This window comes from Campylobacter sp. RKI_CA19_01116, from assembly GCF_025771405.1.
Classification (GTDB): domain Bacteria; phylum Campylobacterota; class Campylobacteria; order Campylobacterales; family Campylobacteraceae; genus Campylobacter_D.
On the sequence record NZ_JAKMQF010000006.1, the window covers coordinates 57,672 to 111,876 of the forward strand.

Below are 54,205 nucleotides of genomic sequence, written 5' to 3' on the forward strand. Positions count from 1 at the left end.
TGGTACTTATTTTGTTTATGGAAATCATGAGTATTATAATGATATAAATGCAATAAGCAAAAAGCTTAAAACGCTTAAAAATTTCAAAGTTTTAGAAGATGAAAGTATTGATTTTGGAGATTTTACTTTAAGTGGGACTTTGGATTTGGCTGCTAAACGTTTGGGCTTTAAAGAAAGCAATATAGAAAAAATTAAAACTCAAATCAATCAAGAAAAAGTTAATATTTTAATCACGCATCAGCCAAAATATGTAAAAACTTATGATGTGAGTGGGTTTGATTTGATTTTATCAGGACATACACACGCAGGACAAATTTTCCCTTTTTCTTTGCTAGTATATTTAGAGCAAGGCTTTGTGTATGGGCTTTATAAATTAAGCAAAGATAGTTTGCTTTATGTAAGCAGTGGGGCTGGATTTTGGGGGCCTGCTGTGAGATTTTTAGCTCCTAGTGAGATAGCTTTGATTAGATTAAAAGGAGAATAAGTGGGATTTAGCAATAGTGCTTCAAAAATGTTTGGAATCATAGCAAAATATAAATTTCCAAAAATCATACAAAAAAACATTAATAAAGCTTATGTGAATGCTTTTAATATCAATATGAGTGAATTTAAATCCTTAGAAGAATATGAGAGCTTAAATGCTTTATTTACAAGAACTTTGTTAAATGAGCGAGAATTAGAAGATGGCTTTGTAAGTCCAAGTGATGGTAAAATTTTAGAACTTGGAAGTAGTTTTCAAAATGACTTAAAAGAAAATTTAGCCTTTAGTATTAAAGGTTCAAGTTATAGCATAGAAGAGCTTTTAAAAAACTCAGCTAGCAAAGAAGAATTAGAAAATGGCATAGATTATGCAAATATTTATCTATCTCCAAAAGATTATCATCATTATCACGCACCTTGTAATATGCAAATTTTAAGTGCTACTTATATGAGTGGAGCTTTATTTAGTGTGAGTGAGGCAAAGTTGGCTAAGATTATAAACCTTTATACTAAAAATGAAAGAGTAGTTTTAAAGTGCTTAGTGGAAGGAAAATTTATACTTTGGATGGTATTTGTGGGTGCGCTAAATGTAGGTAAAATGCATTTTAGTTTTGATACTAGTATACAAACTAATGCTGCAAATTTTGATTTTACTCATACTTATGATGAGCTTTTTGTAAAAAAAGGTCAAAGACTTGGAAATTTTGAGCTAGGTTCGACGATAGTTTTAATCGCTCAAAAAGGGTTTTTAAAATTTAGTAAAAATGCTTATGAGCAAGTTGAATTTTCTAAGAAGATTGCGGACTTTGTTTAGTCTCATCTTCATTAGCAACTTTATATAAAAAGGCAAAAATTTCAGCCACTGCTTTATACATATTAGGTGGGATTTCATCACCTAGATCAAGCTTGCTAAGAACTTCTACTAAGTCTTTGTCTTCTTTTATGGGTATGCCATTTTCTTTAGCTAAAGAGATGATTTTAGCAGCGTTTTCACCTTTAGCATTAGCTAGAATTTTTGGTGCATTTTGATCTTCTTTGTTATAGCCTAGCGCAACGGCTTTTTTTGTTTTTTTAGCCATTTTTAAGCCCTTGTATCAAAACCCATATTAAAGTCATTGTATTCTTCTTGATTATGAAATTTGCTTTTAACTATATCACTGATGAAAAAATTAGAGCTTAGAAGTCCTACTTTAACTAAGGCTTTTTTTAGCTCATGTGCTCTTTCGTAAAGTTTTTTTCTAAAATTAGCATTTTCTATCATCATATTTATATCAATGTATTTATCATTACTTAGAGATAAAAATACATTGATTTTTCCTAATTTTTCAAATTCAAGATTAATTTGTGCATAAAATTTATCTTTTTTACCGCGTTTAAAAACTACATTAGATTTTTCTAAATCATCCCAAAAGAAAGGTAAAAAAGTATGAATGCTATTATTGGCTAAAGATAAAAGCTGATTAAACTCAAGCTGAGCTATAAGACGATTTGCTTGATTTAATATGCTTTCATTGTCTAAATTTTTAGCCAGATTAGAAACTTGCAAAAGAGTGGATTTGATGTCTTTTTGTAATTCTGAAGAAATTTCTGCAGTATCTTTTGGAGTAATTTTTCCAAGATCTTTTATAGAAAGTTCTAATTTTTTTTCTATGTTTTTTATATCATCTAAAGAATTTTTTGCTTCATAATTTTTAGGATCTAAAGCTTTTAAAACCTCATTGAGTTTTCTTCCTATTAAGCCTAGTTCTTTGTTTAGATTATTTAAAAGCTCTTCTTGTAAATTTTGACTAAAATTAAGATTTTTACTTACATTTTGTTTGAAAATATTTTCTAGTAAAATTTTACCTGAAGTACTTTTAAATATATCTTCTAATTTAGTGTTATTTGTTTGTAAATTTTGACTTTTATTATCATTTTTGTTTAAATCTTCAGTATTTTTTTGTGGTGTTTTGGGCTCTTCTTTAGGATTTTCTTTGATATCTTTGCTTTGTGGTGTTTTTTCTTCTTTTGTGTTTTGAATTTCTTTATCTTTTGTCATGCTTTCTTGTTTTTGTTGAGCTTCTTTTTTATCCTCTGTGTTTTTTTGCGGAGTTTTTATTTCCTCTTTTGATTCTTCTTTGATGTCTTTAGTATGTGGAGTTTTATTTAAATTTTCTTGTGTTATTTCAGTTTTGTTTTTGTGATTTTTTATATCTTTTAAAAGTGCTATAAGATCTTTAATGCTTTGACTAAGCTCTTTTAATATATGCGTATTTTGAATTTTTATATTTTCAGGTTTGGCTAGTTCTTTGTTGATAAGTGCTAAATTTTTACTGAGATTTTTAATGAAATTATTAGCAATATTTTGTAGCTTTTCTTGACTAATGGAGTTTGGATTTTTATTGATATAGTTTTTAAAATTTTCTATTTTATCAAATAGTTTAAAAAGTGTCTTGTAATTTGTATTTTCTAAAGAAATTTTATTATCTTTTTTGTGATTTTGTAAGATGTGAATAAGTTCTTTTAGTGTACTTGTGGTGTCAAGATTTTTAAGATCTAAATTACTTATATCGCGTTTTAGATTTTCACTAGTAGCCCCTTTTATGGTATTTAAAAGATTAAAAAAGCTTTGTGGTAAATTTTGTTCTTTTAAAGAATGATTGAGTTTTGCTTCTAAAAAAACACCTGAATTTTTTACCAAGGATGAAAGATTTTTATTGTTGATATCTTTAGCGGGTTTAACTAGATCTTCTAAAACTTTAAGTAGTTTTTCAAATTCAGGATTTTTAGAAAGCTCTGCTTGAAGTTTTTTAAGTTCATTAGCAAAATTAGGTGCAAAATTTAAATCTTTGTGATTTTTTAATATTGCTAAATCAGGATCTTTGTTGGTTTTGATTTGATCTAAGAGTTTATTTAATAATTCTTGTAATTTTTGATCGATTTTGCTTACATAGTCTTTAGGCAATTTGACTTCAGGATCATTTTTAGAAAATAAAGGATTTTTTAAAGCATCGTTAAGTGAGGTTTTTTTGTCCGATTTCTCACTTTTGTTGTCTTTGTTTGTTTCGTTTTTTGCAAATTGATTTTGATTGTTAGAAATATTAGTTATCATCTAGCATTACCATATTACCTGGTTTTCTTTTAAATTTGGTTAGATTTTTAAATTTTGGTTTATCTATAGCAAAGGCAATTAAAACAGTTAATAAAACGATGTAAAAATACATAAAACCATTACCTTCAAAATAATACATTAAAGTTCCAAGCACAGCAGGCGCAAATAAAGCACCAAAAGAATAAGTAAAAAGAACGGCTCTGCCAAGTTCAACTCTTTTGCTAGAATCTTCAAGCATGTCATTTGCTCTAGCTAAAGAAAGAGCATATAAACAACACATTCCCATACCCAGCAAAAAGCCAAAAAAGTATTTTAAATAAATATTATAGCTTAATAGTAAAATACAAAGCATAGCACTTAAAGCCGTAAAAGCACATAAAATAATAGCAAATTTACGACTAATTTTATCAGAAAGGGTTCCGATGAAAAGTTGAGATATAAACCCTCCTAGCATGGTACAAAATATAAAAATCGAAGCTTCTTTTGCGCCAAATCCTTGTATGAGTATAAATAAAGAAGCCATGGAGAAAAATCCATTTAAAAGCATACCTGCTATAAAGCTTGTCACTAAAGCTAAAGGCACTATATCAAAAACTTTAGGGATGGAAATTTTGGTTTTTTGTGGTAAAACCGGCTCTTTAATACGGATTAAAAATAAAGGAATAGAAGCAAACATAATAAAACTAGCGCTTAAAATAAATACTGTATTACTTGGGAAGTCAAATGACATAAGTAAAATCCCAAAGCCTGATGATGAATAAAATACTACTTCATAAAAGGCTATTACTCTTGAGCGAATAGCATTTTTTGCTTTTTCATTAAGCCATGATTCTATGACCATTAAAAGTGCATAGTAACAAAAACCAAGCAAAAATCTCAAAACCATCCAAAAATAAAGATTAGAATTTAAACTATGAAGCATAGTAGCTATACCAAAAATGATGGCAAAAATTCCAAAAGATCTTATATGTCCTACTTTAGAGACTATCCTATGAGCACTAATAGTGCTTACCATAGCACCAAGAAAATAACAACTTCCTATTATCCCTATATAAAAATTACTAACATCGTTATGTTTTAAAATAATTGCTATAGAATTTACCGTTAAAGCACTTCCTATAAAAACAAAAATCATACCAAAAAACAATGCAGTTAATGATCTAATCGTTCTTTTTGAGCTCAACATTTTCTTATTAAAAAATTATATATTAATACCGCTATGGGTGTGACAAACATTGCACAAAACAAGGCAAAAATACTCATTAAGCCTTGAAACTCTAAAAATAAAAATCCTGCTATTAAAAACACATAAGCAAAAATTTTAAACAAAGAAAAAAAAGCTAATGCGTTTTTAAAAATACTTTTAAATTTTGGTTTTAAATCGTCATCTATATGGATAAATTTTATAATTTTTGGCAAAGAATATCGTTTTTTAGCAAAAATTTGCAAGGGTCTTTGAGTAAAAGTGTAATTTTTAGCAGCCTTATAAATAAAATTTTTGTAATTTAAAAAAGAAAATAAAATGATCAAATTTTGAGCTAAAAATCCAAATTCAAAACTGATGAATAATTCAAAGCTTATTCCTTTATAGAAAAAAACTCCTGCTAAGAAAAGTAAATTTAATCCTAGCAAGAGTTTTAGTAAAATTTTAGGCTTTAGGATCATTTTTTAAATCTTTATAGCGATTTTCTTCTTTAAATTCCTCATAGCTTTTTACTTGTGCTTTGTAAGCTTTGTAAACATTTAAAATCGCTGCAGCTACTCCTATAAACACTCCTACCCAAAAAAGCCAAGATATACCGGTTAAATTTTTTAAAAAATAGCCTATACCAACCCCGATTAAAACAGCTACAACCATGGATATACCAAGGCTTAATCCATCTGCAGCTTCTATACCTTTACGAATGATTTTTTGTCTTTTATTCATAGGGTTTTAAAACTTTCTTGTGCTGCTTGTATAGTTTTATCAATGATTTTTTTATCCATACATTCACATATAAAACCTGTTTCAAATTGAGATGGTGCCAAATACACGCCTTTGCTTAGCATTTGTGCATGAAATTTAGCAAATAATTTAGTATCTGATTTTAAAGCATCTTGATAATTATTAACAGGGTTTTCACAAAAGAAAAATCCAAACATAGAACCAACGCAATTAACTTGCAAAGGAATTTTACAATCATTTGCAGCTTCTTTAAAGCCTTGAGTAAGTCTTTTGCCTAGTTTTTCTAATTTTTCATATAAACCTTCATAATTTCTTGCTTTTTTTAAGCTCGCATAGCCTGCAGCCATAGCAAGAGGATTGCCACTTAGTGTTCCTGCTTGATATACCCCGCCCAAAGGACTTAATAAATCCATAATTTCAGCTCTTGCAGCAAAAGCAGCCGCAGGCATACCTCCGCCTATAACCTTACCAAAAGTTACTATATCAGCTTTTATATTATTAATTCCAAAAGAGCCTAGGTATGAAGCTCTAAAACCACTCATAACTTCATCAAAAATTAAAAGAATTTGATGCTCATCACATAGTTTTCTTAGCTCTTGTAAAAATTCTATTTTAGCAGGTACTAAGCCCATGTTTCCTGCAATTGGCTCTATAATGATACAAGCTATATTATCATCGTTATTGATTAAGTTTTTAACACTATCAATGTCATTATAAATAGCTACTAGAGTATTTTTAGCTACATCGGTTAAAACACCTAAAGAACTTGGGGTGTTAAAAGTAGCTGCACCACTTCCAGCACTTACTAGTAAAGAATCAGAATGCCCATGATAACATCCTTCAAATTTGATGATTTTATCTTTTTTACTAAATCCTCTTGCAAGACGAATGGCACTCATAGTAGCTTCTGTGCCACTGTTTACAAAGCGTATTTTGTCTAAATGCGGCCAATCTTTTAGGATAAATTTAGCTAATTTAGTTTCAGCTAGGGTTGGTGCGCCAAAGCTTGAACCGTGTTCTAATGCTTTTTTACAAGCTTTTTCAATATCCTCATCACAATGTCCAAAAAGTAAAGGCCCCCAACTTTGTACATAATCTATATAAGTATTATCTTCTATATCACTAATATAAGCACCTTTTCCTTGCTTGATAAATAAAGGATTGCTACCTACACTTGCAAAAGCACGCACAGGAGAATCAACCCCACCTGCTATATATTCACAAGCTTCTTCAAAGGCCTTTTTATTATTTTTCATTTTTTACTCCTTTTGTTGTTAGTAATATAATCATAAAGCGATTTCATCTCATCTTCTGTTAATGAGTAAGTCGGCATAATGCTTTTTGCCTCCTGAGGTTGGCTTAGAATTTCTCTAAAACGTGCATAAGGAGTGTTTTTAATACTCGGTACTATAAAAGGAGTTTTTTCTCCATTTTTAGTGTAATATCCTAGTGTTTGTTGTCCTCCATCACCATGACATTTAGCACAACTTATGCCTCTTGGATTTTTGTAAAGGGATTCTTGGTATTCTTTAGGTGAGATAAAATCTTCAGCCCAAACACCATAAACTATAAAAAACAAAAATAAAATAATTTTCATTTATCACCTTTAACAAAAAAGAAGTTTTATTATGATACAATTTTTTAAGTTAAAGAAAGCTATAAATTTAAGGAAAGAAATGACACTTTTAGATGGTAAAAAGCTAAGTGATGAGATAAAAAATAATCTAAAACAAGAAGTATTAGAACTTAAAACCCAAAGTATAGAGCCTTGTTTGGCTGTGATTTTAGTAGGTGAAGATTCTGCTAGTGCTACTTATGTGGGCTCTAAAGCAAAGGCTTGTGAACAATGTGGGATTAAGTCTTTGGTTTATAGGCTTGATGTAAACACAACTCAAAATGAACTTTTGGCTTTGATTAATACTTTAAATCATGATGATAGTGTTGATGGAATTTTAGTTCAGCTTCCATTACCAGCACATATTAATAAAGATATCATCCTAGAAAGTATTAATTTTAATAAAGATGTAGATGGTTTTCATCCTTTTAATGTCGGGAATTTAAATTTAAATTTAAAAGGTGGTTTTTTGCCATGTACACCTTTGGGTGTTATGAAAATTTTAGAGCATTATGATATAAAATTACAAGGTGCTGATGTAGTTGTAATAGGAGCTTCTAATATAGTAGGTCGTCCTATGGCTACGCTTTTATTAAATGCTAATGCTAGTGTGAGTATTTGTCATATTTATACAAAAGATTTAAAAGCTTATACAAAAAATGCTGATATTATCATCGTAGCAGCAGGTTGTCCAAATCTTTTAAAAGAAGATATGGTTAAAGAGGATGTGATAGTAGTTGATGTAGGGATTAATAGGGTTGATGGGAAAATAGTGGGTGATGTTGATTTTGAAAATGTAAGTAAAAAAGCTAGTTATATTACTCCTGTACCAGGTGGAGTAGGGCCTATGACTATAGCAATGCTTTTAGAAAATACTATAAAATCAGCTAAAAATAGGATTAAAAAATGAATTTTTTGAAAAAAATCTATAAATTTACGCAATCTTGGACAGGAACTTTAATAGTTGTTTTATTGATTATATTTTTCTTTATACAAGCTTTTACTATACCAAGTGGTTCTATGAAAAATACTTTATTAGTAGGGGATTTTTTATTTGTAAAAAAATTTTCTTATGGTATTCCAACTCCGCATATTCCTTGGATAGAAGTGCCTGTTTTACCTGATTTTAATAAAAATGGACATTTAGTAAGTGCTGAGGGTCCTAAAAGAGGAGATATTGTAGTATTTAGATATCCGCATGAGCCAAAAATCCACTATGTAAAAAGATGTGTGGCTAAGGGCGGAGATGAGGTTGTTTTTGCAAATAAAACCTTATATGTGCGTATGGTTGAGGGTGATGAATATATGAAAGATTATTATCCTAATAAAACAAAAATCATAGGCGGAAGGCTTTTTGTAAAAGAACCTTTTGTAGAAAAAGGAATACATTATGATTCTAGAGTGGATATAGAAAGTGTATTTTTTCGCTATTTAAATTTAGGTCAATTTGCTATGAAGCCCGCTTCTTTTGATGAATTAGGTGCTAATAATATTTATGGTTTTAATGCTTATTATTATAAAGTTCCTGAAAATGAGTATTTTATGATGGGAGATAACCGTGATCACTCTAGCGATAGTAGATTTTGGGGAAGTGTGGATTATAAATATATAGTTGGTCAACCTTGGTTTATTTATTTTTCATGGGATGAAAATAAAAAAGTTAGATGGGAAAGAGTAGGGCGTTTGGTTGAAACTATAGAAAAAGATGAGCGTTTTATCCATCATAATGAAAGCGATATAGAAGCTTTGGAATAATTACTCAAAGAAACAATGTAAAATTTTTATGTGTAGAAAATGTATAGTTTCTACACAAATTTATAAAAATATACACTCTTAATTTTATTCGTAGATTTTTTTAAGCTCCAAGTTGTAACAATTAACACAAATAAAAATCAAAGCAAAAAAATAAAGGATAAAAAATGCTAAGTCAAAGATCTCAAAATTTAGGAGAATCCTTAACTTTAGTAATGACTGATATAGCCAAAACTTTAAAAGCAAATGGTGAAAAAGTTATTAGTTTTTCAGCAGGTGAACCTGATTTTGATACTCCAGAAATCATTAAAAAAGCAGCAATTGAAGCCATTGAAAAAGGTTGTGGAGCTTATACGCCAGTTGTTGGTATAAAAGAAGTTATAGAGGCTATACAATATAAATTTAAAAATGATAATAATTTAGAATATAAAGCAAGCGAAATCATTACCAATGTTGGTGCTAAACATTCTTTGTTTATGGCGATTGAGTGTTTAGTTGAAGAAGGTGATGAGGTTATCATACCAAGTCCTTATTGGGTAAGTTACCCTGAAATGGTGAAATTTGCAGGCGCAACTCCTGTATTTATAGAAGGTGAAGCAAAAAATGGCTTTAAAATTACTCCTGAGCAATTAAAACAAGCTATTACTTCAAAAACAAAGGTTTTGATGTTTAATTCCCCATCAAATCCTACAGGTGCTATATATTCTAAAGAAGAAATTACTGCTTTAGCTAAGGTTTTAGAGGGAACTAAAATCGTAGTTTTAAGTGATGAGATTTATGAAAAATTAGTTTATGATGGAGAATTTTGTGCTTTTGCGCAAGTGAGTGAAGATGCTTTAAATAGAACTGTAAGTATTAATGGTCTTAGTAAATGCGGTGCTATGCCAGGATGGCGTTTTGGATACATGGCAAGCAAAATGAGTGAGTTTAATAATGCTGTTAAAAAATTACAAGGACAAAGCACTTCAAATATCTGCTCAATCATTCAGCATGCAGCTTTACCAGCCTTACTTGGAAAAGCAGATAGTGATATTGAAATGATGAGACAAGCCTTTTTAAAGCGTAGAGAATTAGCGTGTGAAATTTTAGCTAAAAGCGATAAGTTAAAATTAGAACAAATTCCACAAGGAGCTTTTTATTTATTTATCTCTTGCAAGGAAGTTGATAATGATTCTATGAGATTTTGTAAAAGATTATTAGAAGAGCAAAAAGTAGCTTTAGTACCAGGCATAGGTTTTGGCATGGAAGGGTATTTTAGGCTCTCTTATGCAACTAATGAAAAAGATATCATTGAAGGTTGTGAAAAAATCGTTGAATTTGTAAAAAACTACTAATTTCTTAAGCCTGTTAAAAACAGGCTTTCTTTCAAAAAAACTTATAAGCAAGTCTTTGGTATGATTATGCAAAAAATATAGGAAAATCAATGGAATTTGAAGTTCAATATAAAAGTGCAAATGCTAGAGCTTGTCGTATAAAAACTACACATAGTGAAATTTTAACTCCTATTTTTATGCCAGTTGGAACTTTGGCTGCGATTAAAAGTTTAGATGCTGTTGATATGAGTGAGATTTTAAACGCAAAAATCATTTTAGCAAATACTTATCATTTGTATTTAAGACCAGGATCTAAGGTGATTAAACAAATGGGTGGCTTGCATGGTTTTAGTAAATTTAATGATTCTTTTTTAACAGATAGTGGGGGTTTTCAAGCTTTTTCTTTAAGTAAAAATTCCAAACCTGATGAAAAAGGAATTCAATTTAAAAGTCATATTGATGGAAGTTTGCATTATTTTACCCCGCAAAGTGTTTTAGATGCACAGTATGATTTTAACTCAGACATTATGATGATTTTAGATGATTTAGTGGCCTTGCCTGCAAGTAAAGAAAGAATAGAGCTTTCTTTAAAACGTACTATAAAATGGGCAAAAGAAGCTATTGATTATCATAAATTAAAGCAAAACCAAGGTGTAGGAATAGGGCAAAATATCTTTGGTATTATCCAAGGTGGAACGGATTTTGAAGCTAGAAAAATTTGTTCTCAAGCACTTTGTGAGATGGATTTTGATGGACTTGCTATAGGTGGATTGAGCGTAGGAGAAGAAAATGAGGCTATGTATGATACGGTTGAAGCTATGATGCCTTATGTGGATAACAATCGCCCTAGATATTTAATGGGAGTTGGCACACCTGAAGATTTGGTAGAAAATGTAGCAAGAGGTGTTGATATGTTTGATTGTGTGATGCCAACAAGAAATGCAAGAAATGGAACTTTATTTACTAGCTTTGGAAAATTTAATATCAAAAAAGCAGAATTTATTACTGATCATGCTCCTATAGACAGCAAATGTTCTTGCTATACATGTAAAAACTTTTCAAGGGCTTATTTAAATCATTTATTTAAAGCTAAAGAATTAACCTTTTTTAGACTTGCAAGTATTCACAATTTGCATTATTATCTAAATTTGGTAAAGCAAATGCGTGAAGCTATTATCAAAGATGAATTTGAAAATTTTAGAAAGGAATTTTATAGACAAAGAATGTAAATAAAGTGGTACGCCCAAGAGGATTCGAACCTCTGACCTTTTGAACCGCAATCAAATGCTCTATCCAGCTGAGCTATGGGCGCAAAATAAAAGAGTAATTTTATCAAAAAATTCTTAAAATTAGCAAAAACAAGTAATTTTATAGAATTTTTATATTTTTATGCTAATCTTCTTTGAATAATATTTTAGCTTAAGGCAAAGTAATGATACATAAGATTTTAATAGCTAATAGAGGTGAGATTGCAGTAAGGGTAATCCGTGCTTGTAGAGATTTACATATAAAAAGCGTTGCTGTTTATACTGAACCTGATCATGAGTGTTTGCATGTAAAAGTTGCTGATGAAGCATATAGAATAGGAACTGATGCCATAAGAGGGTATTTAGATGGCAAAAGAATAGTTGAAATTGCTAAAGCTTGTGGAGCCGATGCTATACATCCTGGATATGGCTTTTTAAGTGAAAATTATGAGTTTGCTAAAGAATGCGAAGAAGCAGGGATTGTCTTTATAGGGCCAAAATCAGATGTTATCCGTAAAATGGGAAATAAAAATATAGCAAGATATTTAATGAAAAAAAATGGAATTCCTGTGGTTCCAGGTACTGAAAAATTAAATCATTGTACATTAGAAGAGATAAAACTTCAAGCTTTAAAAATAGGTTATCCGGTGATTTTAAAAGCCAGTGGTGGCGGTGGTGGTAGAGGTATACGCGTAGTACATAAAGAAGAAGATTTAGAAAAATCTTTTGAAGCTTGTAAGAGAGAGGCATTAAGCTTTTTTAAAAATGATGAAGTTTTTATGGAAAAATATGTTATTAATCCAAGGCATATTGAGTTTCAAATTTTAGCAGATAATTATGGTAATATCATTCATCTTTGTGAAAGAGATTGTTCAATACAAAGAAGACATCAAAAAATTATTGAAATTGCACCTTGTCCAAGTATCTCAGAAAAACTAAGAAAAACCATAGGAGTTACCGCAGTAGCTGCTGCAAAAGCTGTGGGTTATACCAATGTTGGGACGGTTGAGTTTTTACTTGATGATTATAATAGATTTTATTTTATGGAAATGAATACAAGAATTCAAGTAGAACACCCAATCACAGAAGAAATCACAGGAATTGATCTTATCACAAGACAAATTCGTATAGCAAATGGGGAAATTTTAGATCTTGAACAAAGTGATATAAAACCAAGAGGTTTTGCGATAGAAGCTAGGATTACAGCAGAAAATGTATGGAAAAATTTCATTCCAAGTCCGGGTAAAATCACAGAATATTTTCCAGCTTTAGGGCCATCTGTGAGAGTAGATAGTCATTTATATAAAGACTATACCGTGCCGCCTTATTATGATTCTTTGCTTGCAAAATTAATTGTTAAAGGTTCAAGTTATGATAGTGCAGTTAATAGACTTGAGAGAGCTTTGAAAGAATTTGTGATTGATGATATTAGAACAACTGTGCCATTTTTGATTGCAATTACCAAAATAAGAGAATTTAGAAGAGGGTATTTTGATACTTCTTTTATAGAAACACATATGGAAGAGCTTTTAGAAAAAACAGAAGATAGACACCAAGAAAACAAAGAAGAAGTAATTGCTGCTATAGCTGCGACTTTACAAAAGATAAAAGAAAGTAGACAATCATGAGTTTTTTAGATGAATTAAAAGATATAAAAAAAGCACTCCAAAAAGAACAAGGTCAAGTAAAAAAAGAAAAGGTTAAAGCAAGTAAAAGTGGAGTTAGTATGAAAAATACTGACTTAGATGCCATACAAAAAGATTTAGCTAAACAAAATGAAGATAAAAAACAAGAGCAAGAATTTGAAGATATGTTTTTAAAAGAAGAGCGTTTGGCTAATGAATTTATGGAATTTGTAAAAAATAGTGATATTAAAAAGATTTAATGAATAATATTATTGGTTTTTGTACTTTAGAAGAAGAATGCCCTTATCTTGAAAATAGATACTGTAGAAATGAGTATAATTATATATCTTTTATCACAAAAACACAAAATCAAGAACTAGTTTCAAGAGGTTGGCGTCGCTTTGGTTCGTATTTTTCAAGACCAATATGTAATGATTGTAATGAGTGTCAAAATTTACGTATTTTAGTAGAAAATTTTCATTTTAGCAAAAGTTATCGCAGGGTTTTGAAAAAAAATACAGCCACTAAAATAATCTTACAAAAACCTTCTTTAAGTGATGAGCATTTATTGCTTTATGAAAAATATCACCATTACCAAAAAGATAAAAGAAATTGGAAAATTTATGATTTAAATTTTAGAAAATATTATAATCTTTATGTAGATAATGCTGGTACTTTTGGATACGAGCTTGATTTTTATATAGACAATAAGTTAGTTTGTGTTGATTTGATTGATATTTTAGAAGATGGAATTTCTAGTATATACTGTTTTTATGATCCAGATTTTTCCCATCTAAGTCTTGGTAAATACTCACTTTTAACAGAAATTAAACTTGCACAATTAAAAAAATTAAAATATATTTATTTGGGATATTTTGTAAAAGGGTGTCAATCTTTAGCATATAAAGCCGATTATAGTCCAAATGAAATTTTAAAACACACTAGTGCTTTAAATGAGCAAGCATTTTTGTGGAGTTAGGTTTATAGAGAGGATTTTATGCAAGTAGTGCAAACTTTAGAATCAGTTAGTGTTAATACTGATGATTTTTTAATGTTTAAATATTTTCAAGATCTTATCCGTAAAAATTTTTCCAAAGTTATAGGTAATAAAAATAAAACCTTGTCTTTTTTTGTAGAAAATGAAATTCCTCAAAGAAGATATTTTTTAAAACTTGTTAATCACAAATATAAAAAAAATACTGGAAATCAAATTGATAATCTTGCTTTTGCACATTATAAAACCTTTAAATTAAATCTTGCTCAAGCAAATACTTTAAAACCTGTAATCTTTGCTAAAATAGGTTTTGCACAAAAGAATATTTTAATCACACTAAGTTCGAATGAAAAATTATTTGCTGTGTATTTAGAGCAGTATTTTAAAGATCATAAAAGCGTGTATGATGAAAAAAATTGTATTTTTTCAGTAGAATACAAAGATGATAATACTTTAAATCTTTTAGAAATTTTAGCTAGTGTAAATGAGCATTTGAAATATTGTGTTGATTTTACGATTAATGAAACTCAGCTTTTAGAATTTAGAAATAAAATGAAAAACAAAGCTAGTACTAATTGGAAATTTAATGCTCTGGCAAAGCTTTTTGAAAATTATTTTCAAACACTAGGATGTAATTCTAGTGATGATTTTGCTACTATTAGACAAAATTATCTTAATTTGGTTAAAATTTATCATCCTGATCGCCATCAAGGTAAAAGTAAGATCGAACAAGCTTATTGCCGTGAAGAATTTGAGAAAATTCAGCTTGCTTATGAGAGTTTAAAATCTTTATATAAAAATAACACTTGATGCTAAAATAACATCATTTTAAGTTGCAATTTATTAAAATTAATTTTTTATAAAAATTTAGGGAATAACATTGGTTGCTGATAGAAAGTTATTTTTTTTAAGTTGCATTCTTATAACTATAGGAATACTTTTTTCATATTCTTTAAGTGCTTTTACTGTTCTTTATTTAGAATATAATGAATTTCACTTTTTTATCAGACAGCTTTTTTTTGGGCTTAGTGGTATAGCTATTATTTATTTTGTTTCAAGATTAAATCCTGATAGTAAAATGGCGCATTATTTGATGATAAGCGTTTTACTCATCTCTTTTTTATTTATACTTATTTTACCTTTTCTACCTACCTTTCTTGCTACTGCAGCAGGTGGTGCTAAAAGGTGGATTAGGCTTGGTCCTTTATCTATCTCTCCAGTTGAATTTTTTAAAATAGGCTTGATTTATTTCCTTGCTTGGTCTTATACAAGAAGAATTGATGATAGCAAAAAAGCAATCAAACATGAAGTTTTAATTTTAATTCCTTATTTTATTTTAGCTGCTTTTGTTATTGGTTATATTTATATGACACAAAATGATTTAGGGCAAAGCGTTATTTCTTTTTTCTTGGTTTTTGCTTTAGCTTTTTTTGCAGGAGCTAGTAAAAGACTTTTTGCTTTTGGTGTGGTTATTGTTGGAATGATTGGGGTTTTGGTAATCTTAAGTAATCAAAGAAGAATTCAGCGTATTTCTGCTTGGTGGGGAAATATCCAAGATGCATTTTTACCTTTCTTTCCTGATTGGCTAGCAAGTGTTTTAAGAGTAAGTCACAACTCAGAGCCTTATCAAATTTCACATAGTTTAAATGCTATAGCTCATGGTGGATTTTTTGGAGAGGGTTTAGGGCTTGGAACTTTTAAACTAGGATTTTTAAGTGAGGTGCACACGGACTTTGTCTTATCAGGGATTACTGAAGAGATAGGACTATTGGGATTAAGTATTATTTGTTTTATATATTTGATGGTAATACTTCGAATTTTTAGAATAGCAGGGCGTTGTGAAAATAAAGTTCATTTTTTGTTTTGTTCGGGCGTAGCTTTGCTTTTATTGTTTTCATTTTTTATGAATGCTTTTGGAATTATTTCCTTGACTCCATTAAAAGGTGTTGCTGTGCCGCTTTTAAGCTATGGAGGTAGTTCAATGTGGTCTATTTGTCTTGGAATAGGCTATGTTTTAATGATTAGCAAAAAGGTAAAAATATAAATTTGTTAATTAAAATATATAAAAAATAACTTAAATAAAAAATATTTGCTATCAAGTCTTTACAAAAAACTTTTTTCTGCTATAATTATGATATATTTATTATACAAGGAGGCGGATATGAAGAAATACAGGCGTTTAAACACATTATAATCATTTATCAATTTTATTTTTAATTTTTAACAAAGGAAAGAAATGAAAAAAATATTATATGTTGTTTTGGCGTTATTTGGTATATTGGCTTTAGGTGCTTGCTCAAGCGATAAAAATCAAGCTAGTGCTTCTAGTGAAAAAGTTTATAAAGTAGGTATAGCTGCAAATTATCCTCCTTTTGATTTTGTTAAAGATGCAAAAATTACCGGATTTGATGTTGATTTGCTAGAAGAGATTGCAAAAAGAGAAAATTTAAAACTTGAGTGGGTAAACATGAGTTTTGATGGTTTGATCCCTGCTTTAAAAGCTGGAAAGATTGATATGATAGCTTCTGCTATGAGTTCAACACCACAAAGACTTACTAGCATGGATTTTAGTGATACTTATTTTAATACTAAAAATTTATATTTAAAACTAAAAACAGATTCTGGTGTTAGTGATAAACAAAGTTTGGAAGGTAAAAAAATAGGTGTTCAACTTGGAACCATCCAAGAAAGCGCTGCTAAGGCTATTCCAAATGCTCAAGTGGTGGCTAGCGAAGAAATGTTAGCTGCAATTTTGTCTTTAAAAGCTGGTAAAGTCGATGCAGTTTTAACAGATAAAGATATCGGTAAAGGTTATTTAAAAACTAATGAAGAGTTAGAAGCATTTTTAGAAGAAAATGATGGAAGTTCAGGGTTTTGTATAGCTTTTGATAAAGGAAAACAAACTGAGCTTGTTCAAAAAATTAATGCAGGTTTAGAAAAAGTTAAAGCCGATGGTACTTACCAAAAAATCGTAGAAAAATACGATTTGCAATAATCAACTTAAAGCCTTGATACTTGCTTTCAAGGCTTTAAAAAAATACTCTATATCTTCTTTTGTGTGTGTATAATGAAAACCCACTCTTAGCCAACCTGGTTTAAAATTTAATTCTTGATTATCTTTTAATTTTAGTAAATCATGCCCATAAGGTCCTGCGCAAGCACAGCCTGCTCTTGTTTCTATCTTATAAGTTTTGCTTAGTTTGTAAGCTAAATCAAAAGGAGAAATTCCTTCTATGTTAAAAGCAAAAATAGGCAATCTATGAGTGATATTTTTTGCATATAAGATCATTTTTGGAAAATTTGTACATTGTTTTAAAAAATACTCACAAAGCTCTTTTTCTTTTTTTTCTATATTTTTTAAACCTATTTCATTGCGTACTTTAAAAGCTAAACTTGCTCTAATAAGTTGAATAATTCCAGGTGTGCCACCTTCTTCTAAATTTTCAACCTCGCATAAGTATTGCTGAGAAGTTCTTGAAACATAGCCTACGGTTCCACCTGCAGCAAAGCTAGGAGTATTACCACATAGATTTTTTTTAATAGCAAGTAAGCCACAAGATCCTACACCACCAAGTAATTTATGAGAACTGATAAACACTGCATCGTAAAATTTAGGATTTAAGTTAGCATAAGGAGCTAAGGTGGAAATATCAAAGGCGACTACGCCATCATACTGTTTGATTAGAGTGTAGATTTTTTTATAATCACTTAAAATTCCTGTGACATTTGAAGCAGCGTTAAAGCTTGCTATGATTTGTCTGTTTTTGGATTTTTTTAACAATTTTTCCAAAAAAGCATAATCTAGCTCACCATTTTTATCTAAGGGTATGCGAACGCATTCACACAAAGCTTCTCTGAATGAAAGTTCGTTAGAATGATGTTCATAAGGTCCCACTATAACTAAAGGTAAGGTGCTTTTATCTGTATTTTTAAAGTATTTTTCTTTAATAAGCGGGGGTATATATAGACCTAAAAGTTCTTGAAATTTTTTAATAGCAGCTGAAGATCCACTCCCGCAAGCTATAAGAGCAAAGCTATTATCTAATTCAAGGTATTTTTTTAAATTTGTTCTTGCATTTTCATAATGTTGCTGTGTGATGAAAGAATTTAAAGAGCTATCTGAATGTGTATTTGCATAAGTTGTAAGAATTTTTTTTATTTCTTTTTCTATGCTTTTTAATGCTAAAGCGCTAGCTGTAAAATCAAAATAATATATGCCTTTTTTTAAAATAATATCTTGTTTTAATGTTTCAATATTCAAAAAAATCCCCCAAAAATTTGTTAAAATTATATCATACAAAATATTTAAAATAAGGATGTGGTTATAAATTTTAGTGATTTTTCAAAACGCTGTGAAACTTTGGAGCTTAAAAATATTTTTGATTTTTATAGTATTTTTGATGAGTTTGAATTTGATTTGAAATTAAGTTTATATGATAATATTTTAAATGTTTTTATTTTAAAAGCTTTTGATATTTTATCTTATTTAAATTTAGATGATAATGCTTTGAAGGCTTTGAGCGTTTTAAGTAAAAATGATAGAAAACGCTATTCTATCAATAAATCTATTCCGCATTTTCAAGCTCTAGGACTTGTTAATAAACTTTTAGAAAAAAATATTTTGACTTTGGAAAAAAGTCAAGAAAAGCCTATTGTGAAAAATAAAAGACAAAAGATTAAAAAAGAATTACGCTCATATAGCATTCAAGATAAGGTTGTTTTTAAAAATCAAGGATTGAGATTTTTCTTTTATTTTATATATCCTAATTTAAACTTAATTACGATGAAAAGATACAACGAGCTAATGGGAATAATACAAGAAAATTTAGAAAAATATCAAAGCTTTACTTTTGAGCTTTTGTGTAAAGAATTTTTAGCTAAAAAGCTTAAGGTAGAGCAAGTGTATAGTTTTTGGAATTATTATTGTGAGATAGATCTTTATTATAAAAAAGAAAATTTTTGTGTTTTAGGTGAGGTTAAATTTAAAGAAAGAAAAATATGTAAAAATATTTTAAATACCTTAAAAAACAAAGCAAAACAGTTGCAAATTCAACCTAATTTATATGTGCTTTTTTCAAAGAGTGGCTTCAGTAAAGAGCTTATTCTAAATAAGGAGCGTAATTTGCTTTTATATACTTTAGAAGATTTTCAATTTTTAATTAAGGATTAAGTGTGGATGAGAATATTTTAAAAAGTTTAGATTCTAGTGAAAAGGAAGATTTCCAAAAAGGTTTAAAATTTTTAATAGAGCAAACTTTTGTAGTAGAAAATGCTTACAATCAATTGATAAAAAATCATACAGAGTTAATGCAAACAATGAATGAAATTATAGAAGTTTTGCCAATGGCTTTGTGGGTTTTAGATACTAATAAAAAGATAACACTTCAAAATAACTTAGCTAATCAACAACCAAAACTTTTAGAAAAAATTGATCTTGAAAAAACTCATTATGAGCTTGAGTTTGATCATAAATTTTATTTAATAAAAGTCACCTCTCATGCGGATAAGCTTATAGTTAGCGCCACTGATATTAGCGATGAAAAAAGGAATGAAAGATTAGCCAGTATGGGTACAGTAGCAGCACACCTAGCACATGAAATACGCAATCCTATCGGTTCTATTTCATTGTTAAGTTCAACTTTGTTTGAAAGAAGTGAGTTAAAAAATAAGCATATAGTATTAGAAATTCAAAAAGCTATTTCTAGGGTGGAGCGTATTGTAAATTCTACTTTGCTTTTTACAAAAGGAGTGCATGTTAATTTAAATGAATTTAATTTAAAAGAATTACAAGATGAATGCGAACAAGCTATTGGAGCTTATAATTATCTAGCTAATATTGATTTTACATTTGAATTTTTAGATTTAAAAATCAACGCAGATAAATCTTTGCTTGCTTTGGTTTTGCAAAATTTGCTTTATAATGCCATAGATGCTATTGAAGAAAGTGAAAATGATGATGGTTGTATAAAAGTTAAATGTGAGCAAAAAGAAGATAGAGTTTTTATCAAAGTTTATGATAACGGGGTAAGTATCAAAGATAAAAAAATGGTTTTTGAAGCTTTTAAAACAACTAAGTTAAAAGGCAATGGTCTAGGACTTTCTTTGTCAAAACAAATTATTGATGCACATAATGGAATTTTAGGTTTTGATGAAAATCCAAAATGTTTTTTTATAGAGCTTAAAATTTAAGCTCTATAAAATAAATTTTTTCTTAAAATAATAAAAAATATTTGTCCTCATAGCTCAGCTGGATAGAGCGCAGAATTCCTAATTCTGAGGCCGCAAGTTCAAACCTTGCTGGGGACACCATTATTATTTAAATACATTTCTTACATTTCTTTAAACATCTATTTTTAGGTATTTGTAGTATTTTATTTATTTCTTTTATTTCATTTATTTGATATAATTTCAATACCCATTTTATACCCAGCGTTATTTTTTATAGGTATTGGGTATATTTTTGGTATTTTTTGGGTATAAAGGGCGAAAAATGGCACTCTCTCAAAGTGATATAGAAGCATTAGAAATAAAGGAAAAACAATACTTAGTTCCGCTCGGTGAGCCAAAAGAGCTTTATTTAAAAATTCATCCTACAGGTAGAAAAGTTTTTCAACTTAGAGAACAAAAATTAAAAAAATATATAACCATAGGAGAGTTTAGAAAAGGATTGTTAAGTCTTGCAGAAGCTAGAAAGGAAGCGATTAAGATTTTACAACAATTAAGAAGCGGGGATTTTATCGATAACAAGAATAAAAAATTTACATTAAATATGGCAAATGATCATTATATAGAAACTATAGGAAAAAAACTTTCATATTTTACTATCAAAAAGGAGCAGGGGACTTTTGTAAAATACATACAGCCTATGCTAGGAGAAAAGCCTATTAATTTGCTAGAAAAGAAAGACTTTCTTCCTATTTATGATCATATGAATTCAAAAAATATTTATTCAACTTTAAATAAAAGCATTGCTTTTATTTGCAGGATTTTAGAACTTGCAAGACAAAGAGGAGAATTAAAAACTAATATTATTGTAGATTTGAAAGATTTACAAAAGTACTATAGATTAATCAATGATGATTGCAATGTGAAGCATTTTAAAGCTTTGGTAGAAGAAAAAGAGGTTAAGTTTATGCTCGAATGTATGAAAGAATACAGACAAAGAGCTAGGGTTAATGTGAATATTATAAATGCAATTTATTTTACGCTTTTGACAGCGCAAAGAAGTAAAAACATACGATTTGCTAAATGGAGTGAGATAGATTTTGATAATAATCTTTGGGTTATACAAGCTGAAGATATGAAGGTAAAAAGCAATGGTGAAAATATTATCCCATTGAATGAATATGCATTAAAAATATTACAAATACAAAAGATGTTTAATGTAAACAAAGAATATGTGTTTTTTAATTTTGATAAATGCATTAGCGATAACTTTGCAAGCAAGTTTTTCAAAATGTATGATTTGAAACATACAATACATGGATTTAGAAGTACTTTTAGGAGTATATGTACAGAAAAAAGCAACGAGCTTATAAAACTTGGCATAGGCAAAGATATCGCTGAAATGATATTACACCATGTAAATGGAAGTGAAGTTGAAAGAGCTTATAATAGAAGTAAGGCCATTGATTTAAGAAAACAGCTTATGAATTGGTATGGCGAATACTTAAATTCTTTGTGTCCATTTGATTTTAAATGATAACTTTTTTAGATTTAAACCAATGATCTAGTTCTGTTTTTTTGTACCTGATTGTTTTAACATCAATCTTGTAGTGTGGCATGCCATTGCTTCTTGCTCTAAATTGTTGTAAAGGGTTTAATCCATACATTTGCTCTACTTGCTTTGGTGTTAAAAATTCTATATTTGACATGGGGTTTCCTTTAAATATTGTATTTTATATTGATGATTTTAAACAAAATGTCTTTGTATGCATTCCATACTTGCGTATAATCTTCACGACCATCGTTTAACTCTTCATTTTTTACATTTTTCCACCATGATATGCTTTCTTGTTTGCAACCTATGGCTATATCTTGAGAATTAAAGGATATAGAAAATTTTTCTACTTGTAATGAGCATATGTTTTCCATATCTCCTATAGTATTTGAAATTAAAGTATTTTTAAAAAATGGATTTGTAATTCTTGTTTTTAAGAAATTGTTTTCTCTTAAATCAGCCCCGCTAAAATCACAATCTATAAATCTAGCAGAATTTGAAAAAATGTTTTGTAGCGAGCAATTTTTAAAATTAGTTTCATTTGCAATTACATCTTGCATATAAGCGTTTTTTAAAACAGCATTTGTAAAAACAGCATTTGATATAATGCTTGATTGAAAATCGCAACATTGTAAAATGGCATTAGTGAAATCAGCCCCGATTAGATCTAAACTATTAAAATCTATGCCTGCTAAATTTTGCTCTTTAAAATTAGCATTTTTTAAAGATATTTTTTTCTTTCTACAAAAATCAAGTAGTTCGCTCAAACTAAATTCAGTTTTTTCTATAATAATATTTCCATTTTTGTCATAAATTGTAGCCATTTTATTTCCTCTTGTTTTAGAATTAATATTGTTTTTTTGTGGGTTTAGATGTGGTTTTCGTGGATATTGCCGATTATTTCTAATCTATCACAAACACCATTTCTAGCTTGTCTATATAGTTTATAAGACATTTCAAGCCAATTCTCTTTGACGCCTTCATCATTTTTATCATATTCAAATTTTTTTAAAAACTCATCATAATCAGGACAAGCCATGAAAACACCATATCTAAATTTAATTACCAAGATTTCACATTCAAAATACCTTACTATATCCCCTTCATAAATCTTTTTACCATTTTTATCATATAAGCCTGTCCAAAGTTCGATTTCACAATCACAACTCCAATTATCAAAAACCAAATCACCATAATGTGTTTCTCTTCGTATAAATCCAGCTAAAGAGTCTTCTCTATCAATACTATCAGAGTATTTAGATATTGTTCTGTTTTTAATAATATATGCTTTTAAATTATTACCCCAAATCCTAAAATCAAAATCTTTTAATTTCATTTTTCAATCCTTTGCTTGTATAGTTTTAGATATTTTTCTATATTTTCTTTATCAAATAATTGATAAAGAAAGTCAAAATAGTTTAAATCAATCAAGTAATCAAATAAATTTTTAATATCTTCTGTCATTTTAATATCATAATGTGGGTGTGATGATATTGCATTAATAGTCTGCCAACCACATCTATATAAACTCATAATTTTTAACTTTTTATCTAAGTTATCGCCGTTGTATTTTAATAACTCTAATTCCATAAAATCATTAAATACTTCACTAGCAAATATAGGTATGTGATTATATTTTTCATAATCACTTTTTCTAAGTTTATATAGTTCTATTTTGCAATCAAGATAAAATCTAAATTTTTCAACTTTATTACTAAAATCATAATTTGACTTATCTATTACAGTTTCCAAATAAGAACTAAAATCATAAATATATTCTGATGTATGTAAATCAATATTTTCTTTTTTCAATTGTTAATCCTTTAAGCTGTATTGTTTTTTAAAGTTAACTTTTTTATTAGTTCTTTATTGGTTTTGCAAGCTTAAGTTTAAAAATTCTCCAGTAAATATAAAAATTCTTCTCCTTACAATGTTTTCTAAAAATTCATATGAGATACAATTAGGTATATTTACATACATTTTCATAGGTAAGAAAGATCTAGACATATCAAATATAATAGCATTCTTAGCTTTATTTTCTAAAGCTTTTGTGCTATCAGACATATCTTTATTAAGTGTTATAGAGAATATAACTTCACTATTATTCATATAAACATTATAACTGCTAGAAATATCATTAAATCTACCCCTCATTAAATCTATAATCACATCTTTATTTGTATTAATATATGATTTAATTTCCTTAATGGCTAAATTTTTCTTTAAAATCTTTCTTGTGGAACTTACTTTACCATCTACATAATAAATACTACGCTCTCCATCTTTTATTAAATCTTGTATCTTCATTTACAAACCTTTTTTAATTATTTAACCCTAATCATGCCATTTACATCAATACTTTGATTAGTGTTAAAATTTTCTAATTCTTTCCCATACAAAGCATAAGCTACTGCATAACTAATTTTAATTTGTATCATTTTTAATCCTTTCTATAAATATTTTGAATTCTGTTTAAAAAAGATGAGCTTCCAAACTGCAAATATAATCATCGCTATATTCAGGTTCTTTTTTATTTGAGAAGGGGTTTAAACATAAAGTTTCCCTAAACTCATTAAATTCTTTTCTGCAATATTCTTTAAAATCATCTTCACTAGCTATTGCAAATCCTTTGCTTTTTAAACCAAGAATAGATTCTTTTTCCCATAAAATATCTTTTCTGATGATTTTATCACTATCATAATCAACTCTAAAACAAGGTTGAAAATAATAAGTTTCATATCTTCCTAGTAGTTGATCAAAAGCATTATTTCTATCATAACCTTCTCTTTCATACCTAAACTTTTTAACTATTATGTTAAATTCCCCATTTTCATCTGGAATTTTTAGAAAATCTCTACTGCTCATATAATATCTCCATTAAAAGTTACATCTAATCGCATTGTATTACTCCTATAAACAATGTAAAAATCTTATATAGTTATACAACTCTTCAGCTTTCTCATCAGAATACTTAAAATCTTTATTAGCTCTAAGAGTTCCATCTAAAAAATCAAGATTAAAACTATTTTCATGCGCTCTTTTTTTTGACTTTAATGTTTCCATTAAATTCTTTAGTATTTTCATCTTTTAGAAATGCTATAAAATCTAAGCATTCTTGATTTATTTGTTTAATTTGTATCATTTTTTAACCTTTTCTATAATTTATGAAATTGTGTAAAATTGATATTTTCTGTTTCGAATTTTTCTCTCACAAATTCAATTGCACGCACATATGGAATAATTGGATCATTTTTTTTCCAAAAATATCTTATATTTATAACTATGCAACTTCCTTTAATTCTTTTTCCATCGTTTATCGTTGTCTCATAAGCGCAAAAATAATGAGTTTGAATTTTTAAAAAGTTAAGTATTTTTTCTGTATTCATATTAATCCTTAGTAACCAAATAAACAACCCAAGCTATTAAGGCTATTATTGATAATAAAAATATTGTTGAATGTATATAAAGCAAAGTAATCATATTAGTCCTTGTTCTATTTTTTAAATTTAAAAATCCTTTTATATTTTTTAAGATTATCTTTTGAGAAAATTTCAAGAATAAATAATCCTATGATAATTGCACAAATCCCAAGAAATGCAAAAGTTAAAGCTAATATTGAGATAATAATATTAAAAGCTTTTGAGAGGGCATTTAAAGCAGATCTTATTGTTTTTGTAATCATAGCTTGCAACCCTCATAATCAGCTTTATACCATTTGATAAAATTTAATTCCATATCACCACCTAATGCACTTTTGTATTTAAAAGTCCACATTATGTTATTTTCTTTGTGAAATTTAGGTTTAGTTTTTCCATTTAGACTTGGTTCATTTGATTCACGATAAAATGCTAATTTATATGCCTCATCTAGGGTATAAGCACCGGGCATTTGATAAAACTTATTTTCATATTCACAGTAATTGCCTATATTTTTACTTTCAATTTCTTTAATTGTTTCAATCATGCATTTGTAAAAGTTAAAGCCTAAATCTTTTACAACACATTCTATTTTAAAAATAAGATCAAATTCATAATCTTTAAAATCTTCAGAAGCAATATATTCAAAATCAAGTTCATTGTTTATTTCTGACATAAGCTCTTGTATATCCCATACTATATCTCTCATAACATAGCTTTTTTTAGAAGAATTTTGATTTATAGTTATGTTTATAAATTCAGCATTGAAACTATTTAAATAAAGTATTGCAATATCACAAAGTGCTTTTACTTTTTCTAAGTCATCTTTTGCCTTAAAATACTCGCTAGCTTTTTCAAAAGCATTACCTAAAAACTCTGCTTGTTGATTTTCATAGGTTAAATGTCTTATTTCTCTATATTTAGCTAATCTTTCTTTGATTTCGTTAAATTGTTCTCTTGTCATTTTTCGCCTTTCAATAATTCTTTTGCTTTTATCAAGAGTTTTTTTAAGTCATCTAGGTTAGATCTTAAATCATCCTCATCGCACTCTTCCATATAGTCAATTAAATCTAAGCATTCTTTGTTAATTAAAGCCAAAGCTCTTGCATGTTCTATGGCTGTGTTAATTTTTTCTTTTAACATTTTTATTTGCTTTAAAATGGCAGTTCGCCATTATCTTCTAAAGTGGCATCTAAAATATGAGTTTGTTGAGGTTTTTGATTAAAATTTTGTGCATATGGATCAAATGAAATGCTTTGAACTTGAAACTCATTTTGCTCTTGTGGTAATTTTTTATGTTTGGCTTTAAAGTTTTTATATACAACTGGCTCTTTTTGGTTTTTAAATTCATCAAGACTTTGCAGTTTTGAGTTAAAAATTCTACTAAGTACTATTTTATTTTCAACTTGATTGTTTTTATTTAAAAACTCTTCTGTGTCAAAACCCAAAAGCAAAGTTTTATTTGTTAGCTCATCAAGACTTGTAGCTTCTGTTTCTTTTCCGTAGATATTTGCTTTTGTTTTTTTGCTAAGATCAAGTTCTTCTATACCTAAAAATAGCATTATTGCGTTAAGTTGTCTAAAGCCTAAATAGCTTTCCTTTTCGCCTTTTGAAGTTGTGTATGTAAAATCTCCATTCTTTGCAATAAATAAATTAAAATCAGCTAATTTATTGTGTTTTTGGCATACAAATTCACATTTTACAAAAGTATTTGTATGGCCTGTGTTGCCGATAGTATCATATAAGAATATTTTTCTAAAATAGCCACTATATAAACCACCTTCGTTTAAATATTCAAGTAGTGGCTGATAATTTGCCACTTCATAATTTGCTTTAAATGTTGGTATCATTTTTTAGTCCTTGTTTAAGTTCGAATATTTTATTTTTATCATCTAACAATTCTTTTATTTTCTCTCTTGTAAAGATATTGTTGTTTTTGATAAATGCATTTTGTTCTTCTTTATTTAAACCCATATCCTCTAAGGTTTTTCTTAGTTCAAGCCCAAGTTTTTTTAGCTCATTTGCTTCATCTTTTATTAGCGTTGCTTTAGTATTGTTATAGTCTTTGATAGTATCTAATTCACTCTCATCTAACATTCCAAGACCGCAAATACTTAAAGTAACGCGCCTTTTAGCTTTAGTTATGGCTTTCATTAAGGCATTTGCTAGGTTATCTCCGCCCAAATTTTTAATATTTAAAGCTCCTGTGTCACAATCTGTTCTACCATCTGGAGTGCTAGCATAAACCGTAACCATATAAATATCTCCAATTTGATTAGCTTCTGTTTTAGTGATAGATACTTTATGGATTTGTCTTAACTGATCTGTTGCTGTTTTTGTTGCATAAAGAGTTAATTTGCCATTAAGTATAATGTACTCAAAAGGCTTAGTTAGCATATTGATGCCTAAACTATCGCAAATACTTTTTACATAAGAAGTTCTTTCTTCATCATTTAATTCTGATAAATCTCCTTTAACTAATGCTAATTCATATGGATTAAAGTTAAAATTATTTTTTTGTGTTTTTTCAGCTACTACTAATTCACTCATTTTATGCTCCTTTTTTGATTTTTAAACACATTGAGGTACTTTGTTTTATATATTCTTTTGGGATTTCTAATTTAGTAAAATCTAAAAAGCCTTTATAATCAATCGTTGTTCTATTTTGCGGATAAACACTAATATCCAAACATTTAACTTTCTCGCCATTTGCTAGCTCTATAAATTCTTTTTTAAGAGCTTCTAGTTTTTCTTTTATAGGCTTCATTGTGCTTTCAAGTCTAATTATTTCTAAGGCCAATTCTTTTGCATGAGCATCATTAAGTTCTTTGTAGTCGCTTTTTTGATTAACGAGATAATCTTTTATAAACTCATCTATTTTTCTAAGCATAAAATCTTGATATTCCTTATCGCTTTTAACAACACAATAAGTCAAATCATCATTCTCATTTAAGACTGCAAAAACACATTTTTCAAAACCACCTACAAAAAGTTGAAATTGGACTTGAGCGTAGTATTTTGGGCTAGGTTTTTTAAATTTTAACACTTGCTCGTATTCTTCGTTGTTAGTTGAGTATTTAAACTCGTATATTGTTTTTTCATCATCTATACCATCTAAAGAAGCCATAAAAAGCTCATTTTCTAAGCTTTGAATAACAATAGGAGTTATATCTTTTCCTATCATAAATTCCATTTTTGCTCTGATTAATTCCTCATACTCTCTACCTTTTTGCATGGCTTTATTGGTATATGGTTCAAAAAGTCCTTGTATAAGTTCTTTTGCCTTTTCTTTGCTTAAAAAAGCACCTTTTTCACCAATGCAAGAAGCGACTATACTAGCTGTGATTTTTCCTTTTCTAAACTCAAGCCATTCTTTAGAGCCTTGTTCTAATTCTATGATTTTATATTTCATTTGTTTTCTCCTTTAGTGTTTTTATTTTTTTAATTGCTAATTCTTCAGCGTTATCCATAGCTATAAGCCCTAACTCATCAAGTATTTTTATTTTAAAAGAGTGAAGTTTTCTAAGCTCTTTTTCTTTTTCTTCTAAAGCTAATAAGCTTTGATTGATTGCCTTGTTTTTAAGCCTGATATGATGCTGGGCTTTGAAAAGCTTTATTTTTAAATCATCATCTTTTTTGAAAAATAACAACATCAAAGTTCCTTTGTTAATAAGCTTAATAGTTTAATGTTTTCAACTTCTATAGCCATTCTTAAGTTATTTTCACTTTTAAATAAGTCTTTGGCTTCTTTTAGTTTTTCTTCTAATAAAACTATTTTCTTTTTATATTCGCTGACTTCATTTGCATAATCATCAAAACGAACGTATGCCTTTTTGTTTATTACTTCTGCTCTCATTGATATTCCTTTTAAAATCTTTATACTCAAAAGAGCGCAAAGCAAAAAGAAAAAAAATATGTCTTATTGTTTATAATTAAGGAGTAATCGCAATGAAAAAAAACTTAATGAATGTGATGTAAAATCAAAACAAAAACCTTTGCGCTCATTTGAGTATAAAAAGGGGTTTAAGAAAGCCGAGTAAATCCGCAAATCTCGGTATTGTATAATTGTTTAAGTTTATGCTAAGCGGATTTAGTTAAAATTTATCTGTGTTAAAAAGTATTAGAGTTTTATAAGCTCTCTAATTAGCTCTAAGATTAAGATTAAAATTGTTAAAATTTTATCTAACATTTTAGAGCCTCCTTTCTCAACACCGAGATAAGTTAGCAACTTAAACTTTATAATTATACAAAATTTTTCTTAAACCCTTAGTTTTCTGTCATTTTTAAAGTGCAAGAAAACATAAAATAGCACTATAAACATTTATACTAAGCCAAGTTTTTGGATAACTTGCTAACCCTTCTGCTATAAGAACTATCAACGCGATAGCAAAGCTTAATTTCCAAGCAGTCAAAAGCTTAATCAAGTCTTTTTAGTAAAAGACTTTGTTAAGCTTTAATAGCATTTAAAGTTTTTTGCGTTTCCTTTACTTTGGATATTAAATCCCAAATCTCAAACTCAACATTTTCTTTGTAAGTTTCTAAAGAAGTTGAAAACTCCCAATCTTCCATTTTGCACTCAAGATCTGTTATAAAATCTTCTATCAAATCTTTAAGATAAAAAAGATTTTTACCACTCATATTCTCATCATACATGAGCTCTTTAGCTAGAGTATCAGCTTCTCTTTCTCTTTTTTCTAAATCAAGGTGGCAACTATCTAACATTTTAAATCCTTTTTTTGTTTCTTAGGTTTCATTTGTTTCGATAAAGAAATTGTAGTATAACTACATTTAAAATAAACTTAAATATATGTAGTATATCTACATATATTAAAAAATGCATTTATGATATAATTTTGTGTATAAAAATAAAAGGAAGAAAGATGAAAAAGATAGTTTTGTATAGTTTTCTTATTTTAAATACAGGAGCATTTGCATACACAAGTGAAATTGTTGATGGGTATATAAGAGATAACGGAGAAGTGGTGCAGCCATATGTAAGATATAGAAATGATAACGAAGGTTTTTATAATCCAAGCCCAATAGATCCGCCAAATTATATTTATGATGATAGTTCATATAGTGGATACGAATATGACTTTTACGGTGAATATGAATAAAAATATTTTTAAAAAGGATAAATAATGAAAAATACTATTTCTGCTCTATTATTTATGAGTTTTATTGGTAGCGGTTTAATGGCTGATGTTTATGTTAATGGATATTATAAGAAAGATGGCACTTATGTTGCGCCACATTACAGAAGTAATCCAAATGGATACAAACACGATAATTGGAGTACAAAGGGAAATAGAAATCCATATACTGGAAAATATGGCTCAAAAAGTCCTTATGACTATTAATTTTTTTGTTAATTTGTAATAAAAAATGTTGTAACCAAAAAGCATTGCATTTTTATTTAAACCAGATACTCTAAGACGAGCTTTTTTAAATTTAAAACTTTTATGTGATAAATATAAAGATAGTGTAAGCTGTGGAGTTGTTGGTGGACTTTATGAAAATGGAAAAGGCATAAGGGTAGATTTTAAACAAGCAAAAAAATACTATGGCTTAGCTTGTGATGGCGGTTATCAACTTGGCTGTGATGGATATAAAAGGTTGATGGGGTATTGAGAGTTATGATGGTTGTTTATCTATCCAGTCTATATTAATTATCTTAAGACCTTTCTTTTTATAAATAATCTTCAAATATCCTGCTCTTACACAAAAAAAATTTTTAGGATATTCATATTCATTGTTTAGTATTATTTCATTTTGTTGCTTTATTCCATAAAAAATACCAATAATAGGTCTTAAAAACTTATCTTTATGTGTGTTATATAATTGATGTACTTTTATTTTGCAATCTGCACTTATGTTAAAATGCTTGCATAAATCATTTGCATTTGTAATACTAGCCATTTATGGTATCTTCCTTGGTAGCTGGTATAATATCTTGCAAAAATACACTTTCAATAGGCATAGTATCGCCATTTCTTGTTTTTTCCCAACATTCATCGTGAGAAATTTCTGAAAGTTCTTTTGCTGTTCTTAAGGCAAATTTATTGATAGTTTCATCTAAAATATTTATTTCTTTTGCGGTAAAATCTTCTAAATTAGGTTCTTTTAAACACAAAAAAGATTGTTGTTGGTATTCGCCCTTATTTACTTTTATACTTTTGATAAACTCATTTTTTTCCAAACTATTTAAAATACTCTCTAATTTTTTAACTACTGGCCCTTGTGGATTTTTTATATAAGATGTTTGAGTTAGAGATGTGTAATTTTTATACATAAAGGCTCTATCCGCAAACCATAAAATTTTATTCAACTTCACTTTTCCAAGATCAGCAGGAGCATAGTTTGTCTGAAAGTAGTTTATAATATAAATAATTATATTTTCTATTTTTTTCATCATTATATCCCTTTTTTAATTCTAAAAGCATATTATACTTAAACTAAAAAAATGTTTAAGGTTAATAATTGCTAGTTAAAACATCACAATTAAACTTATATCTTTTTATATTTAAATTATCGACTTCATAATTTGGAACTTTATAGCATTCACTGAAATTTTTAGCCTTAAGAATTTTGACATAAAAACTAGGAACGGCTATATTGTTTTTAATGTGTTTTGGCTTATCATCATAAAGTACTAAATTTAAAACTTCAATTTCTCCAAGCTTTAAAGCTACTTGTCTTTCTCTTTTTTCAATCTTATTCCATACTTTTTGATTAATTTGTGGATTTTGCGGAGTAATATTACTCATTAAGAATGTACTTCTTTGAGCTTGAGTAGTTTTTCTCATAGAGGCATTAGAAAGGGTATGTCCTCTATCATAACCACTATTTTTATAATCACTCCAAGTGGTACGATATTTTTTAGGTATATTTGTATCATCTTCAAAGCGCGGGCGTTTTTTGATTTGTTCGCCTTTTAGATTATCTGCTTCTAATTTATAAGCTACTGCTTTAGTACCTTTGTAGTTATAATCATAACAATTAATATAATAAAATTTATCTAAAACTTGAGAGCAGTTTTGTTTAGTAAAATACTTTGCAAAATCTTCACTTGGTTTATATTGTGTGTAATTAGCTAAGGCTAGAGTTGTTAATAGTGATAAAATTATAAGTTTTTTCATTTTTGCCTATTATATTTAAGCCACTAAATAATCTATATATTCTTTTCTTTTGCTCCAAAGAAATGCTTTTACATTATGCTCTTTTGAAGCGTTGACTAAAGCGTCCATATTTCTACCTTCCTTATTGTTAAAAATAATAATATTATCAGCATTAGCTTTTCTTTCTTGAGGTAAATCCATAAAAGAGAATAATGTTGCCTTTAAATTATCATTCTTTGGATTATTAATTATTTTTATAAGTCTTTCTTTTTGCTGTGAAGATTTTGTAATTAAAAAATCAAATTTATGATTTAAATGACTTTTTCCGTCCAAACTAATATTTTCTGTATATCTAATAAAATTTTCTTCAAAAAAATTTTTTACATCATCAAAAAAGAAGCTTTGTATTTTGCCTTGAGCTAACACAAACATATCATTAACACTTATAAGTGCTTGTATGAGATTATGTTGTTTTTTTGCAAAATCACTTTCATTTGCACGAGTAAATAAAATATCATTGTTTTTTTGAATATTGAAGCCATTAAGAATTATTTCTAATTCTTTTAATCTTTTTTGAGAATTAAAATCAAAACCGCTTAATGATAAATTTCTTAAGGTTTCTCCACCATCGCTTAACTCTATCAAATCATCTTTTTTTTCTATATAAAATAAAATATTATCATTGCTTTTATCTAAAAATGGTGTTGTAACTTCATATATGCTATTTTCTATTTTGGATACATCAAAGCTGTTTTTAACATAAGAAAAATAAGAATTCATAAGATTTTCTATATTTAACAAAATAAATCACCTTTTGCAAATTTTATATTTATTATATTACAAAATTGACAAAAATCATAACTTTGATTTAAAAAATCTTCATTTGGTTTGATATTAAATTCATTTAAAGGGAAAGCCCATTTATCTGCATAATTTTCCATAAAAATATGGATATGATTTTCGTTTCTAAATCTAAATTCGCTATATTTTTCCATAAGTTCTGATAATCTTTTATCGCTTGGAATTTTATTTGGATTAAATTCTGGATTTGTATGAGAAGAATAAAAATCAATTCTTGCTATTACATTAATTGCATTGTAGCGGTATTGGTTTGTTTTTCTTTGGAATTGTACGCTAGATCTTGAAATATCAAGTATAAAATTCTCTTTATGATATTTATCATCATTGCATTGTAATTCTATTTTTAAAGATTTAGAATTTTCAAGACTTGGCAATATATAAGTTTGTTGTATTTTTGGATATTTTTTAATGTATAATAGTTCTTTAACATTTATCATCTTACAAACTCTATAAAATTTTTAAAGGTTTCAACTGTCATTTTTGATACAACCACCCCTATAATTTCACACTGCACAAAATCGCTAATTTTAACTTCTTTGTAGTCTTTGTTTTCAGATACTAAATAAATAAAATCGCAAAAAGCTTCTTTTTTAATTTTTTTACAATATAGATCTTCGCCTTGTCTAAAAATAACTATATCAGCACTCGATATAGTGCCAAGAGTATTTTTGCTTCTATCAATAACAACAAAATCTCCATGTGTTAAAAGTGGCTCCATGCTATCGCCATTTATTTTTATAATATCGTAGCTTTTTTTTATAGGAATGTCTAAAATCTCTTTTAGAAAACTTCCATCAACACAAATACTAGTATAATTTATATCTTGTGCTAAAACTCCATATCCAGCTGAAGCAGAAATATCAGGATAGTATTTAAATTCGATTTGATTGTGGTTTTTTAACAAGGGAATTATATTTGTTTTTATATTATCGTTTATTGGTGCTAATTTTTCTATCGGAACATTTAACACTTGAGCAATTTTTATAACATTTTCATAATTTTCAGGTTGGTTGTTTTCAGATCTATACCAATAGGCTATGCCATCTAATGATATTTCATAGCCGTTGTCTGTTAGCATTTGAGCGAGTTTACTTCTACTGATTTTTTTCTCTTTCAGCACCTCTGTTAAATATTCTTTGTTTAATTTATAAAACATCGCATTCCTTATTTTTATTGTAGTAATTATACATCGTTTTTTTATAAAATTTATGTAGTATAACAACATAAATTTTAAGCTTATTTTTATGGTAGTTATACTACATTTTTATTTAAAAAGTTAGGAAGCAAAATTGAACAGAAAAGAGTTGAAAAAAATTCTATTAACTTATTATAGTAAGGCTGGAGTTGATAGTATTTTGAGTTCTCGCATTGGGATAAAAGTGCAAGTTGCGGGAGAACTTTGGGAGAAATATCATATCCCACCAAATATTTGGGGTAGAGTAAATAGAGATAAGCTGCTTGATTTTATAGAGGAAAACCAAAAAAGGAGTGTGAGTGAAAGAGCAAAACAAAAGAATTGAAGATATTTCTATGGATTTAAAAGAAATACTTTTAATCATGAGAAAGCATAACTTAGGTGACCAAGCTAAGATTTTAAAAATGTTGAATGCTTTTTATGAAAATAGCATTGAAGTTAAACCGATTGTGGTTGCTGGTGGCATTTAATTATCACATTTTATGGTTTCAAAAATGGTGTTGTATATGTTTGATAATTCTTTTGCCAAATCTTGTGGTTGTTTATTGGTACACCCATCATCTTGTGTAACATCAAGAGGGAGATACTCTAATAGTTTTTTAGTTAATTCTAAAACAATTTCATTTTTTGTCATGATTAGATCCTTTATAAAGTATTTCTTAGCTTGGCAAAAGAATTTTAACAAAATTAAGGATGTTTTATGAGTGTGATTAACTACTTGCTTTCGGGTCTTAGTGTAGGATTTTTAATCGGAGTTTTTATTTATTCTTTGTCTCATTTTTTACATCAAAAGTTCAAAGATAAATATAAATCAGCCAAGAGGAAATAAATTAAGGAAAAATGATGAGTATACCGCATTTTAAAGCTAGTTTAGAAGTGGCTTTAGGAGATAAAAAGCCACTTAGAGCTAGAAGAGGTTTTACAAAAGTAGCTAATACGATTTTTTATGGTGGCTTAAGTATGGATGCTTTGGCACTTTACTTACAGCTTAAGAGAATGAGTGAAAAAACTTTAGTAAGTGAAATTTACTTAAGAGAACTTATTTTAATCAAAAAAGATACAAGAATAAGCTTGCAAAGATTAAGACTTGCTAAAGATGAATTAATCAATTTTAATCTACTTCAAATTAAAAAAACAAATTATCATAGATTTAATTATGAGTGGATTTTAAAAGATGAAAACAATGAAATAATTAAGCATTTTAACAAAACTGAATATAAGCTTAAAAGTGCTGATAAAAAACCAAGCAAAATATTTAAAAATAATACTTCTTCCGTAGTCGGAAATTTGAATACGGAAAAAGAAAAAAATGAAAATTCCCTATATATAGAAACACGCACGCACGCGTATAAAGAAAATAATATAAATATAAATAATAATAAATTTATAAATTTAGAAAATTTAGAAAATAAAGAGAATACAAATAAAAATAATAACGCTACGCGAACTTTTTTTGTTGTTGATTTTGGAGCTTTAAAAACACAGGAGTTTAGCATGGGTAAATTTAAAAAACCTAGTGTAGATGATCTAATGGAGCAGATTAATACCTTTAATCAAAAACACAATACTTGCTTTGATGAGAGTTTGGCTGAAGATTTTATAGAGTATTGGGATGTTAGACAGTGGAAGAGAGGCAACAAAAAAATGGCTTCTGTTGCTGGTAGCTTACATACTTGGCTTAAATATGCAAAGGAAAATGCATTAAGAAAAAATGCTTTTAAAGTTAGAAAAAAAGAGGCTGAAGCTTGTGTGGTGAGCTCTTTGATGGATTATTATGGATTTGAAGATAGTCAAGAACAAAAATATATTGATGTAGTAAGTATTAGTTGAGGGTGAAATGAAAGAAAAAGTTAAAATTTTAATGAATTTGTTAGAGCTTAATGAAGCTCAAGCGGTGGATATAGTGGGCAGATATTTAAAAGATGTCAAAGATATACATGTTTTTTTAGATTATTATTTTGAGACATGTATGAGTGAAAAAATCATCGGTTCTACTTATGAAAAACTTAGAATTGTTTGCAAGATAGCACAACTTGAGTTTAAAGAACGATTTGAGAATAAAGAAAGTTTTTTAAAATGGCTTTTTAGAAATTACAAGTCAAGAGCTTTTTTTAGATTATATAAAAATGATTTTACATATGAATATTTTGCTTATGATAGTTTCAAAAATAAAGTAAAACTTGAAAATAGTTCAAATGATTGTTTAATATGTATAAATGGCTTTAAAGAATTAACATATCACGATGGGTCTTTAGTGGAAGATGGGTATTTTAAAGAGGCGCTTATAGACTTCATGTTTAAAAACCAGCATAGAGTTGGTAAAGATTTGAGCTTGGATATTCAAAAGATAGAATTAAAAACGGAACTTTGCCATCAAAAAACAAAAGAAGAAGAAAAAATATTGCACTTGCAAAATTTGGAAAAGTTTTCTCAAAAACTAAAAGAAAAAACCGACACCAATTTTAATTATTTAAGCAAAAATAAAGAAAAGGTAATACGATGAGCTATTCTTTAAAATTAGAGCTTAAAAATAACCCTGTGCCTTATAAAAGAACAACTCAAAGAGCCAAGTTTGTTTGCAAAGATTATCTTAAGTATTTAGATTTTAAAAAACTCTTGCAAATTGAGTTTAGAAAGCAAAATGGAATAAGCCCTAATCAAGCTTTTGACTCTAAAAAGCAATACGAGTTTTCTTTAAAAATAGGTTTTAACAATAAAAAGCATGGTGATGCAGATAATATCGTAAAAGCCGTATTGGATGCGCTGTTTGAAAATGATAAGAACGTGTTAAAAGGGAAATATGAAATTGTTGCTTTTAAAAAGGCTTTTTTGGATTTAGAAATTAGCCAATATGATTTTAAAGAAGGATTATCTTATGAGCAATAAAGTATTAACAAAAGATGAGTTAGAGCAAAAAGTTGATGAGTTTTTTGCTACAAATACACCACTTGCTGAAACAAAAGAAAAAACTATTTATGCGCCAAAGACAATAGAAAGTCTAGCTGTATTTTTAGGTGTTACGACAAAAACTCTTAGTATTTGGGAGAAAGATGCAGAATTTGGAGAAATTATTCAAATGGCTAAACAAAGATGTGCTAGCTCTATAATAGATCATTCTTTGATAGGCACTTACACTCCTAGCATAAGCATGTTTTTGCTTAAAAACAATCATGGTTATGTAGATAAACAAGAAGTGGTTAGTGATAGTGTTCAAAAAATAGAAATCATAAGAAGTGAAGTTAAATGCAATTAAAACTTGATTTTTCTTACACTCCGGCACAACTTAAAGTTTTTGATGATAAAAATCCACGCTTCATAACTGTAGCAAAGGGGAGAAGATTGGGTTTTACAAGAGGAAGTGCAAAATATGTAATAGAAAATCTTTTAATGGGGTTAAATGTTCTTTGGGTTGACACGGTTCAAAGCAACTTACAAAATTATTTCGAGCTTTACTTTATGCCTGAGCTAAAAAAACTCCCAAAAGAATTTTATTCTTGGAGCGTTCAAGATAAAAAACTCATTTTAAATAATGCTGTGCTTCATATGAGAAGTGCTGAAAGACCTGAAAATATAGAAGGCTTTGGCTATGATTTGGTAATTTTAAACGAAGCAGGAATTATCTTAAAAGGCTCTAAAGGGGAGTATCTTTGGTACAACGCCATACGCCCTATGTTGCTTGATAATCCTAAATCAAGAGCGATTATAGGTGGAGTTCCTAAAGGAAAAAATCTTTTTTATGAGCTTTGTAAAAAAGAATTAAGTGATGAAAATTGGAAACATTTTCAGTTCTCAAGTTATGATAATCCTTTTTTGAGTAAAGATCAAATCAAAGAGCTAATCGAAGAAGTAGGCGGAGAAGATAGCGAAGTAGTTAAACAAGAAATTTATGGAGACTTTATAGATAACTCTAGTGCAGAACTTTTTGCTTTAAGTGATATTGAAAAAAGTATGAATGTTGTTAGTTTTGATATGCAAAAAATGCAAGGAGACAATATATGGGGACTTGATGTAGCAAGATATGGAGATGATAAGAGCGTTTTGGTCAAAAGAAAAGGTTTTGTTGTAGATGAAATTAAAAAATATAGTGGGCTTAGTATTAGTGCTTTAGCAAATGTTGTTTTAGCAGAATTTAATAAAGACAAGGAAAAGCCACGAGGTATTTTTATAGATACTTGTGGGCTTGGAGTTGGTGTATATGATATATTGAGTGATTATGGCTTGCCTGTATTTGAGGCAAATTCTGCAAATTCTGCAACTAGCAATGAATACTTAAACAAAAGAGCACAAATGTATTTTACTTTGGCTAAAAACATAAAACATATGCAAATTATCAAAGATGATGAGCTAAAAAAAGATTTACGCATGATTGAATATGAGTATTCTGATAAGGGGCTTTTAAAGATAAAGGCAAAAGAACAGATAAAAAAAGATTACGGAAAAAGCCCTGATACTAGTGATGCTTTAGCTTTAACTTTCTTTGAAAAATTGCACCCAAAAAACAATACTAGTGAAGATTGGAGTTATGATGGCTGGTGAGTTTTTAATGGTATATGAGAATATAGATCCGCTTAAAATTAAAGAGTTAGCTAAGAAAGAAGATGATGTTATAAAAATAATTTTGGCTAAGTGGATATTAGATCTTTTTGGGGGTTTTAGAAATATTTCTAAAAAGCAATACAAGAGAGAAATGGTGAAAATTTTAAAAGAAAAAGGTGTGAGTGATGATGATATTGCTAAGCTAACAAAGCTTAGTAAAGTTACCATATGGAGAATTAATAATGAAAAATAAAGAAGAAAAAATTACATATTTAGTAAAACTTATAAGTGAAAGTAAAAATGCTTATGAAAAATACAAGCCTTATTTTTCTGCCTTGCAAGATGCATATTTATTAAAAAATGAAAAAAAAGAAATTTATGAAAAAAGAAACAAATCTTGCATCTTTATACCAAAGATTAATGCAAAAATTAAATATTTAATAACTGCTTTAAATGATGTGTATTTTAACAGTGAGAGAATGGCAGATATTGAAAGTTATATTAATTCAGATGAGCAAATTATAGCTATGTGGCAAAGAGCTTTAGATTTTTATACAGGAGAAATTAATTTGTTTAAGCTCTTTCAGCCTTTATTTTTAGATGTTTTAACAACAGGAACATCAATAGCAAAAGTAACTTGGCACAAGGGTATGCCTCGTATTGAAAGAGTTGGTATAGATGAGGTTTATTTTGATCCAAATGCTTTAAATAATGATGATATTAGTTTTATCGTAAATGAGATTTATCTTTCACATGCACAAATTAAGCAAAGGCAAAAATTAGGATTTTATCAAAAGACAAATATAGATGCGCATTTTGACAAAAATGAAGAGTTTAAAAAGGTTAAGTTATATGATATTTATGTGAAAAAAGATGATGATAAATGGGTTGTTTCAACACTTTTAGAAGAGGAATTGTTGCGCGATGATGTGGTTTTAGAAGATGGACAGCCTTTTGTTTGGGGGTCAATGCTTCCACAATTAAAAACAATAGACAATGAAGAATATGTGTGTGCTTATGGCGAACCTGTTATGTCAAGTGCATTGTCTTTGCAAAAAGAAATAAATATCACAAGAAATCTTTTAATAGATGCAATGAGAAGTGCATTAAACCCAAAAATAATACTTCAAAAATCTGCCGGAGTTTCAAGAGAAGACTTAGAGACTGTTGGCAAGCCAATATATCTTACAGAGCCTTCAAGTGTTGGTTTTTTGCCAACACCGAATATAAGTAGCTCGGGAGTTAATTTAGAACTCTTAGAGAGTGAAATCACAGAGGTTACTGGTGTTAGCCCACAAAATAACGGCGCGCAAACTGCACAAAATGAAACTGCTACTGAAATTAGCATAAAAGCACAAGAAGGTGGTCGAAGAAGTGCAGATTATATTAGATCATATAATGAGACTTTTGTAGAGCCTTTGTTTGATAGATTTGCAAAACTAGTATTTAAGTATGGAAATGATGAATTTTTTAATGGGTTTACAAGAGAGGATATACCTAGTTTTAGATTTAATATACAAACAGGTACTGGAGCTATGAATAAAGAAGTTAGAAGAGCAGGACTTCAAGCAAGTATGCAAGTATTTTCACAACTTTATCAAATGTATATGAGTATAGGGGATATGCAAAGTGCATATGGAATTGTTAAAGCTAATGAAGAGTTAGTTAAAGAACTTTTACCTATTTTGGGGATAAAAAATGTCAATTCTTTATTTGCTTTCAACAAGGGTATGCAATGAAGATTTTATTGGATTTAAATTTTGATATACAACAAACAAAAGGAGGTAAGAGGCTAGTTGATTTTATAGATAAAAAATACCAAGAATGTTTTGCAATGGCAAAAAACCAACAACAAACAGCAGAGTATAGGCTAAAAGCTTTAGAGCAAATGGCTTTTTTAGACACGATAATAAATTTACTAAAGGAAGAAGATGATGAATGAACAAATGAATGAAAATGATGCTTTAAATGAACTTTTAAACTCACTTAATGACAATGAAGAAACCATTCAAAACAAAGAGGAAGGACAAGAAGTAGAGCAAGTAGAACAAGATGAACAAAATAATCAAGATTTATCTAAACTTTTAAAAGAGCAAGCAAATGAAATTAAAACCTTAAAAGAAAGCTTAGCACTACTTAATAATAAAAATAAGCCAAGTAAAGAAGAAGAAGAAAGGAAAGAGTATTTAAAGCAATTAGGGCTTGATGGAATTGATGAAAGGCTTAAAAAACTAGATGAATTAGAAGCAAAAGCTAAGCAAAAAGATGAGGAAGAAAGCTTGCGTGCTAAATACATGGAGGTTGAAAGAACAATTAGAAAAGAGTATCCAAATGCTGACTTAAAAACTATGGGAGAATTAGCAAACAAACTTGGTGGATTAGCAAGTGGAGATTTACAAAGCTGGAGAACACTTTTGGCTATGGTTTATAAAAAAGATATTGGTAAAAAGGCAGATGAGAGCCTACCTAGATCAAATTACGCAGGTGGCGAGAGTGATTTTAACTCAAAAATAAAAAAAGGTGATGATATTTCTAATATTGATTTAGGAAAAGAATTATTATCTTTAGCTTAAAGAGGGGCATTTAATGAATAAGGTTGATAGTTTTTCATTTACTGATTTTCTAAGTAAAGGTTTTGATAATTTTAGTAAATGGGGGAATAAAGAAATAGCAAAAAATGGAGCAAGAACTAATTTTGATAGGCTTATAGACCTTGGTGGGCTTGCCGGAGGACTTTGGGGCGGATATGAACAACAAAAAATGGCAAAAAAGAATTTTGAGCTTCAAAAAGATGCTTACAATTTTAACAAATACTTAGCACAAGAGGAGCTTAGAAGAAGACAAAATAGAGAAAATAACTTAAAAGAAGTTTGGGCTAGTTAAAGTTTATGGATTTAAGGGGTTACCTTAAATCCTTTATTTTAGATATCAAATAAAGGTTGAAAAATGGCATATTATAACCCACAGCAAGTAGTATTTAACCCAAGTCTTGGTGTAATCCAAAATGCAGGAAAAGTAGGTGGAGTTTTATACGATAGTATGAAACAATATAGAGAAGAAGAAAACAAAAGAAGACTTTTGGCGCAAAGAGATGAAGAATTAAAAGCTCGACAAGAACAAAATGAGATTAATAATGCTTTTTTAAATAATAATTTATTGCAAAAGGAAAGAGCTTTTGAGTATGCTATGGAGCAAGATAGAATAAAGAATAATTTAGCTTTACAAGATTTGCTTTTAAAAAAATCAAAAATAGATTTAGAGCAAACAAAAAGACAAAGAGAATATGATTTTTTAGAAAAGCAAGCAATGGTTAATTTACCAAGTTACACAAAGTCAAATCCTGAGATAAAAGCAATAGAAGAAAGATTTAATACTATAAAAAAAGGTGGTGGTAATTCTTATTATGATGGACAGGGGCTTTTGGGTGGAACATGGCAAAATATAAAAGGACTTTTTGGTGCAAATAATATAAATAACGAACAAGATAATTTGTTTAAATTTATGAGTGATAGTATTTATAATGAAAAAGTTAGAAGAGATACAACCTATAATAGAACAAGGCATGATGAAATTTATAAAGAGCCTTCAGCTTGGAAACCACAAACTATAAATGCTAAAGAATTTGAAAGAATAACAAGAGATTATATAGCTGTTAATGAGGCTAAGATTAATGCTTACTATGATGAGCAAATGGCAAAGATTTCTAATTTAAAAAATCCTTACATTAATCATCTTTATGAAGAGCAAAGACAAAAAGATTTAAAAGATTTTAGAGAGGGTTTAGCACAAGAGCTTAAGATTTATTATATTAAAGATGGAAAGTATGACAAACCTAGCAAAAAAGCAATTACAGTAGAAAACCAAAAAACAAAAGAGGCTCCGCAAAATTCTCATAACTTATTAGCGTTTGCTAATAATCAAAAATTTTATGATGTGAATTTAGGAGGCTTTGAGGCACAAATTTCTGAACCTGATTCTAATGGAAATGTTATTTTAATCAACAGCGTAGGAAAAAGAAAACAAGTAAGCTTGGAAGAACTAAGAAAAGAGGGATTAGTAAAATGAGCATAAGAGAATTTTTAAAAGAAAAACCAAGAGAAAGTGATATTTTAGCTTTTTTGCAGCAGGATAATAAAGATAAGAATGATTATTTAGATGAGTTAAGAAATGACATAGATAAAGCAATTACACAAAATAGAAATAATATCTCAATATATAATATACAAGACCAAAATCTAACAAATCCACTCGGGCATATTAGTCAATACAAGCGAGATTTGTATGATTATGAAAATAATCAGGAAATGAATGCTGATGATTTAAGTGATTATATTTTAGATAAACAATCTCAATTTAATGCTTCTAAACCTATTTTTGCTGATGATAACGAAGTGGCGAGAAAAAGCAATCAGTTTATGAGAGATTTAGGAGATGAGCTTCAAAAATCCGGAAGAGGAAAACTTTTACAAGATAGCGATGGTTCATATTGGGTTAAAGATGTAAAAGGCAATTATGCTAAGGTTCAAGGAAGCCTAATAGGTGACTTATATCGTGGGATTAGAGATAATGGTGCTAGTGTAGCACTAGGAACAGCAGGTGCAATTGGCGGTGGTATGTTAGGTGGTGGAGTTGGTATGGTCGCTGGGGGTGCATTAGGTGCATCTTTAGGAGCTGGATATGATTATTATGGGAACACAAAAGATACAAATCAGAAAGCAAATTTAAAAGAAGCTCTTATGCTTATGGGGGAAAATGCTGGACTTTCTTTAGTTGGAGATGCAGCTTTAGCCGGAGTAGCTAAAGGTGCAAGAGCTTTAAAAAATACATACGCTATGGCAAAAACAGGGTCAGCTGTTGGCAAAGATATGATAGATGGGATAGCTGTTAAGGGAAATAGAGTTATTGATAAAATCAGTCAAAAAGATATTCCCATAGTTGGCAAGTTTAGTGATGGTGGCTTGCAAAATGCTGAAACAATTTTTAACAATCTTACAAAAAATGTGGAAAATAAAGCCCAAATTGATGAATTAATATTAAAAGAAAACCCAATATACTTAGAAAATGGAAAACCTACAATAGAAATATTAAAAAACCTTGTTGAGCAAGGACTTAACAAAAACAATCCGCAATTTATACAAGATAGTGCTAAAAGAACAAGTGCTATTTTAAAAAATATTTCTAATGCTTTGTCGGGTTACCCCACTACACAAAGAAGAGAAATACTACTAAAAGCAGCACAAGCGTATCCTGAAATAGGTAGTTTTTTAGATGATGTTTTAAAAGCTGATAAAGATGCTAGCATTTCTTTTTTAAACATAGTTAAAGAACAAGATGAGATGTTTAAGAATAAAACTGGTTTAAGTGGGGAGTTTGATGTTAAGGCTTGGCAAAAAAATAATAGCTCTTATAAAAAAAGAATTAATAATGAATATGCTCAAGCTATAAAAAGTATAGATGAGCTTAACAACGGCTCAATAAGGTTAAGCAAAGAAGATTTAGCAAAGATTGAAGAGTTTAAAAACAACAATTTTTTAGAGCAAGATATAAAAACAAATATTAGTAGCTTTCTAGAAGATGCTATTGATAAAGACTTAAGTGCTGAGCAAATATTTAACTTAAGAAGTGCTATAAATAAGCAATTAGCCACAGGAAACAAGACATATAATACTAAAGAAGCTTATAGACTAGTAAAAGATACTTTAGATGAAACTATGATAAAAAATGCAAGTGATAAAGAACTAGCAAGGAAGATTTTAGAAGATGCTAATAAAAACTATGCGTTAAAAGAAAATTTTAATAATAGTTATCTAGGAAAAATAAAAGACCAAGAAACGCCCGAAGCGCTCGCACAAAGAATAGCTAATGGTGCTAGAAATATCAATGAAGATAAGGATTTAAAAAGAGCTTTTGAAGGTATGAATGAAGCAGAGCGAAAAGCAAATGAAAAACATGTTTTTAATGCATTACTAGCAAAACATAGAATTGAAGATATAGGATATGATTTTAAGAGCCTAGCAAAAGATATGGATAATGTAGAATTTGTAAGTAAAGACTTAAAATATGCAAAAGAAGTAGTAAATGTTTATGCAAAAATTTATCAAAACAATAAAGACTTAATAATGACGGCTTTAGCTAGTAGTGGCAAAAAAACAAATTCTTCAATAGCCACAACATTTAGTGGGGTTTTTGATAGAATATTAATAAGCGGTTCTTTTGCTAGAATACATGCTTTAGTTCCTTTTATGAAAAGTGCTAAAGAGCAAGCGTTAAGAAATCAAATATTAGATGCATTAAAACTTGCTAAAACCAACAAGCAGATTATAAAAAATCTCAAAAACATAAAAATATCAAATCCAGAACAAAGTAAAATCTTTAAAGATGCTTTGGATAATTATATTAAAGTAGATAAAGAGCAAAACAAAATTTTAAAAGATACGCTAATAAAAGAAGGGCTTATCAAAGGCGATAACTTTTATATGGACAAGCCTGATCCTAAATATGCTAAAAGTGATTATACTGCTAAATTTAATGTAGAAAAATGGATTAATAATGTTACAGGAATTTTAAAAGATGAATGGGTAGTGAATTTAAAAGCTATGGCTAAAAAACACCCTGAAATGTTTAAAAATGAAGCAGATGTATTTAGGGTGATTAAAGAGATAAAGGACAATCCTACGCATTTTTTTAAAAACTATGATGATGAGGTGGCATTAATAGCTAAACCTTTAAAAGATAATAAGGTTGGTAATATAGCCATAAAAAAAGATAGTGGCAAAATTATACACATTAATAAAACAAAAGATAAAGATTTGGAGAGATTAAATCGTAGAAATAAAGAAATGCTGACAGGTACGCCAACTCCTGCAACCACTAAAGGAAGTACTACCAATGTGGAAGGCGGTTTATTACAGCATTCTTTCAAACATTCTACCCAAGATAAGCCTAAAGAAAACTTAATTGAGAAATTAAAGGAGGATAGGAAAAACAAGAAAAGTGTTAAAGAAAAACTTGATGAAAAAATCAAAAATCAAAAAGAGAATGATGAGGATAAATGGAAAAGATTTGATAATTTTTTAAAAGAGAATAAAGACTATAATCTTGATGTTATGGGTAATTTAGATGTTGTCACTAGAGAATTTATACTCAATGCTAAAAAAAAGACACATAAGGGTAAAAAAGCTGATATACCTGATCTAATGCGTTCTAAAATAGAAAATGAATTAAACATCAAGCCTTTAAAAGAATTTGGAAAAAATTATGCAGAGTATTACCATGATGGAAAGGGTGCTTTACAAAAATTACTCATTGAAAAACAAGGACAAGTAGCAGGTGCTTTTCATAGAAAAGACTTAGGGGATATTGATTTGGTTTGGGGAGAAGTAACAGATGAGATAAAACATAAAGGCTATGGTTTAGCTCATATTATCGATAAACACCCTGATCTAGATTTAAAGCTAATATCTGAAATTATTAAAAATGGCAAATTGATAAAAGATAATAAGGGTAGAATTAGAATACAATTTGATAATAAAGTTGTCGGTATAAAAGATAATTGGAAGGGAGATAAAACAAATGCATGGATAGTTACAAGCTATGAATTACAATAAGAGAAGTGAAAAGTTTATATACATCTTTCACAATTACAAAGGGCGAGATTCTGCCCTTAAACTCTTAATTAAAATTCTAACAAACAAAGCTAAAAACAAAATTAATTGTTTTGGAAAAATTATATCATAGGCTTAAGTAGTGAATATAAAGGAAATAAAAGAACTTTTATAATTACGGCTTTTGAAAGATATAAAGGATAAAAACAACACTTTCACCGATTGTTTTTTTGCGGTTAGCTCGGACAATTTGCTAACCAACCTTTAATTAATTATATCATAAATTCGTGTAGTATTAAGATTAAAATATACTCGTAGTAAATGAACTATAATACCTAAAAAGTAATAAAAAATGCGGATAGGTATTATTTATTCTTATTGGCTTGTTTTCGAAGAACCTACTCCTGCTAAATATCCAAATACTCCTGCTACTGTTGTACTGAGTAAACCCAGCCCTATATCTATTTTATCAGTAAATATAATAAGATAAAGCCCAACAATTAAAAGAATAAAAACTGCAATGCTTGCTATATTCATAGATTTATGCCATTTTGCATTATCTTTGTTTAATTTATCTTTTGCAAATTCATATTGCTTTTGATTATCCTCTTTGGTGGCTTCGATTTGAGCTAGAGCGGTTTGCTGCTTATTTAGCTCAATATCTGCCATTACTCTGCCTATTTTTTCAAAAGCTTCTAAGCTTGTTTTTCCTAATTCCTCTAAATTTAATCCTTTAGTTGGAATCAATTTATTATTATCACCATCAATTCGCATATTTAACTTCTACATTTTTTTTAAAATTTCTGTTGCTTTGTTGTATAAAGTGCAAAGTATTTTGCACAAGAAGTAAATCCGTATTTTGCATTTGCGGATAATATCCTTTATAGTTTGAATAAGATACAACAACAGCTTTGTCTGCATTATGTTTCTGAATATCTTTTGCTTGACTGTAAGCTTCTTGTATGCTATACATAATCCTTCCTTTGTATTAGCTTATAAACTATAAAAATTATATTACAATTATAATAAAAATTATATTATATATGAAATATAATAAATATATGAAATAAAATGTAATTTTGCATAAAACAACAAAAATGTTATTTTTAATTATTTATGTTCAATATTTATCTTATAAAAGGTTTTATAGATTTTGAAATTTCATCTAAAACTTTTGCTTTTTCATAATTAATAAGCCAACTATTTACCCAGCCGGGTATAGAATTTGTTTGTCTCCAATTGGTTACGCCGGTATAGCTCATTTTAACCATTTCAGAAAAATCTTTTTTGCTTAAACTGATTGATTTTAATTTATTCTCAAATTCATCATAATTCATTTTAACACCTTTACAAATAAAATATTTATTATTTTACAAAAAAACAACTAAAATATTTATAAAATTATTGACAATATAACTAAATGATGTTATAATTTACTCATAAAACAAATGATTTATTTGTTTTAAATCAAAACAAAGGGAAAAAATGGAAAAATTAGCTGTAATTAATGGCGTAGGTGTAGAGTTGGAGGTAGCCAACGACCAAGTAACGACTACCTCTTTAAGTGTGGCGGCAGTTTTTAATAAACGCCACGATAATATTATAGCAAAAATTAATGAATTACCACAAGATGAGTTTAACGCCCTTAATTTTAAGGCGGTTGAATATAAAGATAAAAAAGGCGAGTTAAGACCTTGCTACAACCTAACTCGTGATGGTTTTTCTTTACTTGTTATGGGTTTTACAGGCGAAAAAGCCTATAAATTCAAAGTTGAGTTTATCAAAGCTTTTAATGAAATGGAAAAATGCTTAAAAAACTTAGAACAAGAACAAATGCAAAAACTAGCTTTTAGACAGAGCTTAGGTTATAAATCTCAACTTAAACAGCAAAAGCTAAAGTATGAAAATGAGATTAAAGCTTTAAAGTATGATTTAGAACATAAAAACGAGTTAAGCTTTAAAAGAAGACTTAGCAATGAAGAATTATTAGAGCTTAGGAAATTTCTAGCAAAAGATTATGAAATAGTTTGTTTTAAAAAATGGGAGTATATGTTATTTGCTGAAAGCGTTTCAAGAAAAAACTATAAACTAGATAAAGCAAATGGTTTTTGTATTTATAAAAGTATAGAAGAAAAGTTTAATTCTAGGCTTGATTATTATAAACATTATGATGAATATGAAGAAAAGTGGGGTAACTTATTAAGAAGGTAAAAGTTTTTTTAATTTATTTCAAAATATACTAGTTTTGAAATAGCCATTTTTGTCAAAATCTCCAAAAAATATCAAAGGAGATTTTAAAATGGCTTTGTCATCTATGGACTTTACCCCACCAGCAACACAAAATGTTAAATTAAAACCTAGCGTATATGAAAAGATTATACAAATAGGTGCAAGCGAGACACCACTTTTAAACAAAATAGGCACATCAAGTGTTACAAGCCCACTGTTGCATTCTTGGCTTACAGACACATTAGCAGACCCAAAGAAAAATGCTAATTTGGAATTAAGTAAATTTAATGGCGAAACAAAAAACACAACTCAAAAAACATCTAATGCAACACAAATTTTTATTACAGAAGTTTCAGTTACCACAGCTTTAATGAAAGCTAAACAATATGGTGGTAATGAGATGGAATATCAAGTTGGTAAAAAGACAAAAGAGCATAAAAGAGATATAGAATATGCTTTATTTGGATTAGGTCGTGATAGTGATGTTAAAAAATCAGTGTTTAAAGAGCATATTCAAGCGCAAAATGGTGTAAGTGGAGAAATGGCAGGATTGTTTCACTATATAGCAAAAGGAGAAACAAGCTTTAGTGGTGGAAAAAGAGGCAATGTATTAGCATTTGATGAAGCAAAAGATTGGAGCGGAACTCCTAGCTTGCTTACTGAAGATAAATTAAGTCAAATTTTACAAAGCATTTGGGATAGTGGTGCTACACCTAAAGATGTATTTTTAGGAGCTAGTTTAAAACCGGCTATTAATAAACTCGCTACTAGGATTTTTGGAAATGAGAAAAATCTAGTTGGAAATGTTATGAGCCTTGAGACAGATTTTGGAACAATCAATTTTCACTTACATAGACTATTAAGCCCTAAATATGGATTAGGTGATGTTTTAATAGCAGGTGATTTTGAGTTTATGAAACACGGGCTTTACATTCCTACTTTTATTGAAGATGTACCTACTGATGCAACAGCAAAAGCAAAAAGATTTTACACTCAAAGCACATTAGAAGTAAGAAATGCTGATGCATTTGCTATAGGTGTTGGGCTTAGTGGCGTAGAAGGTGGAGCTTTAAAGCTTAAAAAATGAAAAGTGTATTAGTTAGGGATATTATCTTAAAGAAAATGTCCAAAGAAAGAACTAGTGTTGATGATAAATTTATAAAAGCCTATATTATGGAGGCTTTTTATTATATTTGTGGCAAATGTGAGCCTAGTGTACTCACTAAAACCATAAGAGAAGATGATCAAGTGGTCTTAAGAAACACTAGAAACAATGCATTTTTGATAGTCCCTGATGAGCCAAATTTTGAAGATGAACAAGAACATTTAATGATAGATGAAAGCCTTTGCTACGCTGTTATTAATTATGTATGTTTTTTGATGAGCAAAGGCGAAAATGTGATGTATTTAAAGCTTTGCAATGAAATTATCAATGATTATATTAGTAACGATGGAAAGGAGCTTGAAAATGCACACTTGTGATACATATAAAAAATTTATCAGAGCAAAGAGTTATGATGATTATGAAAAAAGTATTACAAACTTAGATTTTATAGCTTATTTGGACACTAAAAAATGGCTTGAAGCAATGGATGATTTGTTGTTATTTTGCCAAAGAAGAATAAAAGATAGCGATTTTTATACAGGGGAGTAAAATGGTAAGTTTAGCTGAATTGAAAACAGGTAAAGAAAAGCTAGAATTAATTAATCAAATTTTATTAAGAATTGATACTATAGCTAGAGCTTTAGACAATACAAGACTTGATGAAATTGTCGGTTTAAAAGAGAGCGTAAATTCTTTACATGAACAAACACTAGAACTAAAACAAGAAGTTTTAACAATATATACTAGTTTTAGCGAAAATAAAAAAGATTTTGATACTAAATTTTCTAGTGTTAATGAAAAATTTAGCATTATGCAAGAGCGTTTTAGTTTTATAGAGCAAGCTTATAATGATTTTTCAAGTTCTAAAGAAGAACTTGAGCTTATAAAAGGCTTTATAGAAGAAAATAAACCTGTATTTGAAAGCTTAAAAGATGATTTATCTAAATATGAAAGTATGAAGATAGATCTAGAAGCCATTATCACAGAAGCTACAAATAATACAAAATTATCAAAAGAATATTTTGAATTAAGCTCAAAAATAAAAGATGATATTTTAAGAGAATTAGAACATTGCAAAGATTTGGTGCAAGAGTTAAACTATAGTGCTGATGAGCTTAGGGGACTAAAGCCAGAGCTTTTGCAGATAAAAAAAGAAGTAAACGAGCTTTCATCGCAAGCTAGTAAAGTAGTTTTAGATGCAAGCGAAATTATAAAAAATAAAATAAATACTATCTTTTTTGAAAATCAAAGATTAAATCAAGAAATGATAGATAGTGTCAAAAAATTGGAGGAAATAAAATATGATGTTGGCATAAAGTATAAAGAAATAATACAAGCTTATAATCTTTTACTAGAAACCAAAGAGAGTTTAGAAGAGTTAAAAGAAGTTATTGCTTTATACAAAGAATTTGAAAACGACATTAAATCATATTCAGAGCTTATAAAAAATTTCAAAGAACAAATTGCGAATTTAGAAAGTGATTTAGAAAATAAAGTACAAGGTTTACACGAAGCTTTAGAAGCAAAAGGTGAGCAAGTAATCTCATCCATAGAAACAGCAAAAAATGAAGCTATTGTTAAATTTGATGAGCTTGTTGCAAAATGTGAAGGATATAAAATACATTTTGAGCAAAGTTATGATAGGTTTAATCAAAGAGCTTTAATAGCTAATGAAGATTTGGGGAGACTAGCCGAAGTTGCTAAAAAAGAGCTAGGCAATGACAAGTTAATCTATGAGACAGAATTAAAAGCTTTGCGTGATGAAATATTGCAAGAAATGAATGAAGTTAGTGATAAGGTAATAAATGATAGCACAGGAGTTATTGCCTCAATTGATGAAAAAGCTAATGAACTTAAAAATTTTGTAGATATTTCAAGAGCAAATATAGATAATTTGATAAATGCATTCAATGCTAATTATAATCAAAAAATACAAGAATTTACATCTTTAAACACAAACGCCTTAAGTAGTATAGAAGAAGCTAAAACTAGCTCTTTATCTGATATTAATACTAGTAAAGATGAAAGTATATCTTCTATAGAAACAAGCAAAGACAACGCCTTAAGTAGTATAGAAGAAGCTAAAACACAAGGGATAGCTTCAATAGATGAAAAATTAACGCAAATAGATTTTAATGGGATAAAAGAAAGAGTTGAAAAAAACGAAGGTGATATTGCAGGTATTGAGGAAAGTTTAGAAAATAAAGCTGATTTATTAACACGAGTAGAAAGCAAAACTGTAGGAGTAGGAGGGGATTTCACAACCATACAAGAGTGCTGTGATTATTATGCTAAATATATAGCTTTAAAAGAAGTTAGAGTAACAGTTACTTTAAAAAGAGGTTATAAGTGGGAAAAATTGAGATTAGTTAGTTGTAATTTACTTTTTATGGATATTAAATCAGAGGATGAATGGATTGAATTAGCTGATAGTAAAGATTATATTATACATTTAAGTAATTCTATAGCTCCTATTATGAGTAACTTAAAATTTAGAAATACCACAGGAAAAAGACTAGCCAAACTTATATATGCTACTAATAATTCATTTATGCTTGCGCCGAATATAAGTTTTGATATAAGAGATGACTATGAAGATGATTTTGGGCATTGTGTATATTCAGGTTATAAAACTTTTTTAAACATATCTGGGTCATCTATCAAGGTAAGACTTACAAAAGCAAAATCTAAAGTATATAACATACTTGTTAGTAGTCATTTTGCTTGTTTAGTATGTCCTAATCCTAAAATAGATTTTGAAGACACATTTAGTACTTTAAATGATTTACAACTTTTATTATTATTGAATACTACATCAATGTCATTAAATTCATATAATATGCCTACCAATAGTATTAAGATTAATATTCCTAAATCTACTATAACTATTGTATATGCATCAAATCTAACTGATATTATTTGTGAAGGTATAAATCTTGATGTAGTAGCAAAAAGATGTATAGCATTTGCTTCATTTGAAGCTTCTAGGATTCAAGCGGTAAATATAAAAAATCCAAAGATACGAGTAACAGATACATCAAACTCTTATATATTTTTTGCTGGAGGTGGCGGAGGATATATTGTTGCATCTTTATATGCAAGAGGTTCTAGTGTAGATTCTAAAGTTATAGATACTAACATAACACCTAATACTATTGTTGAAAAAGGTGTAATTATTAAATAATGGAGGAAATTATGATAATTACTAAAGAAAATGGAGTTGTTTATAGAGAATTAAATAATGATATTATTAATTTTCATAAAGAAAATAAAATGATAATAGCATTTATAAATAGGCCTGCAAATGAAATAAAAGATGATAATGGTAATATCATATATACAGATGACATCACACCACAAGAAATTGAAAATGGTACTAAAGCGGTTAAAGAACACTGTCTAGCAAATAAAAATGAGAATTTATATTTTGAGTACTTACTAGCAATTTCACAAGAAGATGAAAAACTAAATGTTTTAAAAGAAAAGAAAAAACATGAAATTCAAACTAAAAGAGATGAAGCTTTAGAAAGTGGACTTGTTTATAATGAGCATACTTTTCAAACAAGAAAAGAAGACAAACAAAATATCATTGGAGCTGCAACTAATTTAATGTTTGATATGCAAAGTGAAACTAACTCAATTTCTGAAATCATTTGGATTGATATAAATGATAAAAAAGCAACTTTTACACCACAAGATTTTTTAAAATTTGCTTCAAGTGTAGCTTATCATACCCAAGAAATTATCTTTAAAGCAAATGCATTAAAAGAAAGAATAGAACAAGCTGAATCTGAACAAGATTTAGAAGCTATTGTTTGGGAGGATTAATATGTCGCATTTAGAAAATTCAGCCAATATAGCTTTATTTGGAGGTTCTTTTATCTTAGCTTTTTTCTTTCAGTTTTTAGCATATACTGGTATTAAAGAAGCTCAAGCTTTTACTTTGTTTGTTATTTTTATATTTTCAGCAATAGTAGGTTTTTGCAGAACTTTAGCCTTAAATGAAAGTGTTAAGGCTTATACCTTTTCTGATCTTTTGTCAAAGTTTTTAATGCTAGGAATACCTTTTATGTTTGCTTTGGGTGCAAAGCAAATAGATGCTTTATATTATTTTGTAGATTATAGTTTTAGCTTCTTGATTTTAGGAGAAATCCTTTCTGTAATGATTAATATTCAATGTATAAAAACAAGAAAAGCAATAGCTGAAGTAGATATTTACAATATTGCAGTTGAGAAAATAAAGAATTTTTCAAGCGGTTTTTTAAAAACAAATACTTATATAAAAGAAGAAGAAAAGGGTAGGCAAGATGATAAGAAAAACACTTAAAAGGGTTATAGTTAAGCCTTTTGGTAAAGATA

The 54,205-nt window shown here is 28.6% G+C and carries 73 protein-coding genes and 2 tRNA genes (2 of these 75 only partly in view); 40 read left to right on the forward strand and 35 right to left on the reverse strand.

The genetic code is table 11. The annotated features are described in order from the left end of the window. Both L8U41_RS05800 and L8U41_RS05805 read left to right on the forward strand, forming a co-directional pair. A protein-coding gene (locus L8U41_RS05800) for a metallophosphoesterase (protein WP_263728052.1) crosses the window boundary here: on the forward strand, positions 1-484 show its final stretch. Its footprint begins 647 nt before the window's first position; 484 of the gene's 1,131 nt are visible here — the last part of the coding sequence; the start codon falls outside the window, past its left edge; the stop codon is at positions 482-484. Continuing rightward, entirely contained in the window at positions 485-1,294 is an 810-nt protein-coding gene (locus tag L8U41_RS05805) for a phosphatidylserine decarboxylase (RefSeq protein ID WP_263728053.1), read from the forward strand. Here the strand turns inward: L8U41_RS05805 and L8U41_RS05810 are convergent. The 7 genes from L8U41_RS05810 to L8U41_RS05840 are packed head-to-tail and all read right to left on the reverse strand — an operon-like array spanning position 1,269 to position 7,113. Then, positions 1,269-1,559 carry a FlhB-like flagellar biosynthesis protein gene (locus L8U41_RS05810; protein WP_012661291.1) on the reverse strand — a complete coding sequence of 97 codons (291 nt, stop codon included), beginning with the start codon at positions 1,557-1,559 and terminating at the stop codon, positions 1,269-1,271. The two genes, L8U41_RS05805 and L8U41_RS05810, sit on opposite strands and share 26 nt — an antisense overlap. Before the next feature lie 2 nt (positions 1,560-1,561). After that, entirely contained in the window at positions 1,562-3,571 is a 2,010-nt protein-coding gene (locus tag L8U41_RS05815; RefSeq protein ID WP_263728054.1) for a flagellar hook-length control protein FliK, read from the reverse strand. Next, positions 3,561-4,754: an MFS transporter gene (locus L8U41_RS05820; RefSeq protein WP_250325593.1), complete on the reverse strand. Its 1,194-nt coding sequence runs from the start codon at positions 4,752-4,754 to the stop codon at positions 3,561-3,563. Before L8U41_RS05820 ends, L8U41_RS05815 begins: the two co-directional genes overlap by 11 nt. Further along, on the reverse strand, positions 4,751-5,236 hold the full coding sequence (locus L8U41_RS05825; protein WP_263663971.1) for a hypothetical protein: 486 nt from the start codon (positions 5,234-5,236) through the stop codon (positions 4,751-4,753). The genes L8U41_RS05820 and L8U41_RS05825 overlap by 4 nt, the downstream gene beginning before the upstream one ends. Next, on the reverse strand, positions 5,220-5,498 hold the full coding sequence (locus L8U41_RS05830) for an AtpZ/AtpI family protein (protein WP_257906551.1): 279 nt from the start codon (positions 5,496-5,498) through the stop codon (positions 5,220-5,222). The genes L8U41_RS05825 and L8U41_RS05830 overlap by 17 nt, the downstream gene beginning before the upstream one ends. After that, on the reverse strand, positions 5,495-6,772 hold the full coding sequence (gene hemL, locus L8U41_RS05835) for a glutamate-1-semialdehyde 2,1-aminomutase (RefSeq protein ID WP_263728055.1): 1,278 nt from the start codon (positions 6,770-6,772) through the stop codon (positions 5,495-5,497). The genes L8U41_RS05830 and hemL overlap by 4 nt, the downstream gene beginning before the upstream one ends. Then, positions 6,769-7,113, reverse strand: coding sequence for a c-type cytochrome (locus L8U41_RS05840; RefSeq protein WP_263728056.1), 345 nt, complete (start codon positions 7,111-7,113; stop codon positions 6,769-6,771). Before L8U41_RS05840 ends, hemL begins: the two co-directional genes overlap by 4 nt. 79 nt (positions 7,114-7,192) lie before the next feature. Between L8U41_RS05840 and folD the strand changes: the two genes are divergently transcribed. From folD to tgt, 4 genes are all read left to right on the forward strand, one after another. Beyond that, complete coding sequence (gene folD / locus L8U41_RS05845; RefSeq protein WP_263683000.1) at positions 7,193-8,041, forward strand: bifunctional methylenetetrahydrofolate dehydrogenase/methenyltetrahydrofolate cyclohydrolase FolD; 849 nt, start codon at positions 7,193-7,195, stop codon at positions 8,039-8,041. Further along, on the forward strand, positions 8,038-8,886 hold the full coding sequence (lepB, locus tag L8U41_RS05850) for a signal peptidase I (RefSeq protein WP_039617949.1): 849 nt from the start codon (positions 8,038-8,040) through the stop codon (positions 8,884-8,886). The genes folD and lepB overlap by 4 nt, the downstream gene beginning before the upstream one ends. A 164-nt stretch (positions 8,887-9,050) precedes the next feature. After that, positions 9,051-10,217 (forward strand): pyridoxal phosphate-dependent aminotransferase, encoded by a 1,167-nt coding sequence (locus L8U41_RS05855; RefSeq protein ID WP_263728057.1) that lies wholly within the window; start codon positions 9,051-9,053, stop codon positions 10,215-10,217. An 89-nt stretch (positions 10,218-10,306) separates the two neighbouring features. Then, positions 10,307-11,425, forward strand: coding sequence for a tRNA guanosine(34) transglycosylase Tgt (gene tgt / locus L8U41_RS05860; RefSeq protein WP_263728058.1), 1,119 nt, complete (start codon positions 10,307-10,309; stop codon positions 11,423-11,425). A 6-nt stretch (positions 11,426-11,431) separates the two neighbouring features. Here the strand turns inward: tgt and L8U41_RS05865 are convergent. Further along, a tRNA-Arg gene (locus L8U41_RS05865) sits at positions 11,432-11,508 on the reverse strand. Positions 11,509-11,628: 120 nt separating this feature from the next. Between L8U41_RS05865 and L8U41_RS05870 the strand changes: the two genes are divergently transcribed. The 6 genes from L8U41_RS05870 to L8U41_RS05895 all read left to right on the forward strand — a co-directional run bounded on the left by L8U41_RS05870 (position 11,629) and on the right by L8U41_RS05895 (position 17,057). Next, entirely contained in the window at positions 11,629-13,071 is a 1,443-nt protein-coding gene (locus L8U41_RS05870; protein WP_263663960.1) for an acetyl-CoA carboxylase subunit A, read from the forward strand. After that, positions 13,068-13,328: a hypothetical protein gene (locus L8U41_RS05875; RefSeq protein WP_263692280.1), complete on the forward strand. Its 261-nt coding sequence runs from the start codon at positions 13,068-13,070 to the stop codon at positions 13,326-13,328. The genes L8U41_RS05870 and L8U41_RS05875 overlap by 4 nt, the downstream gene beginning before the upstream one ends. Then, positions 13,328-14,047, forward strand: coding sequence for an arginyltransferase (locus L8U41_RS05880; RefSeq protein ID WP_263663958.1), 720 nt, complete (start codon positions 13,328-13,330; stop codon positions 14,045-14,047). Before L8U41_RS05875 ends, L8U41_RS05880 begins: the two co-directional genes overlap by 1 nt. An 18-nt stretch (positions 14,048-14,065) precedes the next feature. Then, positions 14,066-14,872, forward strand: a complete 807-nt coding sequence (locus tag L8U41_RS05885; protein ID WP_039617961.1) for an adenylosuccinate lyase — start codon at positions 14,066-14,068, stop codon at positions 14,870-14,872. Between the two features lie 70 nt (positions 14,873-14,942). After that, positions 14,943-16,106: a putative lipid II flippase FtsW gene (ftsW, locus tag L8U41_RS05890; protein ID WP_257397039.1), complete on the forward strand. Its 1,164-nt coding sequence runs from the start codon at positions 14,943-14,945 to the stop codon at positions 16,104-16,106. Between the two features lie 192 nt (positions 16,107-16,298). Further along, positions 16,299-17,057 carry a basic amino acid ABC transporter substrate-binding protein gene (locus tag L8U41_RS05895; RefSeq protein ID WP_263728059.1) on the forward strand — a complete coding sequence of 253 codons (759 nt, stop codon included), beginning with the start codon at positions 16,299-16,301 and terminating at the stop codon, positions 17,055-17,057. Here L8U41_RS05895 and L8U41_RS05900 read toward each other — a convergent pair whose 3' ends face one another. Next, positions 17,058-18,323 (reverse strand): aminotransferase class V-fold PLP-dependent enzyme, encoded by a 1,266-nt coding sequence (locus L8U41_RS05900; protein WP_263725242.1) that lies wholly within the window; start codon positions 18,321-18,323, stop codon positions 17,058-17,060. It lies immediately after the preceding gene. 57 nt (positions 18,324-18,380) lie between these two features. Here L8U41_RS05900 and L8U41_RS05905 point away from each other — a divergent pair, with 57 nt between their 5' ends. The 4 genes from L8U41_RS05905 (at position 18,381) to L8U41_RS05920 (ending at position 21,764) form a co-directional block, all read left to right on the forward strand. Beyond that, positions 18,381-19,232 (forward strand): DUF234 domain-containing protein, encoded by an 852-nt coding sequence (locus L8U41_RS05905; protein WP_263728060.1) that lies wholly within the window; start codon positions 18,381-18,383, stop codon positions 19,230-19,232. A 2-nt stretch (positions 19,233-19,234) separates the two neighbouring features. Then, positions 19,235-20,251, forward strand: a complete 1,017-nt coding sequence (locus L8U41_RS05910) for a sensor histidine kinase (protein WP_263728061.1) — start codon at positions 19,235-19,237, stop codon at positions 20,249-20,251. A gap of 43 nt (positions 20,252-20,294) precedes the next feature. Further along, positions 20,295-20,371, forward strand: a tRNA-Arg gene (locus L8U41_RS05915). 181 nt (positions 20,372-20,552) lie between these two features. Then, positions 20,553-21,764 (forward strand): tyrosine-type recombinase/integrase, encoded by a 1,212-nt coding sequence (locus L8U41_RS05920; protein WP_263728062.1) that lies wholly within the window; start codon positions 20,553-20,555, stop codon positions 21,762-21,764. Here L8U41_RS05920 and L8U41_RS05925 read toward each other — a convergent pair. From L8U41_RS05925 to L8U41_RS06000, 16 genes are all read right to left on the reverse strand, one after another. After that, the gene (locus L8U41_RS05925) at positions 21,757-21,936 is read right to left on the reverse strand and encodes a DNA-binding protein (protein ID WP_039625719.1); all 180 of its coding nucleotides are present in this window, start codon (positions 21,934-21,936) and stop codon (positions 21,757-21,759) included. The two genes, L8U41_RS05920 and L8U41_RS05925, sit on opposite strands and share 8 nt — an antisense overlap. A 10-nt stretch (positions 21,937-21,946) precedes the next feature. Then, a complete protein-coding gene (locus L8U41_RS05930) occupies positions 21,947-22,606 on the reverse strand; it encodes a pentapeptide repeat-containing protein (protein ID WP_263728063.1) in 660 nt (219 codons plus the stop codon). 44 nt (positions 22,607-22,650) lie between these two features. After that, complete coding sequence (locus L8U41_RS05935) at positions 22,651-23,118, reverse strand: YopX family protein (protein ID WP_263728064.1); 468 nt, start codon at positions 23,116-23,118, stop codon at positions 22,651-22,653. Beyond that, positions 23,115-23,594, reverse strand: a complete 480-nt coding sequence (locus L8U41_RS05940; RefSeq protein WP_263691455.1) for a hypothetical protein — start codon at positions 23,592-23,594, stop codon at positions 23,115-23,117. The genes L8U41_RS05935 and L8U41_RS05940 overlap by 4 nt, the downstream gene beginning before the upstream one ends. Positions 23,595-23,648: 54 nt before the next feature. Continuing rightward, on the reverse strand, positions 23,649-24,089 hold the full coding sequence (locus L8U41_RS05945) for a hypothetical protein (RefSeq protein ID WP_263728065.1): 441 nt from the start codon (positions 24,087-24,089) through the stop codon (positions 23,649-23,651). A 165-nt stretch (positions 24,090-24,254) separates the two neighbouring features. Then, positions 24,255-24,647, reverse strand: a complete 393-nt coding sequence (locus tag L8U41_RS05950) for a hypothetical protein (protein WP_263728066.1) — start codon at positions 24,645-24,647, stop codon at positions 24,255-24,257. A 45-nt stretch (positions 24,648-24,692) separates the two neighbouring features. Then, entirely contained in the window at positions 24,693-24,845 is a 153-nt protein-coding gene (locus L8U41_RS05955) for a hypothetical protein (protein ID WP_263728067.1), read from the reverse strand. Positions 24,846-24,937: 92 nt separating this feature from the next. Next, positions 24,938-25,168, reverse strand: a complete 231-nt coding sequence (locus tag L8U41_RS05960; protein ID WP_263725054.1) for a hypothetical protein — start codon at positions 25,166-25,168, stop codon at positions 24,938-24,940. A gap of 292 nt (positions 25,169-25,460) precedes the next feature. Beyond that, the gene (locus L8U41_RS05965; RefSeq protein WP_263728068.1) at positions 25,461-26,162 is read right to left on the reverse strand and encodes a hypothetical protein; all 702 of its coding nucleotides are present in this window, start codon (positions 26,160-26,162) and stop codon (positions 25,461-25,463) included. After that, entirely contained in the window at positions 26,159-26,341 is a 183-nt protein-coding gene (locus L8U41_RS05970; RefSeq protein ID WP_263666722.1) for a hypothetical protein, read from the reverse strand. Before L8U41_RS05970 ends, L8U41_RS05965 begins: the two co-directional genes overlap by 4 nt. Positions 26,342-26,352: 11 nt before the next feature. Beyond that, positions 26,353-27,048 (reverse strand): hypothetical protein, encoded by a 696-nt coding sequence (locus tag L8U41_RS05975; RefSeq protein WP_263728069.1) that lies wholly within the window; start codon positions 27,046-27,048, stop codon positions 26,353-26,355. Continuing rightward, entirely contained in the window at positions 27,032-27,748 is a 717-nt protein-coding gene (locus L8U41_RS05980) for a hypothetical protein (protein ID WP_039625725.1), read from the reverse strand. The genes L8U41_RS05975 and L8U41_RS05980 overlap by 17 nt, the downstream gene beginning before the upstream one ends. A gap of 1 nt (position 27,749) precedes the next feature. Beyond that, positions 27,750-28,610 carry a lambda-exonuclease family protein gene (locus L8U41_RS05985; RefSeq protein ID WP_263728070.1) on the reverse strand — a complete coding sequence of 287 codons (861 nt, stop codon included), beginning with the start codon at positions 28,608-28,610 and terminating at the stop codon, positions 27,750-27,752. Then, positions 28,600-28,851, reverse strand: coding sequence for a hypothetical protein (locus tag L8U41_RS05990; protein WP_047208136.1), 252 nt, complete (start codon positions 28,849-28,851; stop codon positions 28,600-28,602). The genes L8U41_RS05985 and L8U41_RS05990 overlap by 11 nt, the downstream gene beginning before the upstream one ends. Beyond that, positions 28,851-29,054 carry a hypothetical protein gene (locus L8U41_RS05995; RefSeq protein WP_039625728.1) on the reverse strand — a complete coding sequence of 68 codons (204 nt, stop codon included), beginning with the start codon at positions 29,052-29,054 and terminating at the stop codon, positions 28,851-28,853. Before L8U41_RS05995 ends, L8U41_RS05990 begins: the two co-directional genes overlap by 1 nt. A 590-nt stretch (positions 29,055-29,644) precedes the next feature. Continuing rightward, complete coding sequence (locus L8U41_RS06000) at positions 29,645-29,920, reverse strand: hypothetical protein (protein WP_263728071.1); 276 nt, start codon at positions 29,918-29,920, stop codon at positions 29,645-29,647. A 158-nt stretch (positions 29,921-30,078) separates the two neighbouring features. Between L8U41_RS06000 and L8U41_RS06005 the strand changes: the two genes are divergently transcribed. Both L8U41_RS06005 and L8U41_RS06010 read left to right on the forward strand, forming a co-directional pair. Further along, a complete protein-coding gene (locus tag L8U41_RS06005; protein WP_263728072.1) occupies positions 30,079-30,315 on the forward strand; it encodes a hypothetical protein in 237 nt (78 codons plus the stop codon). Positions 30,316-30,339: 24 nt separating this feature from the next. Then, the gene (locus tag L8U41_RS06010; protein WP_263728073.1) at positions 30,340-30,558 is read left to right on the forward strand and encodes a hypothetical protein; all 219 of its coding nucleotides are present in this window, start codon (positions 30,340-30,342) and stop codon (positions 30,556-30,558) included. Between the two features lie 274 nt (positions 30,559-30,832). Here the strand turns inward: L8U41_RS06010 and L8U41_RS06015 are convergent, their stop codons facing one another. Genes L8U41_RS06015 through L8U41_RS06040 form a run of 6 tightly spaced genes read right to left on the reverse strand, consistent with a single transcriptional unit; the run spans position 30,833 to position 34,333 of the window. After that, positions 30,833-31,117 carry a hypothetical protein gene (locus tag L8U41_RS06015; RefSeq protein ID WP_263728074.1) on the reverse strand — a complete coding sequence of 95 codons (285 nt, stop codon included), beginning with the start codon at positions 31,115-31,117 and terminating at the stop codon, positions 30,833-30,835. Next, on the reverse strand, positions 31,110-31,613 hold the full coding sequence (locus L8U41_RS06020) for a Panacea domain-containing protein (RefSeq protein ID WP_263728075.1): 504 nt from the start codon (positions 31,611-31,613) through the stop codon (positions 31,110-31,112). Before L8U41_RS06020 ends, L8U41_RS06015 begins: the two co-directional genes overlap by 8 nt. A gap of 58 nt (positions 31,614-31,671) precedes the next feature. Continuing rightward, complete coding sequence (locus L8U41_RS06025) at positions 31,672-32,337, reverse strand: DNA/RNA non-specific endonuclease (RefSeq protein WP_263728076.1); 666 nt, start codon at positions 32,335-32,337, stop codon at positions 31,672-31,674. A gap of 15 nt (positions 32,338-32,352) precedes the next feature. After that, positions 32,353-33,117, reverse strand: a complete 765-nt coding sequence (locus L8U41_RS06030; RefSeq protein WP_074693037.1) for a DUF1828 domain-containing protein — start codon at positions 33,115-33,117, stop codon at positions 32,353-32,355. Beyond that, positions 33,111-33,614, reverse strand: coding sequence for a DUF6978 family protein (locus tag L8U41_RS06035; protein ID WP_263728077.1), 504 nt, complete (start codon positions 33,612-33,614; stop codon positions 33,111-33,113). The genes L8U41_RS06030 and L8U41_RS06035 overlap by 7 nt, the downstream gene beginning before the upstream one ends. Continuing rightward, on the reverse strand, positions 33,611-34,333 hold the full coding sequence (locus L8U41_RS06040; RefSeq protein ID WP_263728078.1) for a S24 family peptidase: 723 nt from the start codon (positions 34,331-34,333) through the stop codon (positions 33,611-33,613). Before L8U41_RS06040 ends, L8U41_RS06035 begins: the two co-directional genes overlap by 4 nt. 148 nt (positions 34,334-34,481) lie before the next feature. On the opposite strand from L8U41_RS06040, the gene L8U41_RS06045 reads away from it, so the two are divergent. Together L8U41_RS06045 and L8U41_RS06050 are read left to right on the forward strand one after the other, a co-directional pair. Continuing rightward, complete coding sequence (locus tag L8U41_RS06045; RefSeq protein WP_263728079.1) at positions 34,482-34,697, forward strand: hypothetical protein; 216 nt, start codon at positions 34,482-34,484, stop codon at positions 34,695-34,697. Next, the gene (locus tag L8U41_RS06050; RefSeq protein WP_158005132.1) at positions 34,672-34,842 is read left to right on the forward strand and encodes a hypothetical protein; all 171 of its coding nucleotides are present in this window, start codon (positions 34,672-34,674) and stop codon (positions 34,840-34,842) included. Before L8U41_RS06045 ends, L8U41_RS06050 begins: the two co-directional genes overlap by 26 nt. Here L8U41_RS06050 and L8U41_RS06055 read toward each other — a convergent pair. Continuing rightward, positions 34,839-35,006 (reverse strand): hypothetical protein, encoded by a 168-nt coding sequence (locus tag L8U41_RS06055; RefSeq protein WP_158005131.1) that lies wholly within the window; start codon positions 35,004-35,006, stop codon positions 34,839-34,841. The two genes, L8U41_RS06050 and L8U41_RS06055, sit on opposite strands and share 4 nt — an antisense overlap. A 206-nt stretch (positions 35,007-35,212) precedes the next feature. Here L8U41_RS06055 and L8U41_RS06060 point away from each other — a divergent pair, with 206 nt between their 5' ends. From L8U41_RS06060 to L8U41_RS06115, 12 genes are all read left to right on the forward strand, one after another. Beyond that, complete coding sequence (locus L8U41_RS06060) at positions 35,213-36,202, forward strand: hypothetical protein (protein ID WP_235375842.1); 990 nt, start codon at positions 35,213-35,215, stop codon at positions 36,200-36,202. A 7-nt stretch (positions 36,203-36,209) separates the two neighbouring features. Then, positions 36,210-36,875, forward strand: a complete 666-nt coding sequence (locus L8U41_RS06065) for a hypothetical protein (RefSeq protein WP_263728080.1) — start codon at positions 36,210-36,212, stop codon at positions 36,873-36,875. After that, positions 36,872-37,258, forward strand: a complete 387-nt coding sequence (locus L8U41_RS06070; RefSeq protein ID WP_039625747.1) for an endodeoxyribonuclease RusA-like protein — start codon at positions 36,872-36,874, stop codon at positions 37,256-37,258. Before L8U41_RS06065 ends, L8U41_RS06070 begins: the two co-directional genes overlap by 4 nt. Then, positions 37,248-37,625, forward strand: a complete 378-nt coding sequence (locus tag L8U41_RS06075; RefSeq protein ID WP_235375843.1) for a DNA-packaging protein — start codon at positions 37,248-37,250, stop codon at positions 37,623-37,625. The genes L8U41_RS06070 and L8U41_RS06075 overlap by 11 nt, the downstream gene beginning before the upstream one ends. After that, positions 37,616-38,908 carry a terminase large subunit domain-containing protein gene (locus L8U41_RS06080; protein WP_257402308.1) on the forward strand — a complete coding sequence of 431 codons (1,293 nt, stop codon included), beginning with the start codon at positions 37,616-37,618 and terminating at the stop codon, positions 38,906-38,908. The genes L8U41_RS06075 and L8U41_RS06080 overlap by 10 nt, the downstream gene beginning before the upstream one ends. Beyond that, positions 38,898-39,161: a hypothetical protein gene (locus tag L8U41_RS06085; RefSeq protein ID WP_039625751.1), complete on the forward strand. Its 264-nt coding sequence runs from the start codon at positions 38,898-38,900 to the stop codon at positions 39,159-39,161. The genes L8U41_RS06080 and L8U41_RS06085 overlap by 11 nt, the downstream gene beginning before the upstream one ends. Continuing rightward, positions 39,151-40,647, forward strand: a complete 1,497-nt coding sequence (locus L8U41_RS06090; RefSeq protein WP_263666703.1) for a hypothetical protein — start codon at positions 39,151-39,153, stop codon at positions 40,645-40,647. The genes L8U41_RS06085 and L8U41_RS06090 overlap by 11 nt, the downstream gene beginning before the upstream one ends. After that, positions 40,644-40,850 (forward strand): hypothetical protein, encoded by a 207-nt coding sequence (locus L8U41_RS06095; RefSeq protein WP_047208152.1) that lies wholly within the window; start codon positions 40,644-40,646, stop codon positions 40,848-40,850. Before L8U41_RS06090 ends, L8U41_RS06095 begins: the two co-directional genes overlap by 4 nt. Next, positions 40,840-41,481, forward strand: coding sequence for a hypothetical protein (locus tag L8U41_RS06100; RefSeq protein WP_263728081.1), 642 nt, complete (start codon positions 40,840-40,842; stop codon positions 41,479-41,481). The genes L8U41_RS06095 and L8U41_RS06100 overlap by 11 nt, the downstream gene beginning before the upstream one ends. Positions 41,482-41,494: 13 nt before the next feature. Further along, positions 41,495-41,791 (forward strand): hypothetical protein, encoded by a 297-nt coding sequence (locus L8U41_RS06105; RefSeq protein WP_214135312.1) that lies wholly within the window; start codon positions 41,495-41,497, stop codon positions 41,789-41,791. 63 nt (positions 41,792-41,854) lie between these two features. Then, positions 41,855-42,973 (forward strand): hypothetical protein, encoded by a 1,119-nt coding sequence (locus L8U41_RS06110; RefSeq protein WP_263728082.1) that lies wholly within the window; start codon positions 41,855-41,857, stop codon positions 42,971-42,973. Next, positions 42,970-46,515 carry a hypothetical protein gene (locus L8U41_RS06115; RefSeq protein WP_263728083.1) on the forward strand — a complete coding sequence of 1,182 codons (3,546 nt, stop codon included), beginning with the start codon at positions 42,970-42,972 and terminating at the stop codon, positions 46,513-46,515. Before L8U41_RS06110 ends, L8U41_RS06115 begins: the two co-directional genes overlap by 4 nt. Positions 46,516-46,887: 372 nt before the next feature. On the opposite strand, the gene L8U41_RS06120 is transcribed toward L8U41_RS06115, so the two are convergent. The 3 genes from L8U41_RS06120 to L8U41_RS06130 all read right to left on the reverse strand — a co-directional run bounded on the left by L8U41_RS06120 (position 46,888) and on the right by L8U41_RS06130 (position 47,849). After that, entirely contained in the window at positions 46,888-47,286 is a 399-nt protein-coding gene (locus tag L8U41_RS06120; protein WP_214115118.1) for a hypothetical protein, read from the reverse strand. Continuing rightward, on the reverse strand, positions 47,276-47,485 hold the full coding sequence (locus L8U41_RS06125; RefSeq protein ID WP_214115119.1) for a hypothetical protein: 210 nt from the start codon (positions 47,483-47,485) through the stop codon (positions 47,276-47,278). Before L8U41_RS06125 ends, L8U41_RS06120 begins: the two co-directional genes overlap by 11 nt. Before the next feature lie 154 nt (positions 47,486-47,639). Further along, positions 47,640-47,849 (reverse strand): hypothetical protein, encoded by a 210-nt coding sequence (locus L8U41_RS06130; RefSeq protein WP_139424934.1) that lies wholly within the window; start codon positions 47,847-47,849, stop codon positions 47,640-47,642. A gap of 148 nt (positions 47,850-47,997) precedes the next feature. On the opposite strand from L8U41_RS06130, the gene L8U41_RS06135 reads away from it, so the two are divergent. The 8 genes from L8U41_RS06135 to L8U41_RS06170 form a co-directional block, all read left to right on the forward strand. Next, positions 47,998-48,723, forward strand: a complete 726-nt coding sequence (locus L8U41_RS06135) for a Rha family transcriptional regulator (protein WP_263728084.1) — start codon at positions 47,998-48,000, stop codon at positions 48,721-48,723. An 88-nt stretch (positions 48,724-48,811) separates the two neighbouring features. Further along, the gene (locus tag L8U41_RS06140; protein ID WP_039625771.1) at positions 48,812-49,828 is read left to right on the forward strand and encodes a DUF5309 family protein; all 1,017 of its coding nucleotides are present in this window, start codon (positions 48,812-48,814) and stop codon (positions 49,826-49,828) included. Beyond that, positions 49,825-50,223 (forward strand): hypothetical protein, encoded by a 399-nt coding sequence (locus tag L8U41_RS06145; protein ID WP_039625773.1) that lies wholly within the window; start codon positions 49,825-49,827, stop codon positions 50,221-50,223. Before L8U41_RS06140 ends, L8U41_RS06145 begins: the two co-directional genes overlap by 4 nt. After that, positions 50,210-50,395 carry a hypothetical protein gene (locus L8U41_RS06150; protein WP_087685567.1) on the forward strand — a complete coding sequence of 62 codons (186 nt, stop codon included), beginning with the start codon at positions 50,210-50,212 and terminating at the stop codon, positions 50,393-50,395. The genes L8U41_RS06145 and L8U41_RS06150 overlap by 14 nt, the downstream gene beginning before the upstream one ends. A 1-nt stretch (position 50,396) precedes the next feature. After that, positions 50,397-53,030, forward strand: coding sequence for a hypothetical protein (locus tag L8U41_RS06155; protein WP_263728085.1), 2,634 nt, complete (start codon positions 50,397-50,399; stop codon positions 53,028-53,030). A gap of 11 nt (positions 53,031-53,041) precedes the next feature. Beyond that, a complete protein-coding gene (locus tag L8U41_RS06160; RefSeq protein WP_214135136.1) occupies positions 53,042-53,674 on the forward strand; it encodes a DUF4376 domain-containing protein in 633 nt (210 codons plus the stop codon). 1 nt (position 53,675) lies between these two features. Continuing rightward, entirely contained in the window at positions 53,676-54,173 is a 498-nt protein-coding gene (locus L8U41_RS06165; RefSeq protein ID WP_214135135.1) for a hypothetical protein, read from the forward strand. Continuing rightward, positions 54,154-54,205 carry the start of a DUF1353 domain-containing protein gene (locus L8U41_RS06170; protein WP_263728086.1) on the forward strand. It continues 323 nt past the right edge of the window, so the window shows 52 of its 375 coding nt (coding positions 1-52); the start codon lies at positions 54,154-54,156; its stop codon lies beyond the right edge, outside the window. Before L8U41_RS06165 ends, L8U41_RS06170 begins: the two co-directional genes overlap by 20 nt.

Excerpts from the sequence above, each read along its gene's own strand:
- L8U41_RS05810 (WP_012661291.1), bottom strand. The coding sequence starts at position 1,559 with ATGGCTAAAAAAACAAAAAAAGCCGTTGCGCTAGGCTATAACAAAGAA.
- L8U41_RS05815 (WP_263728054.1), bottom strand. The coding sequence starts at position 3,571 with ATGATAACTAATATTTCTAACAATCAAAATCAATTTGCAAAAAACGAA.
- L8U41_RS05825 (WP_263663971.1), bottom strand. The coding sequence starts at position 5,236 with ATGATCCTAAAGCCTAAAATTTTACTAAAACTCTTGCTAGGATTAAAT.
- L8U41_RS05830 (WP_257906551.1), bottom strand. The coding sequence starts at position 5,498 with ATGAATAAAAGACAAAAAATCATTCGTAAAGGTATAGAAGCTGCAGAT.
- hemL (WP_263728055.1), bottom strand. The coding sequence starts at position 6,772 with ATGAAAAATAATAAAAAGGCCTTTGAAGAAGCTTGTGAATATATAGCA.
- L8U41_RS05840 (WP_263728056.1), bottom strand. The coding sequence starts at position 7,113 with ATGAAAATTATTTTATTTTTGTTTTTTATAGTTTATGGTGTTTGGGCT.
- folD (WP_263683000.1), top strand. The coding sequence starts at position 7,193 with ATGACACTTTTAGATGGTAAAAAGCTAAGTGATGAGATAAAAAATAAT.
- lepB (WP_039617949.1), top strand. The coding sequence starts at position 8,038 with ATGAATTTTTTGAAAAAAATCTATAAATTTACGCAATCTTGGACAGGA.
- L8U41_RS05855 (WP_263728057.1), top strand. The coding sequence starts at position 9,051 with ATGCTAAGTCAAAGATCTCAAAATTTAGGAGAATCCTTAACTTTAGTA.
- tgt (WP_263728058.1), top strand. The coding sequence starts at position 10,307 with ATGGAATTTGAAGTTCAATATAAAAGTGCAAATGCTAGAGCTTGTCGT.
- L8U41_RS05870 (WP_263663960.1), top strand. The coding sequence starts at position 11,629 with ATGATACATAAGATTTTAATAGCTAATAGAGGTGAGATTGCAGTAAGG.
- L8U41_RS05875 (WP_263692280.1), top strand. The coding sequence starts at position 13,068 with ATGAGTTTTTTAGATGAATTAAAAGATATAAAAAAAGCACTCCAAAAA.
- L8U41_RS05880 (WP_263663958.1), top strand. The coding sequence starts at position 13,328 with ATGAATAATATTATTGGTTTTTGTACTTTAGAAGAAGAATGCCCTTAT.
- L8U41_RS05885 (WP_039617961.1), top strand. The coding sequence starts at position 14,066 with ATGCAAGTAGTGCAAACTTTAGAATCAGTTAGTGTTAATACTGATGAT.
- L8U41_RS05895 (WP_263728059.1), top strand. The coding sequence starts at position 16,299 with ATGAAAAAAATATTATATGTTGTTTTGGCGTTATTTGGTATATTGGCT.
- L8U41_RS05920 (WP_263728062.1), top strand. The coding sequence starts at position 20,553 with ATGGCACTCTCTCAAAGTGATATAGAAGCATTAGAAATAAAGGAAAAA.
- L8U41_RS05925 (WP_039625719.1), bottom strand. The coding sequence starts at position 21,936 with ATGTCAAATATAGAATTTTTAACACCAAAGCAAGTAGAGCAAATGTAT.
- L8U41_RS05930 (WP_263728063.1), bottom strand. The coding sequence starts at position 22,606 with ATGGCTACAATTTATGACAAAAATGGAAATATTATTATAGAAAAAACT.
- L8U41_RS05935 (WP_263728064.1), bottom strand. The coding sequence starts at position 23,118 with ATGAAATTAAAAGATTTTGATTTTAGGATTTGGGGTAATAATTTAAAA.
- L8U41_RS05945 (WP_263728065.1), bottom strand. The coding sequence starts at position 24,089 with ATGAAGATACAAGATTTAATAAAAGATGGAGAGCGTAGTATTTATTAT.
- L8U41_RS05950 (WP_263728066.1), bottom strand. The coding sequence starts at position 24,647 with ATGAGCAGTAGAGATTTTCTAAAAATTCCAGATGAAAATGGGGAATTT.
- L8U41_RS05955 (WP_263728067.1), bottom strand. The coding sequence starts at position 24,845 with ATGGAAACATTAAAGTCAAAAAAAAGAGCGCATGAAAATAGTTTTAAT.
- L8U41_RS05960 (WP_263725054.1), bottom strand. The coding sequence starts at position 25,168 with ATGAATACAGAAAAAATACTTAACTTTTTAAAAATTCAAACTCATTAT.
- L8U41_RS05965 (WP_263728068.1), bottom strand. The coding sequence starts at position 26,162 with ATGACAAGAGAACAATTTAACGAAATCAAAGAAAGATTAGCTAAATAT.
- L8U41_RS05970 (WP_263666722.1), bottom strand. The coding sequence starts at position 26,341 with ATGTTAAAAGAAAAAATTAACACAGCCATAGAACATGCAAGAGCTTTG.
- L8U41_RS05975 (WP_263728069.1), bottom strand. The coding sequence starts at position 27,048 with ATGATACCAACATTTAAAGCAAATTATGAAGTGGCAAATTATCAGCCA.
- L8U41_RS05980 (WP_039625725.1), bottom strand. The coding sequence starts at position 27,748 with ATGAGTGAATTAGTAGTAGCTGAAAAAACACAAAAAAATAATTTTAAC.
- L8U41_RS05985 (WP_263728070.1), bottom strand. The coding sequence starts at position 28,610 with ATGAAATATAAAATCATAGAATTAGAACAAGGCTCTAAAGAATGGCTT.
- L8U41_RS05990 (WP_047208136.1), bottom strand. The coding sequence starts at position 28,851 with ATGTTGTTATTTTTCAAAAAAGATGATGATTTAAAAATAAAGCTTTTC.
- L8U41_RS05995 (WP_039625728.1), bottom strand. The coding sequence starts at position 29,054 with ATGAGAGCAGAAGTAATAAACAAAAAGGCATACGTTCGTTTTGATGAT.
- L8U41_RS06000 (WP_263728071.1), bottom strand. The coding sequence starts at position 29,920 with ATGTTAGATAGTTGCCACCTTGATTTAGAAAAAAGAGAAAGAGAAGCT.
- L8U41_RS06005 (WP_263728072.1), top strand. The coding sequence starts at position 30,079 with ATGAAAAAGATAGTTTTGTATAGTTTTCTTATTTTAAATACAGGAGCA.
- L8U41_RS06010 (WP_263728073.1), top strand. The coding sequence starts at position 30,340 with ATGAAAAATACTATTTCTGCTCTATTATTTATGAGTTTTATTGGTAGC.
- L8U41_RS06015 (WP_263728074.1), bottom strand. The coding sequence starts at position 31,117 with ATGGCTAGTATTACAAATGCAAATGATTTATGCAAGCATTTTAACATA.
- L8U41_RS06020 (WP_263728075.1), bottom strand. The coding sequence starts at position 31,613 with ATGATGAAAAAAATAGAAAATATAATTATTTATATTATAAACTACTTT.
- L8U41_RS06025 (WP_263728076.1), bottom strand. The coding sequence starts at position 32,337 with ATGAAAAAACTTATAATTTTATCACTATTAACAACTCTAGCCTTAGCT.
- L8U41_RS06035 (WP_263728077.1), bottom strand. The coding sequence starts at position 33,614 with ATGATAAATGTTAAAGAACTATTATACATTAAAAAATATCCAAAAATA.
- L8U41_RS06040 (WP_263728078.1), bottom strand. The coding sequence starts at position 34,333 with ATGTTTTATAAATTAAACAAAGAATATTTAACAGAGGTGCTGAAAGAG.
- L8U41_RS06055 (WP_158005131.1), bottom strand. The coding sequence starts at position 35,006 with ATGACAAAAAATGAAATTGTTTTAGAATTAACTAAAAAACTATTAGAG.
- L8U41_RS06060 (WP_235375842.1), top strand. The coding sequence starts at position 35,213 with ATGATGAGTATACCGCATTTTAAAGCTAGTTTAGAAGTGGCTTTAGGA.
- L8U41_RS06065 (WP_263728080.1), top strand. The coding sequence starts at position 36,210 with ATGAAAGAAAAAGTTAAAATTTTAATGAATTTGTTAGAGCTTAATGAA.
- L8U41_RS06070 (WP_039625747.1), top strand. The coding sequence starts at position 36,872 with ATGAGCTATTCTTTAAAATTAGAGCTTAAAAATAACCCTGTGCCTTAT.
- L8U41_RS06075 (WP_235375843.1), top strand. The coding sequence starts at position 37,248 with ATGAGCAATAAAGTATTAACAAAAGATGAGTTAGAGCAAAAAGTTGAT.
- L8U41_RS06080 (WP_257402308.1), top strand. The coding sequence starts at position 37,616 with ATGCAATTAAAACTTGATTTTTCTTACACTCCGGCACAACTTAAAGTT.
- L8U41_RS06085 (WP_039625751.1), top strand. The coding sequence starts at position 38,898 with ATGGCTGGTGAGTTTTTAATGGTATATGAGAATATAGATCCGCTTAAA.
- L8U41_RS06090 (WP_263666703.1), top strand. The coding sequence starts at position 39,151 with ATGAAAAATAAAGAAGAAAAAATTACATATTTAGTAAAACTTATAAGT.
- L8U41_RS06095 (WP_047208152.1), top strand. The coding sequence starts at position 40,644 with ATGAAGATTTTATTGGATTTAAATTTTGATATACAACAAACAAAAGGA.
- L8U41_RS06100 (WP_263728081.1), top strand. The coding sequence starts at position 40,840 with ATGATGAATGAACAAATGAATGAAAATGATGCTTTAAATGAACTTTTA.
- L8U41_RS06105 (WP_214135312.1), top strand. The coding sequence starts at position 41,495 with ATGAATAAGGTTGATAGTTTTTCATTTACTGATTTTCTAAGTAAAGGT.
- L8U41_RS06110 (WP_263728082.1), top strand. The coding sequence starts at position 41,855 with ATGGCATATTATAACCCACAGCAAGTAGTATTTAACCCAAGTCTTGGT.
- L8U41_RS06115 (WP_263728083.1), top strand. The coding sequence starts at position 42,970 with ATGAGCATAAGAGAATTTTTAAAAGAAAAACCAAGAGAAAGTGATATT.
- L8U41_RS06120 (WP_214115118.1), bottom strand. The coding sequence starts at position 47,286 with ATGCGAATTGATGGTGATAATAATAAATTGATTCCAACTAAAGGATTA.
- L8U41_RS06125 (WP_214115119.1), bottom strand. The coding sequence starts at position 47,485 with ATGTATAGCATACAAGAAGCTTACAGTCAAGCAAAAGATATTCAGAAA.
- L8U41_RS06130 (WP_139424934.1), bottom strand. The coding sequence starts at position 47,849 with ATGAATTATGATGAATTTGAGAATAAATTAAAATCAATCAGTTTAAGC.
- L8U41_RS06135 (WP_263728084.1), top strand. The coding sequence starts at position 47,998 with ATGGAAAAATTAGCTGTAATTAATGGCGTAGGTGTAGAGTTGGAGGTA.
- L8U41_RS06140 (WP_039625771.1), top strand. The coding sequence starts at position 48,812 with ATGGCTTTGTCATCTATGGACTTTACCCCACCAGCAACACAAAATGTT.
- L8U41_RS06145 (WP_039625773.1), top strand. The coding sequence starts at position 49,825 with ATGAAAAGTGTATTAGTTAGGGATATTATCTTAAAGAAAATGTCCAAA.
- L8U41_RS06150 (WP_087685567.1), top strand. The coding sequence starts at position 50,210 with ATGCACACTTGTGATACATATAAAAAATTTATCAGAGCAAAGAGTTAT.
- L8U41_RS06155 (WP_263728085.1), top strand. The coding sequence starts at position 50,397 with ATGGTAAGTTTAGCTGAATTGAAAACAGGTAAAGAAAAGCTAGAATTA.
- L8U41_RS06160 (WP_214135136.1), top strand. The coding sequence starts at position 53,042 with ATGATAATTACTAAAGAAAATGGAGTTGTTTATAGAGAATTAAATAAT.
- L8U41_RS06165 (WP_214135135.1), top strand. The coding sequence starts at position 53,676 with ATGTCGCATTTAGAAAATTCAGCCAATATAGCTTTATTTGGAGGTTCT.